This window comes from Ruegeria sp. A5, assembly GCF_056543005.1.
Window position 1 is genome coordinate 395,763 of record NZ_JBQGAV010000004.1, and the last position, 43,506, is coordinate 439,268.

The following is a 43,506-nucleotide window of genomic DNA, read 5'->3' on the forward strand; positions in this document are numbered from 1 at the left end:
CAGGTCTTCAAGCCCCGCGATAACGCTGCCTGTATCCAGCGCCTGAACTGCCGGGCGCAGGATCGCATTCAACGCATCCCTATTTTCAAGACGGGCCGGGTTGGTGGCAAATCGGGGATCGTCGGCTAGCTCTGGCTTTTCGATGAAGCCGCAAAATCTTTTGAACTGACTGTCATTTCCAACGGCCAGAATCACGTGCCCATCCGCCGTCTGATAGACCTCGTAAGGCACAATATTGGGATGCCCGTTGCCGCGCCGCTGAGGCACTTCGCCCGAGGTCAGATAATTCACGCCTTCATTGATCAGCCAAGCAATCTGTGCATCCACCAGCGCCAGATCGATCTGCTGACCCTCGCCAGTCATGTCGCGATGACGCAGCGCAGCCAGAATACCAACGCAGGCATACATACCACACATCACATCAGCAATTCCGACGCCTACTTTCATCGGCGCGCCGTCGGCGTCTCCGGTCAGAGACATGATCCCGCCATATCCTTGCGCCATAAGATCATATCCGGGCTTCGATGAGTTTGGGCCTGTCTGCCCGTAGCCTGAGATCGAACAGTAGACGAGGTCAGGAAACTCATTGGACAAGGTTGCGTAGTCGAGCCCGTATTTCGCCAGTCCACCGGGCTTGAAATTCTCGATCAGAATATCAGCGTGCGAGGCTAGGCGTCGGACTTCTGCCTGTCCTTCGGGTGTTGCGATATCCAAGGCGACCGATTTCTTGTTGCGGTTGGAGGACATGAAATATGCGCTCAGGTCTGAGCGGTTGCCATCCGCATCCTCGGCGTAAGGAGGGCCCCATTGCCGCGTATCATCACCACCGGTCGCCGGGTTTTCGACTTTGATGACGGTAGCGCCAAGGTCGCCCAACAACTGCGTACAAGTGGGTCCTGCCAGAATGCGAGACAGGTCCAGTACCTTGACGCCTTTCAGCGGTCCTTCAGATGCGGCCATCATATCCTCCACGGTCAATTTCCGCAGCAATGACAGTGAACTTGTCTGCTTTCAACGCCTGATCCAATGCAGCCCGCAAATCGTCGCGGCTACGAACTGTGTGACCATAACCGCCGAATGCGCGGCCTAAAGCCGCAAAGTCATGGCGGTCAAAGTCCACTCCGCGATTGCCCATCTGGCGCTGGCGTTGTTTCAGTTCGATAAGCGCAAGGCTGGCATCGACAAAGACCAGAAAGATTGGGTTGCCACGCAATTCGGCGGCAGTCGACAGCTCTCCAGCAACCATCAGAAAGCCGGCATCGCCAGAAAAGCTGATCACGGGGCGATCCGGTTCGGCCATTTTCAGACCGATCGCCATCGGAACGGCACACCCCATGGTGCAGAGCGCCGAGGACTGGATCAACCCTCGTGCCTCCGAACACTCCCACATCTGACTGAGCAGAATGCGATGCGCGCCGCTGTCGGCCGTGGCGAGGGTCTCGGGTGGCAGAACGGCACGAGTTTCTGCGATGATCGCCGCCGGTCCCCAGTCTTCATCTGTCGGAAAAGCATTCGCCAGCGCAGCCTTGACCTGTTCAGGCTCACCATTCGGCCAAGTCTTGCCGGCGGGGTTGCCCTTGGCGATGGCCTCAAGCGTTGCGCCGGTGTCGGCGACCAGATTTAGCCCAGCCTGATGCATGTAATGATCGTTCACCACGGCTGATATGTCGATCACGCGCTTGGTTTCTGGGTCCCATATCTCGCGCCAGCCGGGGCGCATCTCGATAGGGTCATATCCCAAACACAGTACCAGATCAGCCTGTTCCACCAGCGGGACTAGGTGCTTATCGGCCAGCGGAGACAAACCCGCCCCGCCCAGGCAGAGTGGATGATCCTCGGGCACCACCCCCTTGGCCTTGTAGGTGGTGAGAAAGGGAATGTTGAAATGCTCTAGAAATGCTCGCACCACACAGCGCGAGTCGTCGTAAAGAACATCAAGACCGATGATCGCCAAAGGTCGCTCAGCCTCGGCCACCCAGCGGCGGGCCTTTTCCAGACATTCCGCGCCAGGCGCGACAGGAGCAACTTTTGCCAGTCGACGACGTTTAATCCCTGATACGCGCGTATCGGCCACCGAGATAGGCACATCGATGTGTACCGGGCCGGGGCGCGCTTGGTTGGCAAGCGATACCGCCTTGTCGGCGATGATATCGGCCCCGTCGGCCGTCAGCATAAAGCTGCCTTTGGTGATCGAGCGATAGACTTGCGCGTGATCCATCACTTGATGGGTGTAGGTCAACGCCTCATCCGCGTCGACACATCCGGTCAGCACGATCATCGGCACCCGATCCTGCAGGGCGTTGGCGACCACATTGATCCCGTTCATCGCTCCGGGCCCGAGTGTGGCCACGAGGATTGCAGGTGCACCATCGCGATGGTGGACCGCTTCGGCCATGAAACCTGCAGAGTTTTCGTGTTTTGCAAGGTGGAAAGCAATGCCCGCGCTTTCCAGCGCATCCACCAATGTCAGAACCTCGCCGCCGGGCATTCCGAACGCATGGCGGCATCCGGCCTCGAAAAGGTGTTGTGCCAACAAATCCGCAGCGCGGGGAGACAAGTCCTGCATTAATCAAGCTCCGACAAAGTTATCTGCCAGCAGATTGCGGAGGACGCGTCCGGACGCAAGCAGGTTCACGTCAGTGTGACTATTTGACGGCGTTTTCCGCTACGGCCTGAAACTTTGCGTCCAATTCTGTGGCAATCTCGCGCAGAGCGTCTCCGCCCTCGTCTGCGTAAGGGGCAAAGACGAAGCTTGGTGTCTTGTAAGAAAGGGTTGCAGTGCCGTCCTCGTTCTCGGTCACGTAGAAACGGATGGGCGCTTCGATCATCGCGTTGGTCGAGGTTTCAAGAACCCGAACTGCGTAATCGTTGTTGAATGCGCCAATCACCCGGTTGCCCGGAATGGTGATACCGCGCGAGGCCGCCGCTTTGGTCGGCCCGGCCTGTGTCACAACGATCAGGCCGTTTTCCTTTACAGCGGCCTTTGTGTCATCCACGAGGGTCTCATAGCTTTTTCCGCTGGAGTAAACCGCCCATCCAGTAAGAGGTTCGATGCCGTCGGCCCAAGCAGGCATCGCCAGCAGGCAGATCGCAGCCCAAAGCGCCCTCATGTTCTTTCCCTTCCTGTTGACTGGGGAATTGATGACAGAAAAGCGCTGAAACGGGGCTCACAATCCTGTGCGCGCGTCAGGCCGCACGTTTCTTCAGCAGATAGATATCCATGATCCAGCCGTGATCAGAGCGGGCCTGCATGCGGGTATCCAGAATGTCTTGCGCCACATCCGCCAATGGGCCTTTGATCAGAATCTCTTCTTTCATGCCCACATATGCCCCCCACCAGATGTCATAATCGGTCATCTTCAGGCTCTGGAACGAGCATTCGCCATCCAGCATTACGGCCACTTTCGACGCCGTTTCAGGCCATCCATCATCGCGGATGCGACGGCCTGTGGTCACGACATAGGGCGCGCCCAGATCATTGATCGGGATCGCATGGGCTGCAGTCAACGCCTGCAACGCTGTGATTCCCGGCATAACCTGGACTTGTGGTTGCGGGTCCAGCCGCGCTGCAATTCTTAGCGAACTGTCATACAGCGACGGATCACCCCAGATCAGCAACGCCACCTTCTGCGCGTCCGGGTAGGCTGAAATCGCCTCGTGCCAGCGCAGGGCAATTGCGTCGTGCCATTCGTCGACGCCTCGGAGATAGCCGTCATCTGCCCGGCGTTTGGGAACGTCGAAATAGGCGATCCGTGCAGGTTTGTCGGTGACCTGCGTGATGATGTCTTCGCGCACACCGGCCAGATCAGCTTTGTTCTCTCCTTTTCGCGGGATCAGGATCAGGTCCGCTGATCTGATCGCCTTCGCCCCCTGAAAGGTCAGGTGGTCGGGATTACCCGTTCCGATTCCGATCAGGATCAGTTCAAACATCTTCGAACTCTGCCAGCGGGCCATACAGGATCAGGGCCGGGGCGGTTCCGACCTCGGATCGCAGCTTGTCGGACAGGTCTCCGATTGTGGAGCGCTCCAAGGATTGCTCGGGAGTTGAAACAGATTCGGCCATCAAAGCAGGCGTGTCCAACGGCAAGCCATGCGCGCTCAGGGCTTCGACCAGCAAGGGAAAAGTGCGCTTGCCCATAAATACGACCGTCGTCGCGCTAGCATCAGCCAGGGCGGGAAGGTTCAGATCGGTCGGCAATTTGCCACTTACGTCATGCCCGGTGACGAATTGAACACGACGTGCAGTCAGGCGTCGGGTCAGAGGAATACCAGCTGCAGCTGCCGCCGCGACGGCAGAGGGGATGCCGGGAATGATCTCGTACTTGATGCCGGCTGCCTGCAACGCGACCAGTTCTTCCTCCAGTCGACCGAACAATCCTCCATCACCGGATTTCAGGCGTACCACCTGCTGACCGGTCTGCGCATACTCCACCAACAATCGGCTGACGTGATCCTGCTTGGGCGAAGGGCGACCGGCACGTTTGCCAACACCAACCAGATCAGCATCGTCACGCGCATGGGTCAGGATCGGGCCGCTGCTGAGATCATCAAACAGCACTGCATCGGCTTTCTGCATCCGGTCTACGGCCTTGAGCGTTAGTAGCTCCGGATCACCCGGACCTGAGCCAATGAAAGAGACAAAACCGGTCATGCCGAGGCCTCTGCAATAAGATGGAAAAATGTGCCGGTGACATTGCCGCGTCGCGATCCTGTCTGAGGGCCTTCAGCTCCTTCCGCATCGAAGACCCGCGCGAGTGGAGCGTCGGGTTGTTCGATGATCGAGGAATAGTGGAACTCATGTCCGCGCAGGGCGGTACCCGCCGCAAAGCCGGGCATTGGAGCCAAGAGTTCAGCCTTACGATAGCCAAGGTTGAATTTGCGCTTTTGGTATGAGGTTTGCAGACCCAACAACCCTGCCATCTGATGTGGGGCGCCTTCCTTGTCGACCAATACTTCCCCCAATGCCATGTACCCCCCGCATTCACCATGCACGGGCCGCGTTTCCGCGTGTTTCCGTAGGCCGGTCAAGAAGATATCTGCCGCGGCTAATGTTCCCGCATGCAGCTCAGGATATCCCCCGGGTAACCAGACCAGATCGGCATCTGCAACTGGCGCTTCGTTTGCCAGTGGCGAAAAGGGCAGTATTTCTGCACCGGCGCTGCGCCACCCTTCCAGCAGATGCGGGTAAGTAAATGAAAACGCTGCATCACGGGCCAGTGCGATCCGCTGCGCCGGGGGTCGCGGCAACGCGGCTGACGATGGTCCAGCAGGGCCTGAGGAGGCCGCCCGTTTGATCGCATCCAGATCGACATGTTCACGCAGGAATGCGGCGTATCCGGCGATTGCCGTTTCCAGATCCGGATGCTCAACCGCCTGGATCAGACCTAGATGTCTTTCGGGCAGAGTCAGATCACCTCGGCGCGGAAGAACGCCCAGAACCGGCAATCCAGCCCGTTCCATGCCCAGCCGCGTCAGCCGCTCATGTCTTGGGCTGGCACAGCGGTTCAGGATCACCCCGGCAAAAGGTAGATCGGGGTTATACATCCGAAAGCCAAGCGCGGTCGCCGCCGCCGATTGCGCCTGTCCTCCGACATCCAGGACCAGAACGACCGGCCATCCCATGCGCAGCGCCGTTTCAGCGCTCGACCCATGCCCCAGCTCTCCGGGTTTGGCGACACCATCAAACAGACCCATCGAGCCCTCGGCCACTACAATATCCGCGCCCGTCGCCTGCTCAGAGATCGCGCTTAGCAGCGGCTCCCCCATCGCCCAGCTATCCAGATTGAACGAGGCACGGCCTGCCGCAGCCCGGTGAAAAGCCGGGTCGATGTAGTCCGGTCCGCTTTTGAACGGTTGTACGGTCAAGCCGTCCTCGGCCAGCGCCCGGAGCAATCCTAGCATGACTGTGGTCTTGCCTGTACCCGACGACGGAGCGGAAATCAGTATTCCCGGTGGGTTAGTCATCACCATGGCTCCAGCTCGACCACGGACTGTCGGCGCTTTGAGGGCGATAGCGGCGGTCATATGTCTTGGAATACAGACAGCTTTCGTCAAACCCTTCACCTGCAAGCGCCGGACCAACCATGATCAGTGCGGTGCGCGAGATGCTGTTGTCCAGCGCCTCCTTCAACGTGGCAAGCGTTGCGCGGATGATCTTCTCATCCGGCCAACTAGCGCGGTAGACCACGGCGACCGGGCAGTCTGCCCCATAGGCAGGTGTCAGGTCGGCGATGACGTTATCCAGATTTCCGATCGAAAGGTGGATAGCCAAAGTCGCACCTGTTTTAGCGAAGTTTTTCAGTGTCTCGCCTTCCGGCATCGAAGACGCACGCCCGGGCGTGCGGGTCAAGACCACTGATTGCGCCAGACCGGGCAGTGTCAGCTCGGTCCCGAGCGCTGCAGCCGCAGCCGCAAACGAGGGTACACCGGGCGTGACGCTGACCGGGACACCCATCTCTTTCAGGCGTCTGATTTGCTCACCCATCGCCGACCAGACCGAGAGGTCCCCGGAATGCAGCCGCGCCACGTCCTGTCCAGCTTTATGCGCTGCTTCGATTTCGGCCATGATCTGATCCAGATCCATGGGTGCGGTGTTTATGATCTTCGCGCCTTTGGGGCAGTGGCCCAGAATCTCCTCGGGTACCAATGAACCCGCATAGAGGCACACCGGGCAGGAGGCGATGATATCGCGCCCGCGCAGGGTCAGCAGGTCGGCGGCGCCCGGTCCGGCGCCGATGAAATGAACGGTCATGTCTGTCCTCCGATGGCGACGGCGCAGGTTGCAAGCCGGTCGTCCGAGATTTGTCTGGGTGAAATCAGCCGCGCGCCATGTCCGGCGGCAGCAAGAGCGGATGCTTCGGCCACGCTGCCGGTGCCATATGTGGCGCGACTGCGGGTTGAGCAAGTAAGTGTGCGTTGTTCGGCAAGATCATTTGCCGGAATGAAATGTATCGGCAGCTCAGTTGCTTCTGCAAGCGCGGCAAGTGCGGCGTGTCCGTCCTTGTCCGCAACGGTCGCAAGGGCATCGACAGTTTTTCCTGTCGAAGCAAGCTCGAAAGCGGCACGAAGACTGGCCAGCGTAGCAGAGGATGAGAAACCTAACCCCGCGACGATCATAACGTGAGGCTCCACTGCACCACTGGGTAGGCAGATTTCCAGCCTCGCCGTGGACCAAGCGCAGCTGCCTGCGCCAGTTCGATGCGCAGCAGGTCTCCGCCGAGCTTGACGTGCCATTCAGCTAGTAACGCTTCGCTTTCCAATGTCACCGCGTTGGCGATCAGCCGCGTGCCGGCCTGAAGATTAGCGTGTAGCCAGTTCAGCAGATCCGCACTCAGACCGCCACCGATGAACACCACATCGGGTCGGTCAAGATCAGCCAACGACTCTGGTGCAGAACCGTGCACAACGCACAACCGATCCTGCCCTAACGTATTGGCATTGCGGCGAATGCGTTCGGCCCGATCAGCACGCGGCTCGATAGTCGTTGCAGTTAGCGTCGGATCGCACATCAGCCATTCGATGCTGATCGAACCGGTGCCACCACCGATATCCCACAGATGCTCACCCCGCTGAGGAGCAAGCGCCGACAGGGTTAGCGCGCGAATGGGGCGCTTGGTTATCTGGCCGTCGGTTTCAAAGATGTCATCGGGCTTTCCCGAGGCTTTGGGGAAGGCACGCCCAGTACCCGCGACATCAAGACCGACACAAACCGGATGTTCGAAGGTTCCAAGCAACGCCTCGGTCAGCGACACGCTGCGCGCGCGTTCACGGGGGCCACCGAGCGCTTCCATGACGTGCAGAGTGCAATCGGCAAAATCGGTTTCGCCCAGATAGGTCGCAAGCTCGGCTACGGCTTTGCCGTCGCGCAGCAAGAGAATCGCGCGCAGGCCGGGTGCCAAGTGAGGGCGAAGGCGCGTCAGAGGCGCGGCATGTAGCCCGAAGGTCAACGTGTTTTCAAGCGGCCAACCAAGCCGCGCAGCAGCAAGCGAAAAGGTCGACTGGCCGGGTAGGGCAATCCATTCGTTCGTTCCGAAATTGCGCGCGATAACGGACCCGGCCCCGAACCAGAACGGATCACCCGAGGCCAGCACAACGGTCTGCCGACCGCGCAATCCGGTCAGAATTGGCAGGCCATCGGCAAATGGGACCGGCCATTCAATCCGTTCCGCCGCGCTGTCTGGGATCAACGACAGGTGGCGTGTCGGACCCATGACAATCTCAGCGCGGTCCAGCACTTGACGGCTTGCAGGGGACAGGCCATCCAGTCCATCTTCGCCCAAACCCAAAACAGTCAGCCACGGAGTTTCAGACATGCCCAACCTCCTGATTCTTGGTGGCACGACCGAGGCGAATGCTCTGGCAAAATCGGTTGCCGATCAAGGCATTCCCGCTACATATTCCTACGCTGGACGTGTCGATAACCCGCGCTCGCAACCCGTGCCGATGCGCGTGGGCGGGTTTGGTGGTGCAGCGGGACTGGCGCGGTACATTCACGAGCACGGCGTCAGCCATGTTGTCGATGCGACTCATCCCTTTGCGGCACAGATGAGCCGAAATGCGGTGGAAGCCTGTGCGGGGGGCGCAACGCCCTTGGCCGCATTGACGCGACCTGCTTGGGTCGCGCAAGACGGGGACAACTGGCAGCACGTACCGGATATTGAAGGTGCGGTTGAAGCTCTGGCCGGTCCAGCCCGCCGTGTCTTCCTGGCAGTTGGCCGGATGCATCTTCATGACTTCGCAGCCCAACCTCAGCATCACTATCTTTTGCGGCTTGTAGACGATCCGGACGCATTGCCGCTTCCGAAAAGCGATGTGATCGTTTCGCGGGGCCCGTTTTCTGTTGAAGAGGACCGGGCCTTGATGGAACGTCACCATACGCAATTGATTGTATCCAAGAATGCGGGTGGCACCGGCGCGCGGGCCAAACTCGATGCCGCCAGGGCGCTGGGCTTGCCGGTTCTGATGATAGACCGTCCGACCCTGCCGAAGCGGACCGAGTTGGCAAATGCCACGCAGGTCTTGGACTGGCTGGCGCATACTTAATCCTTGGCCAGCGTGAATCTCGGGGTGTAGACGATCGGGGCGCTGTTGCGCTCGACTATGCGGGTCAGGGACGAGCCGACGATGACGACGGTCTGCATGTCCGCCATATCTGCCGTGGCTTCTTCCAGAGTTGAAATCCGCAAAGCCTCATCCTCGCGGGATACAGCGCGTGCAAACAGGATCAGGCGTTCCGGCTCACATTCTTCCCGCAGGATTTCCAGCGTTTTTTCAAACCCTTCCGGTCGAGACTTCGAGCGAGGGTTATAGAACGCCATGGCGAAATCGCCCTGCGCGGCAAGTCGCAGGCGCTTTTCGATCAGTGGCCATGGCTTCAGGTTGTCGCTCAGGTTGATGGCGCAGAAATCATGCCCTAACGGTGCCCCGGCACGGGCCGAAGCCGCCAGCATCGCAGTGATCCCTGGCAACACTTCGATCTGTATGTCGCGCCAGTCATTCGGCCCGTTTTCAAGCGCTTCAAACACCGCTGCGGCCATCGCAAACACGCCGGGATCGCCAGATGAAACCACAACGACGCGTTTACCGTCGGCTGCCATTTGCAAAGCGTGCTGAGAGCGGTCGATCTCGACCCGGTTATCGCTGGCGTGCAGGGTCAACCCCTCACGCTCGGCCACCCGAGCAACATAAGGGATGTAGCCAACCACGTCTGTCGCTTCTGCAAGCGCGGCAGTGACTTCGGGAGTGACCAGTGCTTCGTTTCCAGGCCCAAGGCCAGCGATCTTGACCCAACCGCTCATGGTCGGCGTCCCTGTCCATGAACCAGAATGATTGAGAAATAGGGCGTGATCCCTTCGCAATTGTCAGACAGTTTGCAGACCCGTTGGTTCGGCATCTGAGCGTATTCGACGATCCACGCGCGATCATAAAGCCCGGCCTGTCTCAGCGCGCGCTTTACCTTGTCGAAGTTCCGCCCGATCTTCATGACAACCAGCGCGTCGGTCTGGGTCATGCGTTCAGTCAGCGTATCCTCGGGCAAGGTTCCAACAAGAACCGTGAGGACATCGTCGCCCCAAGTTATCGGGTCACCGGTCGCGGTCCAAGCGCCGGACATCCCGGTTATGGCAGGTACGACTTCGACTTCAGATATGTCTCGTAGTCGATTGTAAAGGTGCATAAATGATCCATAGAAGAACGGATCGCCTTCGCACAGGACCACTACATCCTCACCATTTTCGGTAAGCGACTTCAGATGTGCGGCACAGTCTTCGTAAAACACCGAAAGGAGTTCATTATACCTTGGATCCGTCACCGGGATTTCGGTGGTTACCGGGTACTCCATTGGAAACTCGATGGCATCGCCGGGGATCATTCCATTGACGATCTTGCGGGCCTGACCTGTGCGGCCAGGTTTGCGAAAAAACGCCACATGGCGGGCATTGCGCAGCAGGCGGTCCGCACGGACACTCATCAGGTCCGGATCGCCGGGGCCGAGGCCCACGCCGTATATTTTACCCCCGCTCATTCCGTGCGGCTCGCGATAGCATTGATGGCAGCAACTGTGATCGCACTGCCTCCCAAACGGCCTTTGACGATGCAGGAGGGTACGGGCTGCGCTTCCCACAAGGCATCCTTGGACTCGACCGCTCCGACGAAGCCCACCGGGCAGCCGATAATGGCAGCGGGGCGTGGGCAGTCGGGATCTTCCAACATGTTCAGCAGGTGGAAAAGCGCGGTAGGGGCGTTACCGATCGCGACCAGTGCTCCTTCCAGATGCGGACGCCACAGCTCTAGCGCGGCGGCAGAGCGCGTGTTGCTCATTTCGGCAGCCAGAGGGCGCACGCGCTCGTCATGCAGGGTGCAGATCACTTCGTTGTCAGCGGGCAGGCGAAAGCGGGTGACGCCTTCGCTGACCATGCGGGCATCACACAGGATCGGTGCGCCATTTTCCAGCGCGGAACGCGCCGCCGAGACAAAACCGTCCGAGAAATGGACGAACTCTTCCAGCCCGACCATCCCTGCGGCGTGGATCATCCGAACGGCGACCTGTTCTTCATCGGCATCGAACCGGGCCAGATCAGCCTCGGATCGGATGGTGGCAAAGCTCTGCTTGTAGATCGCCGCGCCGTCGGTTTCGTATTCATAGGGCATCAGGTGAAGTCCATGGTCATGAGTGTTTCTTCGGTCAGGCCGCGTTGGCAGGGCTCATCCCCCGCACGGCCTTGTTTGACAAGGTCAAATCGTCCGGAATTGCCAACCAAAGTGACATCGGCCGGACCCATTCGGGCGCATCCCTTGGCGCAGCCCGATACATGCAGGCTGCCTGCAACGCGCGCGGCCAGGGCGCGCGCCACACCGCGGGTTTCGACCTGCGCCTGCGGGCAGTATGGCGCGCCGGGGCAGGCGTCGGTTGTTCTCAGCGGGTCGGTGCCATCTGTGACAAAGTCAAGGGCGGGTATCGCCGCCCCGCCTTCCAACAGGAACAGCCGCCATGGTGTGACCCGCAGGGCAGTGGGGTTGCTGTTTTCAATCAGTGAATGGAGTTGCCGCGCCGGTAGTTGCCCAAAGGCAGCGCCATAGAGTGTCCCCTGCGCGCAGGCTCCCGGTTGAAGAGGCACACCAATGGGGCCGGGCGCGCTGCCTTGCCACTCGTTGGGCAAACCATATGTGGCAACGGTCCGCGCCATGCGGCGGGTCTCGGTTGTGTGGGTTTGCGCAAACCACTTCGCCAACGCGATCACTTGGTCGATGGCTTGAGCTTCCGACACCACTCGTCCGGTTTCGGCCCCGTCCGCGCGCAGGACCAGGCTGCCCGAACCGAGTTCAAGCCGGATATCCGCCGAGTCATCGGCCAATAAACGCTCGGAACCTGTGTCGATGGCAAAGCCGAACTTGGCAGGTAAATCCGGGAGCTCGGCCAGACGCTGGATCAATTCCTGTGTCAGCCGGGTGGTCAGATCACCGGCTTCATAGAGCGGTGAGACCAGAATGTTGCGGCGAATTTCGATTCCGGGCTCGGCGTCCAGCAGCTTCAGCAAGGAAAGCGCGGCCAACAAGGATTGATGGTCGGTTTCCTTTACTCCACGCAGCTGAAGGTTGGCGCGATTGGTAAGGTCGATCGTGCCATTGCCGAACCGTTCCGCCAATTCGCACAGCCCTATCGCCTGTTGGGCATCCAGGCGCGCCAGCCGAGGGCGCACACGCACGACCAGCCCATCACCGGACATCATCGGGCGATGGGCACCGGGGCACCAGCCCTGCACGATTGGCGCACTCATCCCAACCCCTCCAGGTCGGCGCGGATCGAGTTCCGGCGGGTATGCCATAGCCCTGCCTCCAGCAGTGCACGGAACCGATCCTGCATGGCCTGATGTGCTTGCGGGTTTGCCTGTTGCAGGAAGGCGTCGACCTCTTCATTGCCCAGCGTGGCGTCGTGGTACAGATCGAACAGATGCGGTGCGACTGTGCCGGACAGATGCGCGAAAGATGCCATATGATCCAGCGTCGCCGCGATTTCAGCGGCGCCCCGGAACCCGTGCCGCTGCATTCCGGCAATCCAGCCCGGGTTGGCGGCGCGGGCATAGACGACGCGGCTGATTTCCTCGGGCAGGGTGCGGGCGCGCGGGTTGTCCGGGTTGGTATTGTCCAGATGATAAAGCTGCGCAGTACCGCCGGTGATTTTCTTGGCGGCGGCAAATCCGGCCTCGTGCGTTGCATAATCATTGGCCAGCAGCAAGTCCGTCTCGGTCAGGTCCTGTAGGTGCACAAAGCTGTCGGCGTTGGCGACGCGTTGCGAGATACCGTCCTTATCCTGCGCGATGTGTTCACCTTCCAAAGCGAAGGAACTGGCGTCCAGCCAAGCCTCACCCGCCTGCACGCGTGCCTCATTCGTATAGGTTTCGGACAGATGAGTCATGTTCAGACCATAGCTGCCGGGGGCTGGCCCATAGACCCGCGCCGCAGGCTCCTGACCGGCGTAAGGATTCCAGTCGGGTGCTTCATCTCGTTTGGTCAATGCGCGGACAGCCTGACCGTACAGCGCGGAAAGCGTCGGGAACACGTCCCGGAAAAGACCTGAGACGCGCAATGTTACGTCCAGACGCGGGCGGCTGAGATCGGTGATCGGCAACACTTCGATGCCCGAGACCCGCTCAGACCCTTTATCCCAAACCGGCTTCACTCCCAGCAGGTGTAGCGCCATGGCGAATTCCTCGCCCGCTGTGCGCATAGTGGCCGAACCCCATAGATCGACGATCAAGCCCTTGGGGTAGTCGCCTTCTTCTTGCAGGTGCCGCCGAACTAGTTCCTCGGCGAGCTTGACGCCTTGTGTATAGGCCGCGCGCGTGGGAACCGAGCGTGGGTCGGTCGTATATAGATTCCGCCCGGTCGGCAAAACATCCGTACGCCCGCGATAGGGGGAACCGGACGGCCCGGCCTCGATCCGTTTGCCCGCTAAAGCGTCAATCAGGGCAGAGCGTTCAGCTTGGGCTGAGGGGGCAGCGTCGAAATTGCCCGTCTCATCGGGGACGCGCCCAAAGATATGCAGCCCATCACCGAACTGGCTTTCCTTGATGTCACAGACAAATCGGTCAATGCGCGTGATCGCCTCGGCGGTACAGGTGGCCTGATCGAGGCCAAGATCGCTTTCCAGCCCGATCGCCTGCGCCTCGTCCCGGATATCTTCCTGCAGGCGATCGCGGCGTTTGGGGTCTAGCCCGTCCGCGTTCGAGAACTCGTCCAACAGCGATTCCAGCCGCACCATGCGATCTGGTGTGCCGCTTTCCTTCATCGGGGGTGGGATATGGCCCAACGTGACCGCCCCGATCCGACGCTTGGCCTGCGCGGCCTCGCCGGGGTCGTTGACAATGAAGGGGTAGATCACCGGCAGATCGCCGATTAACGCCTCGGGCCAACATTCGTTGCACAAGGCGACTGATTTTCCCGGCAACCATTCCAGCGTGCCATGCGCGCCGATATGGATCAGCGCATCCGCGACCAATCCTTTGCGCAACCACAAGTAAAAGGCGACGTAGGCGTGGCGCGGTGTGCGCGACAGATCGTGATAGTCGTCATCGCGCAGTTCGGGTGTGCCGCGCTCGGGCTGCAGCGCGATCAGAGCCTTTCCGCGACGCAGCGCAGTGAAGTGGAACGCGCCGTTTGTGAAAGCAGGGTCGTCTTTGGGAGTGCCCCAAACCTTATTGAGATCGGCGCGGTGTGTTTCCGGCAGCGCCGCCAGCGCCGCCTGATAATCCTCTAGCGGCCATGAAATCCGGGCATCAAGAAGAGTTTCAGCAATTGGCTCGGCAGGCGCGGTGTCATACCCTTCGCCTTGCAGATCGAGCAACATTGCCTCAGCCGAGGCCAGCGCATCCAGACCCACTGCATGTGCCATCTGCCAGTCTTTGCCGGGATAGGTCGATAGAACCAGCGCCGGAACCTGCTCCGCTTTGGGTTTGTCGTGAAGGTTCAGCCAGCCGGAGATGCGGTTGATGATGGCTTCGATCCGTTCGGGTTCAGCCCGATGAGCGAAACGAGAATATTCGAGATGCGGGTCGCGTTTGCCCGGCTCTTTGAACGATACGATGCCCGCGTTGATCCGCCCGTCCACTTCCGGAAGGACCACATGCATGGCAAGATCGGCAGGCGAAAGGCCGCGTTCCGCTTCGGCCCACGCTTTGCGGCGTGAGGTGGCCAGCGCGACCTGAAAGACCGGCACCTCTGCCACATCGAGAGGTGAGGTGCCTGATGCGCCCTTGCCTGAGAATGAGGTGGCGTTGACGATCGCCGAAGGCTTCAGCGCCACAATAGTCTCGCGCAGCCAATCGGCGGCATTTGGTGCTTTGAGCGACGGGGCAAACAGGCCGACGGCCTCAAAACCTCGCGCGCGCAAGCTGCGGATCAGCGCTGCGATTGGGGCTGTGTCCGCCGAGGTCAGATAAGCACGATAGAAGGTTACGATGATACGTTTCGCATCACCGGGCAGAGCGTTTTCTGCAGGGATCACGCCGTGATCTGGGCACCAGGCACCGCATTCGGGGATGGTCTTGGCGCCCATGACCGGACCTGCATACAACCCCGCAGCCAGTGCCATCTGCGCCAGAGCGGCCTGCGCCGCGACCTCACCGCCGGTGTCGCACAGATGCGCCAGCCGCCGCAGGGTCGAGACAGGCAGGGTAGAGTAATCATCCAGCCGCGTATCCTCGCGACCGTCTGCGGGCAGTACGGCCAGTGCAATCCCTTTGGCCTGCGCCAGCGCCAGAACCTGCTGCAAGCCGTACGCCCAATAGGGCACTCCACCGATCAGACGGATCAGGATGCCCTTTGCGCCCTCCAGTGTCTGCTCGACATATGTGTCGACTGAGAGGGGATGCTTCAGCGCCGTCAGATTGGCCAGCCGCATCGTTGGCATGCGTCCTTCAGGCCCACCTCCACGATGCCATCCCGCCGCGAAAGCGCCAAGGTCACTGTCGGAAAAGGACAGCACCACCAGGTCCGCCGGGCTCTGACCCAGATCGGTCGGGGTCTCGGTTTCTTCGAGCCCATGGCTTTCGCGGAAGACGACGTGCATAAGTCTTACTCGGCAGCCTCGGTTACACCCACGAGGATATCGCGGATCTCGGCCTCTTTGATATCGTCATGCTCGGCAATGACCACAAGGCGCGAGCGACGGTCTTCGCCGGGCTCCCACAGGCGGTCATATTGGTGACGCACGCGCGCACCGACGGCCTGAACCAGTAGGCGCATGGGCTTGCCCTGAACGGCGGCATAGCCTTTGACGCGCAGGATATTCAACTCGTTGGCCAATCGTTCAATCTTGGCGACCAGATCAATCGGATCGGTTTGCTCGGGCAGTTCAACGATGATGCTTTCGAAATCGTCATGCTCGTGATCGTGATGGCCGTCGTGATGGCTGGGACGCGCGTCCATGTCATCCTCGGCCGCGGCTTCTAGACCCAGCACGACGCGGACGTCCACGGCACCCTCGGCCACTTCGACCACGGGCATGGGGCGGGGCGCTTCGGCGGCGATGATCTCTTTCGCTTTCGCAACGCCTTCCGGGCCAGCCAGATCGGGCTTGGTCAGCAGAATGATGTCGGCGCAGGAAATCTGATCCTCGAACACCTCGGACAAGGGCGTTTCATGATCAATCGAGTCATCTGCCATGCGTTGCGCATCCACCGCCTCGACATTCGGAGCGAACCGACCAGCGGCCACAGCCTCGGCATCGGCCAGAGCAATCACGCCATCGACGGTAATTTTCGAGCGGATATCGGGCCAGTCGAACGCCTTCAACAACGGTTTTGGCAGGGCAAGACCGGAGGTTTCGATCAGGATGTGATCGGGACGCGGCTCTAGTGCCATCAGGGCTTCAATGGTCGGGATGAAATCATCGGCCACGGTGCAGCAGATGCAACCATTGGCCAGTTCCATGATGTTTTCTGCGGGGCAATCAGGAATGGCGCAGGATTTCAGGATATCGCCATCGACGCCGACATCGCCGAATTCGTTGACGACCACCGCCAGCCGCTTGCCCTGCGGGTTCTGCATCAGATGGCGCACCAGTGTGGTTTTGCCCGAGCCCAAAAAGCCGGTGATCACAGTGACGGGGAGTTTCTCGAGATTGCTCATTTCAGGGCTCCAATCGGGGGAATGCGGGCCGCACAGTTTTTGCGGAAATGTTCAGGACGTTCACGCCATTTGACCAAACCGTCCTCGGTGGCGAGGTATTTGGCTGCGCCTTCGACGATGGTTTCGACATGGTCGATCTCGTTCAGATGCTCATACACGAAAGTCCAGCGATCCGGTCCTCCGCGTAGCACGATCGAGCAGCCTTCATCGCAATTCGACAGGCATTCCACAGCTTTCAAGGTAATGCCTTCGGGCAGGCCCGCCTGTTCAAGCGCCTTGTGCAGCAACGTGCCGGGGCGCTGGGCGTCATCCTCGACAGGCAGCCCGCGACGGCAGGTAGTGCAAACCAGCAGTTCGACCGGTGCGGTCTCGGTCATGTCTCTCATCCCCCCAAATCCTCTTCGTGGGGGACGGGGTTTCATGCGGGCCGATCACAGCCCCACACCGGAACACCCCGTCCGGTTTCATCTTCGGGCGTTGGCAGGTCTCCCGGCTTGCGGATTTCAGAGGAGGCCTCTGCCGGATGTCCCGCCTTCCCGGCCATACTGCCAGTGGCTTTGGGCACCCTCTCCGGTCACGGTCGCGGGGGCGGCTGCGTTTGACGGCAAAAACCGCTGACGCATTCCCTTTTCATCTGCTCTCGCAGACACCAACGAAAGGGACATGCGGCAGGGCAGGGTTGCTTGTCAAGCGAGTCGCGCCGATCCGTGAAAAAGCGGATAAAAAGCGACCTGTCGGGGTCGCTGGGCGGCATGATACTTCTGCTACGACGTGCTGGCATGGCAGCAAGATGCGAACAGGAGGATACCGCGCATGAAAGTAGGGTTTATCGGGCTGGGGAATGTAGGGGGCAAGCTATCTGGATCGCTGCTACGAAACGGTATCGATCTGACGGTTCATGACCTGAACCCGGATCTGGTGACCGAATTCGTCGCCAAGGGTGCCAAAGCCGCCAAAAGCCCGGCGCAACTGATGCGCGATTGCGATGCTGTTATAACCTGTTTGCCTTCTCCTGCGGCCTCGGATGCGGTGATGCAGGAAATGTTGCCAGGGGTCGGCCCTGGCAAAATCTGGATGGAAATGTCGACCACCGACGAAGCCGAAGTCAAACGCCTTGGCGCAATGGTCATCGAACGAGGCGGCGCAGCGGTGGATTGCCCGGTTTCGGGCGGATGTCACCGGGCAGCGACGGGTAATATCTCGATCTTCGCAGGCTGTGATCGTGAGACTTTTGAACGTATCCTGCCTTTCCTGACCACCATGGGGCGGCGCATTTTGCACACGGGCGATCTGGGCTCGGCCTCTATTCTGAAGGTGTTGACCAATTATCTGGCTACCGCCAACCTGATCACCTGCGCCGAGGCATTGGTGACAGCCAAGGCCGCCGGCATGGACCTTGGAACCACCTATGAGGCGATTAAGATATCGTCAGGCACATCCTTCGTGCACGAGACCGAAAGTCAGGTCATCCTGAACGGCTCGCGCGATATTTCCTTCACCATGGACCTGGTGAAAAAAGATATCGGTCTGTTTCAGGAGGTCGCCGACCGTGCCGGAGTTCCTCTTGAGATAAACCCATTGATGATCAAGATTTTCGAAGATGGCATCGCGCGATATGGTGAGCGTGAACTGTCCCCGAACATCATCAGGCGGCTAGAGGACGCGACCGGACTGGAGATCCAAGCGCCAGGGTTCCCAACCGAGATGCTGGACGACGAGCCAGAAGAACCGGGTTACGAGGTGATCCCGCAGAATCGGTAGATCAATTAATCGGCAAGCATTGCGGTTGTCTGGCGACCTGGTTGGACAAAATTATGGTGCTATTCTAAATAGGTCGACAGGAGTCCGACACCGGCACAGGCAAGAGAACAACTTATGACGAATGAGACCTTTCTCATCGTAACAACGATGAAGAACGAAGGGCCTTTCATGATCGATTGGGTGGCCTACAACCACGCAATCGGCTTTGATGACATTCTGATTTATACCAATGATTGCGCTGATGGTACCGATGCCATGGGCGAACGGTTGCAAGCGCTTGGCTGGGCTCACCACGAACGAAACAGACTGGGTCCGCGCGCCGCGCCGCAGGTTCGTGCATTTTCGCTTGCGCGGAATCACCCAAGCTATCTGTCATCGGATTGGATTCTCAGTTTGGATGTGGACGAGTATATCAATATCCGTTTGCCCAATAGTGATATAAGAAGCCTCGTTGAGGCCAGCGGCGTGGCGGACGCGATCTCGATCTGCTGGCGCATGTTCGGAAACGCAGGTCAGAACGATTTCGTTGATCGACCTGTACCTGAGACTTTCTTTCTGGCCGCCACGGAAGACGGCTATCCGCATCACCGGACCAAAGGGTTCAAAACGCTGTTCCGCAACAATGGGAAATTCAGCCGTTTTCGCGCCCATCGTCCCAGGATCAATCCAGAAGATGCACCGAACCCTGACGCGCCATACGAAGGGGTGTTGTGGCGGGATTCGGGCGGGAACCTCTACCCAGCAGACCAAGTGAAATGGAAAGCATGGCGTGGTTTCAGCCATGAATTCGCGCGCATTCATCATTATGCTGTGCGCAGCACTGATAGCTTTTTAGTCAAGCGCGACCGTGGGCGCACCAATCATGTGGGGCAGGATCAAGGGCTCAAGTACTGGCTCATGATGAACCACAATGATGTTGAGGATCGCTCAATTCTGGAACACATGCCGGCTATGCACGACATCAAATCTGAGATGATGGCAGATCCGCAATTGGCAGACCTCCATCACCAAGCATGTGAGTGGCACAGATCGAAAGCCGAAGAATTGAGAGCCAGACCGGACTGGGTTGATCTGGTTGAAGCGTTGCAAAATTCCTCTACCGGAGAAGACGTCTATGGGTGAAGCTGTATCTGCTGAGGATCGCCGCAAGAAGCAAGCTGAGCAGCGCGAGCGGAAGGATTCCCTGCGGCGCGAAATGCTCAAGACCATGCCGCATGGACGGCTGAGCGTTGAAATTGGCGTTTGGAAGGGCGAGTTTTCGCAGATTCTGCTGGAAGAGCTGCAGCCCTCGAAATTGTGCCTCATCGATCCCTGGCAAGTACAGCAAGACCCAGATGGCGGTGCTTCGCTTGCCGGAGCGCGCACGCAAAAGGATATGGATCGGATCTACGATGCAGTAACGGGTAAATACAGTACCGAGATCGCCAAGGGGCAAGTTTCGATCATTCGCGACTATTCGCAACCGGCGCTGCGTTTGTTTGAAGATCAAAGCATCGGGTTCGCCTATCTGGACGGCGACCATTCCTACGAGGGCGTAAAAACGGATCTGGATGCTTTGCTGCCCAAGATGATCGAAGGCGGCGTAATCATGCTTGACGATTATCACAGGCGCGGTTGGTGGAAAGATGACGTGATGCGTGCATTCCACGAATTCCTCGGGGCACATTCTGCGAGGCTGCGGCTCAAGGCCATCATGGGGGCGCAAGTGGCCGTCGAGAAACTTTGAGCCGAGATCATTTTTCTGATTATAGATTCGTGCGACGTAACCTGGGCTGGCTGATGTCTTCCAGCGTCAACAGAGTTAAGCAACAAGTTCAGCGATGACGGATAGGGTTGATGTCTAAGTCCGATCATCTTTGAATAGCGGCACTTTCCCAGGCAGAAAGGAACTTTCTGCGCTTCAGCGTATCGAGGAACGTCAACAGCGCAGGGTCCAGCGCTATCGCTGCGCTTTCGGTCGTGGAGTCCTGCGTGTCCAGAAGTGGCAGTGCTGCCATTGATTCCGGATTCAGCGTGGTCAAGTGCCGGACAAAGGTTTCCGCTTCCTCCGGCAAGCGGCTTTTGCCAGTTACCATGGCGGTTCGCATCATCGTCGTCTGAAAATCCGAAGGCAGAATGATCTGAAGGGCATCCTTTCCTTCTGTTCGTACCGCCGCATAACTGCCAAGCACGTTGTAGGCCACCGCGATCGTACCATCCGCCAGGTCGTTAATCATGTCGCCCGAACAACAATACAGCCGCACGTCCAGGCCGCCCAAAACCTCCATCAAGCGCCAATAGGTTTCCGAGGCGCGGGCGTCCTGCGTGGCGAACAAATAGCCCAATCCCGACTGGCGCACGTCATAAGTGCCGACTTTGCCCCGAAAATCATCCGGGCGGGCGCGCAGCGCTTCGATCAGTTCCTGCCGTGTTTGCGGTATTGGTTGTCCTTCGAACGCGGTGCGATTGACAACGATGGTTGCGGGTTCCGAAGTGAAGGCGAACAGACTTTGATGCCATTGCGCCCAAGGGGGGTGCGGAAGATCGTTAAGCGCCAGCGCATATCCGTCATTCGCGAGCTTCAGTTGCAGGTCCATCGCGCTGGAAACGACCACGTCGAACGCTTCTGGCGTGGCTCGGACGCGTCGATCGATATCTGCCGTGCCTGTCACCAGATATTCGACCGATATCGCTGGATTCTGGGCGACGAAATCCTCGATCAGCGGCGCAAACAGGGCGGTATCGGTGCTGGAAATGACCCGCAGTCGGGGGCCGTCGGCACTTTCGTTGAATATTTGTCGGTCTTCCCAATCCTGAGCCCCTGCGCCGCTGGCGAACAGGCACAGGATCAGAGTGACAAGATAACGCATGCGCCGCCCTCCGCTTTGTTTGACAGTACCAGCGTGCCGCCATGGGCGACCGCGACGTCCTGGGCAATGGTTAGCCCGAGGCCCGATCCGATGGTTCCTGCCGCGTTCTGACCACGTTCGAAACGTCTTGTGAGCGTTTCGATTTCATCGGGCGGAAAGCCTGGCCCCTGGTCACTGACCGTGATCCGGGCTGTGGGTGACCCTGCGACATCGATGACTACGGTACTGTCCGCTGGCGCATATTTAAGCGCATTGTCTACCATGTTCCGCACCGCATTTTGGATGAGGATGGGGTCGCCCGAATACATGACCTGCGGATCGCCGCTCAAAGCAAGCGAAAGGTCTTTCATTTCAGCGATGGGCGTCAAGCGCTGGACAAGCTCTCGGATCAGAGTCACCAGATCGATATCCTCGCGCTCCAGATGGTCGGCGCGGAATGTGATCATGGCGTGATCCAGTAGTTGCCCCGCAGCCCGAGAGCTTTCGTCGATGGCGCGCATCATTGATCGTAACGCCTCGCGGTTGTCTTCTCTCTCGACCCGTTGCAGCGTCGCCTCGGCATAAGACCTGACCGTTGCCAGCGGGGTGCGGACCCTATGGGCGGCCTCGGCGATAAAGTCCTCGGATTGGCTGAGTGACTGGTCCAGGCGTCCCATCAGCGAATTCAGCGATGACACCAAAGGCGCCATTTCACGCGGTACTGGTTTTTTGAATGGGCTGAGATCTTGCGGTCCCCGACGGGTGACGGATGTCGTTAATCTGTCGAGCTGGCCGATGGTGGCCGAACTCACCCAGAAGGACAATACAGCCGCAAGCACAAAGAACCCCAATCCCAAAAGGCCGGCATTGCGTGAGATTTGATCCAGCGTCTCCGACAGCGCATCTTGGGTCTGTCCCAAGGCCACTTCGATTTCTGTCTGATTTCCCAGCCCAACCAGTGTGCGGCTGGCACTGACCTGACGAACGTTTTCACCGCGCACCTCACCGAAGCGAAAGGTCCACTTTCCATCAGCGGGTCCTTGAGTCGGGGTCAGGTCTTCGTAGCCGGACAGGAACTCGCCATCCTGAAAGATCGCATAAAACACCCGGTCGTCCGACGGCGTGCTCAGCATTGAAAAGGCAGCATAGGGGATATCGACTTCAAGCTCGCCTCCGCGCAGCGCCGCGGCGTCGAGGATCGAGGTGACTGAGGCACCCAGAATGTTGTCCTGACCTTGCTGGGCAACCTGAACTGCATAGTCGCGGACAGCAAAGAACAGCACAAGGGCCAGAATCGCGGCACCGCCGATTAGCGTTAGCGCAAGACGGTTTCGCAGTGATCCGGAAACGTTTGGATTAGTTGCCATGATCCAGCCTGTAGCCCAAACCGCGCAACGTTGTGATCCTGAGCTCCGATTTTTCCAGATGCTTGCGCAGTCGGCCGACATAGACCTCGATGGCATTGTCCGAAACATTGTCGTCGTAGGAGAACAACCGGTCCGCCAGCTTCTGCTTAGAAAACACCTGACCGGGGGCGTTGATCAGCAGTTCCAACAAGCGCAGTTCGCGGTTGCGAAGCGAGACGATATCGTCGCCCACCGTCAAATGACCTGCAACCGGATCAAAGACGACGCCGCCAATTTCAATCGTCGTTTTGGTCTTGCCGGATTTGCGTCTCAGCACTGCGCGGCAGCGCGCCTCAAGTTCGGCATGGTCGAAGGGTTTGGTGACATAATCGTCCGCCCCAAGATCGAGTGAGCCGATTCGATCCGACACTTGACTGCGGGCGGTCAGAACGATGACAGGTGTGTCCAGATGGCTGGCGCGATGCCGTTTGAGGAAATCCCGCCCGTCCCCGTCGGGAAGCATGATGTCCAGCAGGATCAGGTCATACTCATCGATTTCAACAAAGGCCACAGCATCTTCTATTTTCTCTACGTGATCAACCACATGCCCGTCCAGTCGCATGCGCGAACTTATGGCATTGGCGAGGTCCAGATTGTCTTCGACCAAGAGGAATTTCATCGGGATCCAATAGTAATTTCACCCATGACAGGTTGATGTCAGGTTGATGTGTTTAGGTTTCGAATAATCTGAGCCGCACTGCGGCCGGTTGTCAAACGGGAGGAATTCATGACGACAATCAAACTGGGCCGTCGCGCCCTAATCGCGGCTGTGACCGCTATTGGTCTGGCTGGACCGACTTTCGCTGAAGAGGTCGTAGATAGCATCCACTTTCTGATCCCCGGTGGCGCAGGAGGCGGCTGGGACGGCACGGCCCGTGGCACCGGTGAGGCGCTGACGAATGCGGGTCTCGTGGGAACTGCATCCTACGAAAACATGTCGGGCGGCGGCGGTGGTAAAGCCATCGGATATCTGATCGAAAACGCCGACAGCAACCACGGCACGCTTATGGTCAACTCGACCCCGATCGTGATCCGCTCTCTGACCGGAGTGTTCCCGCACAATTTCCGCGACCTGACACTGGTCTCGGGCACGATTGGCGATTACGCCGCGATTGTTGTGGGCAAAGACAGCCCCATCAATTCAATGGCGGACCTGCTAGCCGCGTATGACGCCGATCCAAGTACAACGGCCATTGGCGGCGGTTCTGTACCGGGTGGGATGGACCATCTGGTCGCGGCCATGGTTATGGAAGCGGCAGGCAAGGACGCTTTGGGCGTGAAATACATCCCCTATGATGCAGGTGGCAAAGCGATGGCCGCGCTCCTGTCCGGTGAGATCGCCGCGCTATCGACCGGTTTCTCGGAGGCTGTCGATCTGGCGAATGCGGGTGAGGTGAAGATCATTGGCGTCACCGCAGAAGAGCGAGTGGATGCAGCCCCTGATGCGCAGACCATGAAAGAGCAGGGCATCGACACAACTTTCGTGAACTGGCGTGGGTTCTTTGCTGCTCCTGGTCTGCCCGACGACAAGCTGGTCGCTTATCAAGAAGCCATCGCCAAGATGTATGACACACCTGAATGGGAAGAGGTCCGCGCCCGTAACGGTTGGGTGAACATCCACAACTCGGGTGCTGATTTCCAATCGTTCCTGGAACAGCAGGAAAAGCAGATCGGCGATCTGATGAAAAAGTTGGGTTTCCTGTAAGGATACCTCGGGCAGAGCGGGCAACCGCTCTGCCTCAACCAACAATAAATCGAAGGAGGGGGAAACATGGCGCTGGATCGCTGGATCGCGCTCGTTTTGCTGGGCATATGCCTGACATATGGCTACACCGCCTGGTTCACGATGGATGGCAGTCTGCCCCCCTTCATGCAGCGCAACCCCATTTGGCCGAGCACCTTTCCCAAGGTGCTGTCGATTTTGGGGATAATTGCCACAACGATTATTCTGCTGGGCTTTGAAAAGGCTGAGCCCAAAGAGGCTGATATCGATTATCGGAGGCTGGGCGAATATCACCTAGGCCAGGCGCTGCTGTTGCTGGCTTTGATGGTTGCCTATGCGCTGTGCTTACGTCCGGTTGGATTTCTGATCTCGACATCCGGGTTCCTGATCCTCGGTTCTTTCATTCTGGGCGAACGCAAATGGCACGTCATGCTGCCGGTTGCCGTAATCGCTACAGGTTCAGTCTGGTACCTCGTGCAAGAGGTTCTTGGCATCTACATGCGACCCTTGCCGGGCGTTTTCGGAGGCTGACATGCTTGAAGGATTGTTGATCGGCCTACAAACGGCATTCTCCATCCAAAACTTGTTGATGGTCATAGCGGGCTGTCTGATCGGTACATTCATCGGCATGCTGCCCGGTCTTGGGCCGATGTCGATCATCGCCATTATGATTCCGGTCGCCATTTCGATGGGCGATCCGTCCGCCGCATTGATCCTGCTTGCCGGTGTCTATTACGGCGCGATCTTTGGTGGCTCGACATCTTCCATTCTTCTGAACGCGCCGGGGGTCGCGGGAACCGTGGCCTCAAGCTTCGACGGCTATCCGATGGCTCGTCAGGGCAAAGCCGGGAAGGCGCTCACAGTTGCCGCTATCGCCAGTTTCGCCGGGGGTACGATAGGCGCGCTGCTGCTGATGGTCTTTGCGCCTGCATTATCCTCGGTCGCACTGCTGTTCCACTCGGCTGAGTACTTTGCCTTGATGGTAGTGGGTCTGTCCGCCATCGCCGCTTTTGCGGGAACCGGGCAGGTGGCCAAGGCAATTGTCATGACCATTCTCGGGCTGATCATGGCCACCGTCGGCGAGGGCGCGCTGTTCAACTTGCCGCGTTTCACGATGGGGATCATGGATCTGCAGTCCGGCTTTGGTTTCATCACGCTTGCAATGGCGATGTTTGCCCTGCCCGAAGCGCTGTTTCTGGTTCTCAAACCCAAGGACCTGCAAGGCGACGAAGGCGAAATCAAGGACCTGCGCATCACAGGATCCGAGGCAAAGGCCATCGCTCCGGTGGTTGGTCGCCAATCTGTGCAGGGTTTCTTTATCGGTGTGCTTCCGGGGGCAGGGGCAACGATTGCCAGTTTCCTTGGCTATGCGGTTGAACGCAATATTGCCCCGAAAGAAGAGCAGGAGGAGTTCGGCAAAGGCTCGATCAAAGGTCTGGCAGCACCCGAGACAGCTAACAATGCTGCCTGTACCGGTTCCTTTGTTCCGTTGCTGACGCTCGGCATTCCAGGTTCCGGAACTACGGCCATTTTGTTGGGCGCCCTGATCGCGCTGAATGTGACACCGGGTCCGCGCCTGATGATCGACGAGCCACAGGTATTCTGGGCTGTCATCATGTCGATGTTCATTGGCAATCTGGTGCTGCTGATCCTGAACCTGCCGTTGATCCCCTATATCGCCAAGGTGCTTGCAGTACCGCGCAACTATCTGATCCCGTTCATTTTGTTCTTCACCCTCATGGGGGCCTATATCGGGCAGAACAATGCCACGGAACTGCTGATATTGGTCGGCTTCGGCGTCTGCGCCACAGCACTGAAATTTGCCGATTACCCTCTGGCACCGCTGCTGATCGGTTTCATCCTTGGCGGCATGATGGAGGATAACTTCGCCCGTTCCATGCAGCTGTATGACGGCATCGCCTTTATCTGGGAACGTCCGATGACGCTGGGCCTGTTGGTGATTGCCCTCCTTCTGGTGCTGTTGCCCAGTTACCGCGCACGTCGCGCCAAGGCGCGAGCGGCAGGCGTGGCCGATGGCGACTGAGCCACTTTCAGGCATCCGGGTTCTTGACCTGACTAATGTCCTGGCCGGGCCGTATTGTTGCTACCAACTGGCCCTGATGGGGGCCGAAGTGATCAAGGTCGAACGCCCCGGCAGCGGAGATCTGGCCCGTGTGCTGGGGGCGGATCCTGATCGGAACAAGGCCGGCATGGGCATCAGCTTTCTGGCGCAGAATGCAGACAAGAAATCCGTGACTTTGGATATGAAGGCTGATCGGGGAAAGGCTCTGCTCAAGCGGCTGGTCAAGACTGCCGATGTGCTGGTCGAGAACTTCCGGCCCGGCGTGATGGACCGGCTTGGGCTGGGGTATCAGGTTCTGCGCGCCGAGAACCCCAGACTGATTTATTGTGCCATCAGCGGGTTTGGTCAGGATGGACCACGCCGGGATGACCCGGCCTATGACCAGATCGTGCAGGGGATCAGCGGTGTCATGTCAATCACAGGTGCGTCGGATACCGCGCCTTACCGGGTCGGCTATCCTCTGGCAGATACCGTCGGCGGGATGACGGCGGCCTTTGCCATAAGCGCGGCCTTGAATGCCAACCCGCGCGGGGCATTCCTTGATGTCGCAATGAACGAGGCGGTGGTTTCGACCATGGGGTGGGTGGTGTCCAACTATCTGGTCGGTGGCGTGACTCCTGCGCCGCATGGGAACGAAAACACAACCTCGGCCCCGTCCGGAACTTTTGCCACATCCGACAACCCTATTAATATCGCCGCCAATCGCGACGAACAATGGCATGCGCTCGCCCAACATCTGGGCCGCGCCGACCTTTTGACGCATCCGGACTACCTAACCCGCGAGGATCGCAAGACCAACCGGCATGAATTGCGTCAAGAGCTGGAACGCACGCTTTCTACCCGTCCATCCAGTGATTGGGTCCAAGAGTTGAATGCGTTGGGTGTACCGGCCGGGCCGGTTATGACGGTGCCGCAGGCTTTGTCCGACGATCAACTCTCAGGTCGCGGGCTGATTGGAACTCTGTCGGCGCACGGAGAGAGGTTACGCCTTGCGGGCAGCCCAGTGGTCATTGATGGCGCACGCCGCATGCCACGATCCGCGCCACCGGATCTTGGGGCCGACAACCTCTCGATTTGGGCCGAGCTTGGACTGTCGGACGCAGAGATCGAAACGTTGCGACATGAGAGGGTGATATGAGCGATGTTGCCGATTGGTGGCGCACCGCCATCATCGATATGGAGCCCGGGCGCATTGAACTGCGTGGCCAGCCGATTCAAGACCTGATCGGCAATCTGGGTTTCGCTGAAATGATCTGGTTTATGGTGCGGGGTGACAGACCGACACCTGCGCAGGCTCGATTGTTCGAGGCCGCTTTGGTCGCCGCCGTGGATCACGGCCCGCAAGCCCCTTCGATCGCGGCTGCGCGAATGGCGGTGACCTGCGGGCTGTCTCTTAACAACGCGATGGCGAGTGCTGTTAATATGCTGGGTGACATCCATGGTGGTGCCGGCGAGCAGGCGATGGAGCTTTATCACTTTGTAGACGCCCATGCCGAAGGCCCAGAACAGGCATTGGACGACTGGATCGCCGAGCGCGGGAAGATACTGCCGGGTTTCGGGCATCGGTTCCATACACCGACGGACCCGCGCGCACCCCGGCTGATGGCCCTGGTTGCTGATGCAGTCGAACAGGACGCCTGCGAGGGTCGGTTCATGAAAGTCGGGCAAGCCGTGGAAACCGACCTGATGCGCCGGAAAGGCAAGCCGGTGCCGATGAATATCGATGGTGTCACGGCAGTGATCTATGCAGAGCTAGGCTTTGCCCCTCCATTGGCACGGGGTTTGTTTTGCCTTTCGCGGTCGGTCGGTATTCTGGCCCATGCCTGGGAGCAGACCCAGCAAGGCGGACGTAACAAAGGTCCTACGCCGCCCCACTATCGCTGGACATATCTACGCAATGGAAGTTGAGTTATGCCGCCTGTCGTTCCTCATGGCTTCGGATGCCTTTTATCCAGATTCTGAAACACAGCGACATAGTTTGTCGCCAGCGCCTTCGCTTTTCTGCCAACACCGTCTAGAACTGCGTAGTACAGGAGCTGGATAATTTGGGAGAAGTGACGTCGCAGCTGACACAGGTAGGACTGGCGTAGCGTGTTGTCGTTTTCCAGGAAAATGCGCACAAGGCGGACAACGTAATCGCCCTAAGTCAATGATCTAGAGTGAATTGGAGGCGAGTACCGGAATCGAACCGGTGTACACGGATTTGCAATCCGCTGCGTCACCACTCCGCCAACTCGCCTTTTTAAGCAATATCAATAACTTGCCGTGGTGTGAGGGGCGTTCTATCAGCTTTCAGGATGAACGTCCATAGCCTTGAGGGCGATTATTTCTGTCTTGTTTGGAAATTTGACAATACCCCAATGGTACGTTTTTGCCGCGCCCGGAAATGCAATCTGGCCCGTTGCTGCAGGCAGGCGGATGTGGCAAAAGCCAGATAACAGTCTGATAAGGAATGAGCGATCACATGACAGATTTCGCAGCCCGGCGCCTTACGATGGTTGATACTCAGGTCAGGCCCTCGGATGTGACCAAGTTCCCTATCATTGATGCGATGCTGAGCGTTGCGCGCGAAAATTTCGTGCCGGATGCGCAACGTGAGGCAGCCTATGTTGGTGATCTGGTCGATTTGGGTGATGGACGTTGTCTGCTTGAGCCCAGGACGCTGGCTAAGATGTTGGACGCAGTCAACATTTCCAATGATGAAGTGGTGCTGGATATCGCGCCGGGGCTGGGTTACTCAACCGCAATTGCCGCGCGAATGGCAGAGTTGGTTGTGGCCGTGGAATCCGACCCGGCATTGGCGGCTGAAGCTCAGACGCTTCTGATGGAAGCTGACGTAGACAACGCTATTGTTCATGAAGGACCGCTTGAACAAGGCGCGGTTGAGCATGGACCCTACGATGTGATCATGATTCAGGGTGGGGTCGAGCAGCTTTCAGACACTTTGCTGGATCAACTCAAGGATGGGGGCCGGATCATTTGCCTGTTCATGGAGGGTGATCTTGGCACGGTTCGTATGGGTCTTAAGTCCTCAGGCCGTGTCTCGTGGCGATTTGCGTTCAATGCTAGCGCACCGATTTTGCCCGCATTTTGCGCTGAGTGTGCATTTTCGCTATAGTTGGCAATAGAAGTATTTTGATGCCTTGATTACTTGAAAACACCGGCGCAAACTGCGCTGGTGGTTGCGTAATTTCGATTTGAGAGGACTTAGTTATGCGCGGGACGACGACAGGAAAGCTGGTCAAAGGCCTGACTTTGGCTGCTGGTGTTGCATTAAGTGTGATGCCCGGAAGGTCGGTTTGGGCAGATAATCTCACCGATGCATTCATCGGCGCGTATAACACCAGCGGCCTGCTTGAGCAGAACCGTGCCTTGTTACGCGCAGCGGATGAAGATGTCGCCATTGCGCTCTCAGCGCTGCGTCCGATCATCAACTGGACCGTGCGGGTGAGCCGGGATTACACGCGCACCAATACGAGCAGCTTGATCACGACGCGCGAACCCTCGAGCTTTTTTTCCGGTCTCACGCTGAGCCAGTTGATCTATGACGGTGGCGCTTCCATCCTTGGCAAGCAATCGGCGCAGGAAACTGTGCTATCCACCCGTCAGTCTCTTATTGATATTGAACAACAAATCCTGATCAGAGCCGCGAACGCCTATCTGGGTGTTCTGCTGCAGGAAGAGACGGTTGCGATCCGCCAGAACAACGTGGAAGTGTCGGCGGAAGAACTGCGCGCATCGCAGGATCGCTTTGAAGTAGGTGAGGTTACACGTACAGACGTTGCCCTGTCCGAGGCACAATTGGCCAGCTCTCAGGCTGATTTGGCGGTCGCACGTGGTAACCTGAGCATTGCTCAGGCTGAATACGTAAACGCCGTTGGCAAGACACCTGGGCGTACGGCTGGCCAGCCAAGGCTGCCCAACCTGCCGCGTTCAGAGGCGGATGCGGTGAATTTGGCTCAGCGTAACCACCCTGCGATTCTTTCCGCACAGCATCAGGTGCGTGCGCTGGACCTGATCGTGCAGCAGCAGCGTGCAAATCTGGGTCCGAATGTCAGCCTGAATGCGGATGCGGGCATTACCGAGAGCTACGACAATGACGATTACATCAACGATGCGACGATCTCACTGAACTTCAATCAGCCGATCTATTCCGGTGGCGGTCTGGCGGCAGCGGTGCGTCGTGCGATGGCAACTCGTGATGCGTCGCGTGCCAACCTTCTGAACGTTCAGAAAGACATCACACAAGGTGTTGCCGATCGCTATGCTGCGTTTCAGGCGGCAACTGCAAGCCTGCGGGCGTCAACGGAACGGGTTCGTGCTTCGCAGGTGGCGTTTGACGGTATTCGTGAAGAAGCAACGTTGGGTGCACGGACGACCTTGGACGTCCTGAATGCCCAGCAGGATTTGCTGGACGCGCAATTGGCCGAGGTAGCATCCCGGACCGAGCGGTCTCGGGCGGCATATGAACTGCTGCAGGCCCAGGGGCTGTTGACGGCAGAGCGTTTGGGTCTTGCAGTGCAGATCTATGATCCGACCCTGTATTACAACCTCGTGAAAAAGGCGCCGTCGCAGGTCAGTAAGCAAAGCCGCGATCTGGATCGAGTGCTCAAGGCATTGCGCCGCGACTAAAGGGCATCGCTACCTGTTGTGGCGCTGGCTCAGATTGGCTACAATCGGGCCTAGGTTAGAGCGGTAGAAAATAATGTCAGATCGTGTTGTAAGCGCCAATATTCAGGACGTTCTTTCGTCGGTTAAGCGAATGGTCGACGAGGACGCGCATGACGAATCAGAATTCATCTTTGTTCCGACGGCCCCGGCTGCCAAGCCGGGCCGATTGGTTTTAACGGATGCGCTGCGCGTCAGCAATGAACCGCTGATCGCCAAGAAGGCCGGGCCCTTGAAACTGATGCCCCAGCACAGCGCGGGTGACAGTACCCCAAAGCAGGCCGCAAATGCGCCAAGCAACCCTGTCGAACCGATGCGGCTGCAACCCAGCGATATCGTGCGCGCTGGTGATGTCGACGCCAAGGCAGACGCACCAAAGCGCGACCTAGCGGGAAGCCTCAGCGCCAAGATTGAAGCTTTGGAAGCTGCTATCGCGCGCACCGAGGATCAGTGGGAGCCCGATGGCGAGAGCGATGACGACTACTCTGGCACCAAGACGCAGGCTGTTGAATGGCCGGCAGACAGAGCTTTTGCGCAGTCTCAGGCGGCTGAACCAAAATCCGAAGCCACATTTATTCGCGACCCGGAGGTGGTGGAAGATATGGCACAGAAGCCGACCGATGTGACAATCGGAGAAGAGGAATTGCGCGAACTCGTCGCCCAGATCGTCCGGGAAGAGCTGCAGGGCGCGCTGGGCGAACGGATCACGAAAAACCTGCGCAAGATGGTTCGGCGTGAGATCACGCGGGCGATCGCCTCAGCGGATACTGACTGAGGCTTAACTGGTGCGTGGCGTCTGCGCCATCGCGAGAAGCAGATCCAGATCCATATGCTGTTCCAGATGGTCGGCAAGGTCATCCAGCACTTGTTCGACGCCGTCTTCGTAAGCTGTTTCCGATTTCACGCCAAGTTCTGCCAGATAGCTGGCGCGAAACGCGTCCGAACTGAAAATCCCATGCAGATAGCTGCCGCGTATGCGCCCATTGGCGCTGGCGGCACCTTCCGGGCGACCTTCGATCTGCAGCCAGGCCCGAGCGCAATCCGGGCCATCAGTACGGCCCATGTGGATCTCATATCCGCTGACGGGTTCATGACCTGGCAGGGCGGTTGCTGAGCGCAGGATAACCTGCTTTTCTCTGGCCATTGTGGTGCTGACATCCAGCAATCCCAACCCTTCGACCTGACCGGGGTGTCCATCGACGCCATCGGGGTCCGAGATGGTTTTGCCCAGCATCTGATAACCCCCGCACAGGCCCAGAACATGACCCCCGCGGCGGACATGGGCATAAAGGTCGATATCCCAACCCTGCGCCCGGAAACAGGCCAGATCGCCGATTGTAGACTTACTGCCCGGCAACAGCACCAGATCGGCATCTCCGGGCAGGGGACGGCCTGCTGGAATGATTTCGACTGTAACGCCCGGTTCGGCGGAAAGCGGGTCGAGATCATCGAAATTGGCCATCCGCTCAAGCTGAGGCACAGCGATCTTACATGCCCCTCCGGTATGAGAGCGGATGTCCATCATATCTTCTGCCGGCAGCTTCCATGCATCATGGAACCAGGGCACCACGCCCATACAGTGCCAGCCGGTCCGGGATGCGATATCGTCGCGCCCTTCATCGAACAGGGAGACATCGCCCTTGAAGCGGTTAATCGCAAAGCCCCGGATCGTCGCAAGGTCCCCGGCCTCCAAGACGGCTTGCGTCCCCACGATCTGAGCGATCACGCCACCCCGATGAATGTCGCCCACCAGAACCACCGGAACCTGTGCGGCACAGGCAAATCCCATATTGGCGATGTCACCCTTGCGCAGATTAGTTTCTGCCGGACTACCCGCGCCTTCGATCAACACCAGATCAGCGTCGCTGCAAAGCCTTTCAAAGCTTTCCAGAGCTGCCCCCAGCAGCTTGGACTTGTCCTTGCGATAATCGCCCGCTTTCATCGTGCCTGCGCGCTGGCCCTGAAGAATGATCTGCGCGCCGGTATCGGTTTCGGGTTTGAGCAGGATTGGGTTCATATCCGTATGCGTCGGTCGTTTGGCCGCCCGCGCCTGCAGGGCTTGAGCGCGCCCGATTTCGCCGCCGTTTTCCGTAACAGCGGCATTGTTCGACATGTTCTGCGGCTTGAACGGAGCCACGCGCAACCCGCGTCGCGTATAGGCACGGGCCAACCCGGCCACCAAAACCGATTTGCCGACATTGCTGCCGGTGCCTTGAATCATGATGGACCGCGCCATGGCCTGTCTCCTATGCTCGGGCGCAGATGACCTGATTTAAGGCCAAAGGAAAAGCCCCATATGAATACGCCTGCGCATCTTTTGATCGGTGCTGCTGTTTTTGCCCGCCCGGCCCGGGGCGCGACGCTATGGGCAGCTCTGTTTGGTTCCTTGTTGCCGGATTTGTCGCTATACTTGATGGCCGGCGTTTCGCTGCACATCCTGAACATCCCGGCACAGGTGGTGTTTGATCAGCTTTACTTTTCACCCGCGTGGCAAACCGTATTCGCCATCGATAACTCGTTCATTTTGTGGGGAGTGGCACTTGCACTCGGGCTGTGGCGCGGCTGGCACCTGCTGACCATTGGCGCATCCGCAGGGATACTTCATTTGGTGATGGATTTCCTATTGCACGCAGGCGATGGCCGACCGCAGTTCTGGCCGATCAGTTCATGGGTCTTTCACAGTCCGATCAGCTATTGGGACAGCACACATCATGCAGCTTGGATCGCGCCGATCTCAGTGACGATTTGCATTGCCGCCTATGTGGTGCTTTGGCAGCGCGGCCTGTCGGTTTCGGCAAAACTGTTCTTTGCGCTGTTACTGACGGCCGAGCTTTGGGTGGCGTGGCAATGGATCATGTATTTTTGATCTGACCAATCAGCCCAAAGAAAAACGCGCCCCGATGTCAGGGCGCGTTTTTTCAATCGGATGCGGGGAACAATCAGGCAGCTTCGGCCTGCTGAGCCGCATTCCGGCGTTCGCTTTCTTCGCGGGACAGGGCGACGGACGTCCGTACGCCGCGACCAACAAATTCCATCAGCCCGCCTACAACCCGCTCATTGGGGTCGATGCCGGCGCACGATAGTACTTCGCGCCCATCGCGCGAACGTGCCCAACGGGCAATTTGTTCCGGTCCGTTGCCATACTTCTTGTCGTCGGCGATGGCATCATCCAGAGCAGCCAGTACAACGGCTGCGAAAAGTTTGCGTGCACGATTGCCTTGTTCGTTGTTAAAGGCAGTGCCGTCAACGAAATCTCTCATCTCGTCTTTCCTGTTTTTCTTGCTCTTGCAATTTTCGGCGTGACGGTCCTTATGACCTATTACATGCGATTCGGATACACCTAAAATGCATAGTTGCGTTGCGTCATTTGCATGGCTCGCTGCAGGTGCAGCACTAGGTTTCGTTGTCTTGTCAGGTGTGGTCACGCCAGATATAGGGACGAGAACTGACGCATCAACCGTTTGTGAAGGATTTAAGTCATGCCCAAGATAAATGGGAACGAAATTCGCCCCGGCAATGTGCTTGAGCATAATGACGGACTGTGGGCGGCGGTCAAAGTGGATCACGTAAAGCCCGGCAAAGGCGGCGCTTTTGCCCAGGTCGAGCTGCGCAACCTGCGCAATGGCTCAAAGCTGAACGAACGCTTCCGTTCGGCCGACAAGGTCGAACGCGTGCGCCTTGAGCAGAAGGATCAGCAGTTCCTGTACGAATCCGATGGCATGCTGGTGTTCATGGATTCCGAGACCTACGAGCAGATCGAACTGCCTTCGGAACTGCTGGGTGAGCGCCGCCCGTTTCTGCAGGACGGCATGACCATCGTAGTGGAGTTTTATGAAAGCGAGGCGCTGAACGCCACGCTGCCCCAAAAAGTGACCTGCAAGATCGTCGAGACTGAGCCGGTTGTGAAGGGTCAGACTGCGGCGAACTCGTTTAAGCCAGCGGTTCTGGACAATGGCGTCAAGGTCATGGTGCCACCTTTTATCGGGCAGGATGAGATGATCGTAGTGAATACCGAGACCATGGAATATTCCGAACGCGCGTAAGCGGACGATGGTTCGGTGCAAAAGGGTCGCTCTGCGGCCTTTTTTTTTAGGTCCGAATGCGATAGCGCTCGGGATGATCGCCAAACAGCTCCAGCATCAGTTCGTACTTGATGCGATTGGCGCTGACCTGTCGGTAGAATGCGATCAAGAAAGCGGTCGGGCCTTGAATGCGTCCGAGACCGCTTATCGCGGCCACGACGGTGCCGACATCGGTTTTACCCTGCAACACCAGCCAGCCGCCCAGCATCAGAATCCCAACAGTCCCTGCGCCATTGATGACACTCAGCAGGAACTTGGCCGAGAGTTTCCAGATGAACATCTTGCGGCGGGTCTCGAATATCTCGTCGAACTGTTTCTCAATCGCTCGCGATGCCGCCTCGATATCCTCGTGCGTCAAGCGGTCGGTCGCGCTGCGCAGGATTCGAACACGCTCGGCCACGAAGATGTTCACTTTTCGCTGAGAGGCCAGAACGATAATGATCTGCGGAACGATCATGGAAAGTGCGATCAAGCCCAGCCCCGGTTGGGTGGAAGATATGTAGCCGATTACGCTGATCAATGTGCCGATTTGCACCACGGGGTCGGAAAATGCACCGCCTGCGAACTTACCCAGCTCTTCCGCCTCAGCGGATACGGCCGTTGTCATCGTGCCCGAACGAAGGTCTTGCCCCTCTTCGCTGAGATCGATTGATCGGGCAAGCAACCGTCCCCGGATCAGTCGGATGATGTCCTCGCCCAGCGTTCCAGAGCGATACCCGAGCACCCATTTCAACGTGAGGCTCAACAGGATGACGCCCATCATCCCGGTGCCCAGCAACAGCAGGCGATCCACTTCGATGCTATCAGATGTCAGGTGATTGACGATGTCGCGCTGGAACTCAAGCGGAGCAGCCGCCAGCGCAGCCACCGCCAATGACAGCAGAATAAGGATGATTTGCCGTCCGGCGCTGACACGCCATATCGCGGTATAGAGGCGAAACATGCACGTATCCCGTTAGGCCAATTGCAGTCAGTGATACCGCGCGGCCCGGCCGCGTCAAATACGCAAACAGTTTCAAAAGAATGGGCGTGCCGGTTCAGCAACAAAATCAACCTGGCAGTTTTAGCGTCGCGTCACCTGCCTGCATCTCGTCCCCCGCGCGATCCAGCCGAAGGTATGCGATCGCCTTTCCGCCAGACTGTGTAAACAACACCCCGGCGGGTTTACCACTGGAGTGAATCTCGGTCCCGACCGGAGCGGTGCCCGCGATCTCGACAACGCGCAGACCTTTGCGCAACTCAGTCTTGTGCTTCATGCGCGCGGTGACCTCTTGTCCGACATAGCAGCCCTTCTTGAAGTCCAAACCATTCAGCGCCTCGAACCCGGACTCAAGAATATAGCTGTCTGGCGTCAGTTCGATGCTGGTTTCGGGGATACAGTGACGGACGCGGATCGCATCCCAGTCCGTACCGTCATCACCTTCCGGAGCGGTAGAATAAGCGCGCCATCCTAGATCAGGATGCCGCGGGTCGGGTAGGGCGCCCTCGGGCGCGGGGCCGGTGCCGCGTTGTACGTTCAGGTCGGTCTGGTCGATGGTCACATCTGCACGCAGCTTGTACATCGTCAGTCGTTTGGCAAGCCCGTCGGCCAGCACTTCGGCCACATCCAGCAGCACCGACTCACCGTCTCGTTTGAGAAAGAAGTCAGCCAGGTACTTGCCCTGCGGGGTCAGAAGAGCGGCGTAGACCAGCCCGTCGTCCAGCCGCTGCACGTCATTTGTGATCAGCCCCTGCAGAAAGCTATCAGTATCCTTGCCGGTCAGGCGCAGAATGCGGCGATTGGACATGGGTTGATCCTCGTCAATTCGTCTGGCTTCGTGATATAGGAAATCGCGCCGCCATGACCAGAGGGTTTCAGACGTGTCCGCCCCGATCAGCATCGTGATTCCGACCCTGAATTCGGGGCATTCCCTGCCGGGAACGCTGCAGGCTTTGATGGAAGGGCTTCATTCAGGCCTGATCCGAGAGTTAATCGTGACCGATGGCGGCTCAGATGACCCAACACTTGAGATGGCGGATGAAGCCGGAGCCATGATCGTAACAGGTCCGGCGTCAAGGGGAGGGCAGTTGCAAAGGGGGTGTGCCAAAGCATCTGGCGACTGGCTGCTGATCCTGCATGCCGACACCGAGTTGCAGTCAGGCTGGAGCGCCATCGTGGCAGAGCATCTGCGTTCGCACAGACCAGCAGCCTTCCGATTGCGGTTTCGCGTCAGTGGGATTGGTGCCCGCTGGGTTGCTGGTTGGGCCAACCTGCGTAGCAGAGTGTTTGGTTTGCCCTACGGCGATCAGGGGCTGTTGGTACGCCGCAGGGATTATGACTCTGTCGGAGGATTCCCAGATCAGCCACTGATGGAAGATGTCGCCTTGATCCGCGTGTTGCCGCGCCCGGTGCTGTTGAAAGCGGACGCGGTTACGAGTGCGGAACGCTATATCCGTCAGGGTTGGTTTCGGCGGGGCGCGCGGAATCTTTGGACTCTGGCGCGGTACGTTCTGGGGGCTGATCCGCATCTGCTGGCGCAGTCGTATCGGCGTTGAAGGCTGTGCGTAGCTCAACGATGGATTTGCCCAGACGGAACGGTGCAGCAAAACTTACCAGACTTAGGGCAATGATCTGTAGTACCAAAATATGCGCATTCGCCTGCAGATATTCCCATTCATCCTTGAGCTTGCCGACCTGTTCGATCAGATCGTCATAGCTTTGGGCCAGGATCAGATAATCACCGGCAATCGCAGGCACCTTGCGCCGCATGTTGTCAATTGCGGTTTGTGTATCATCGTCCAGAGATGTGAAGACGAGAAATTGATCGATGCTGAAGGCATCCGCTTTCGCGGCCATCTCGCGGGCCTCATCCATGTCATCACTCGACGTGCGGCCGAATAGAAAATGCAGGCCTTGAAGCGGGGCTACTTCGTTCGTGACCGCGATGAACAACGGTAAATCGGCATTGCTTGCGGTTGAGGCGGACAGAAACTCTACCTTTTCGCACAAAACAGCTGTATCCGGGTCGTAAGCGGGGTCACAGAACCTCAGCCGAAACCGCGCGGCATCACGGTCGAATGCAAGCGTGGCGGCATAAGCAACGTCGATCTGCCGGTCCAGCCGCGAACTGTCCGAGGTGTAAAGCCCGGCCAACACGGCGACCAGCGCACCGATCCCACCCAATACGACCCAGACCAGATCCGCCAGTTTCCACGCCCGATGCCCTGCAGGTTTGCGGAACAGAAATCCTGTGCCAAACAGGCCGATCATAAAGGCCAGTATCAGCAGAGGTAATTGGTTTTCAGCGATGAATGTCATACGCCGGAGTGTACGGTCTGCGCAGCGTCTGACAACAGGGCTCACGCGCAGTTGTACCTTATGAAACGTCGCTACCTGACGTCAGGACCCCGAGCTTTGGCCGAACTTGCGAAACAGCTTCGTCCGGTCAAAGGCCTGCTCTAACTCGTCCGTGCGCTGCTTGACACTGTCCCAGAGACGTTCCTGCATTTCGGCAATGGCGCATTCCAATAGCACCATTAGCGAAGTCATGGAATCCCAGGCCGAAGGCACTGCGATCCTTACCGCAAAGGTGTGTTTCGCCAGCCGGTGGATGGGGGATCGCCATTGATCCGTCAGCAGGACAACCTCGGCCCCGCGTTCATGGCAAAGCTGCCCGATCAACAAAGTAGTGTTCTCATAACGCCGCACATCCAAGGCCACCAGCACGTCGCCTTCGCGCACTTCGAGCAGATCGTGAGTCCACGACGCTGCGTCTGACAGCAGCTTCACATCAGGACGGATCATCTGCAGGTGGAGGTAGAGATATTGCGCCAGGGTCCCGGTTATGCGTCCGCCGGTGATGAAAACACGCCGTTTGGGATCGCAAAGCATACGGCAGAAACTGTCAAACTCATCCGGGTCGACCTCATCAATCGAACGCCGCTGGTTCTCAAGCGCTTGGCGGGAGTAGCGGTTGAGAATGTGTTCTTCAGGCAAGTCATTCTGCCAGACATCCCGTTTGGCGACGGGCCCCGAGATCATCTCTTTCACTTCGCTGCGTATCGCGGACTGAAACTGCGGATAGCCATCAAAGCCGGTTTTCTGAAGCATCCGCGCAACCGTGGCGGTGGAAACCGAAGCGATACTGGCCAGCTCGGTAATGCTGCCAAGCCCTGCCATGGGGTAATCATCCAGCAGCACGTTGACCAACTGCCGCTCGGTCGGTGTCATCATTTCGCGATGCGCAAGGAGCCTTTCTGTCACTCGCACGGAATACTCCTTTCCCTTTCTACCCATGTTTATGTGGAAAATTTGACAATGCAATCTGACTTGGAGAATTTTATACAGGAAATTTATTGACAGGTTAAGAACCTCTGTGGAATTTTTTCCAAATGGAATCACGTAGCGCCACTCTCACCTCTGCTCAGCCTGATTTCGGTCCCGTCGTTCACATCGACGACGCGCCGGAAGAGCCTTCGGTTGTGGTGGTGTGCGAACACGCCTCGCATCGTATCCCGGACGGACTGGGGGACATGGGGCTAAGTGCCGAGGCACTGCGCAGCCATATCGCGTGGGACCCGGGCGCGCTGCCGGTTGCACAGGCACTGGCCCAGCAGTTGAACGGCGTGCTGGTGCATGGCGGGGTGTCGAGGCTGGTTTATGACTGCAACCGCCCTCCCGAAGCCCCCGATGCTATGCCGGAATGCAGTGAAGACACACCGATCCCGGCGAACCTTGAACTGAGCGCCAATGCGCGTCAGCAGCGGATCGAAGGCGTATATGTACCGTTTTGCCAAGGGCTAGAGGATGTTCTGTTCCGTCATCACCGCACGCTAAAACTCATGGTGACGGTTCATAGTTTCACGCCGATATACCGCGGAACACCGCGCGATGTTGAGCTTGGTTTGCTGCATGGCCAGGACGCCCGCTTTGCCAAGGCGATGTTGGCCAGCGCCGCGCACGAGCTGCCCCTGGTTACTCGATTGAACGAACCCTATTCGGCGGCAGACGGGGTGGCGCACACTTTGGATCTTCACGCAGCGCCCAACGGATTGTTGAACGTCATGATCGAGATCCGGAATGATCTGATTCAGACAGCCGAGCAGCAGCGGGTCATGGCCGATTGTCTGGCCCCGTGGATCAATCGTACCATTGCTCCGTTCTGTAGCGGGGTGGGCGAATGATCAAGGCAATGTCAGCATATGTGCGTGTAGTCGATGCGGTGAACTACCGGATCGGGCGGGTCATGATGTGGGGCCTGTTCGTGATGATGGGCATCCTGCTGTGGTCCTCGATCTCGAAGACCTTCTTTCTGCCTTCGCTCTGGACGCTAGAAATGGCGCAGTTTGCGATGGTGACTTATTACATCATGGGGGGGCCATATTCGATCCAACTGGGTTCGAACGTGCGAATGGATCTGTTTTATCATAATTGGAGCCATCGCCGGAAAGCCTGGTTCGATGCCTTCACGGTACTGCTGCTGATCCTTTATCTGGGTGTACTGTTCTACGGTGGGCTTGGATCCACGGCGTACAGCCTGGGCTATTGGGGTGATGAGCCTGTCGCCTATTTCACAGGCCTTCTGACCGGCAGCGAAGAAGTCGGACGGCTAGAACGATCCTCCACTGCGTGGCGGCCATACATCTGGCCGGTCAAGGCGATCATGGTCTTCGGCTTCTTCCTGATGCTGCTGCAGGCGATATCAGAATTTTTCAAAGACATTGCGCGGATCAACGGGCAAGAGATCGGGGCAGCGCGGGCATGAGCCAGGAATTTATCGCAATCTTCATGTTCGCTTCGATGATGCTGATGCTGTTCACCGGGCAGCGCGTCTTTGGTGCAATTGGTGCCGTCGCAGCCATTGCGGCACTGGCGCTCTGGGGGACAGGCGGGCAGGATATTCCGTTTTCGGCGGCGATGAAGCTGATGAAATGGTACCCGCTGCTGACCCTGCCGATGTTCATCTTCATGGGCTATGTCCTGAGCGAAAGTCGTCTGGCCGATGACCTCTATCGCATGTTCCACGTCTGGATGGGGCCGGTGAACGGTGGGCTTGCCATCGGCACCATCGGTCTGATGGTGCTGGTCTCGGCGATGAACGGGCTTAGCGTGGCCGGTATGGCCATCGGGGCGACGATTGCGCTGCCTGAACTGCTGCGGCGCGGATACGACAAGACCATGGTGACGGGGGTCATTCAGGCCGGGTCGAGCTTGGGAATTCTTGTGCCGCCCTCGGTAGTTCTGGTGCTTTATGCCATGATCGCGCGGCAACCCGTCGGTCAACTTTGGCTGGCAGGCATTGTGCCGGGGCTGCTGATGGCGTCTTTGTTCATCCTCTACATCTGGATTCGTTGCCGGCTTCAACCGCATCTGGGACCAGCGATGGAAGACGCGCACGAGGTCCCGAGGTCCGAGAAATTCCGTCTGCTCTGGGCCGGGGCACTGCCATTGATGATTTTCGCTGCGATGATGCTGCCGTTCGTGAACGGTTGGACCTCATTGGTAGAAAGTTCGGCCATCGGAGCGTTGGCGGCGCTTGTGGCGTCAGTCCTCAAACGTCGGATGACGTGGAAGATTTTCGAGGACTGTACCAAGCAAACCTTGGCCATCTCGTGCATGTTCATGTGGATCATCCTTGCGGCGCTGGGCTTCGGCGCGGTGTTTGACGGGCTGGGCGCGGTCAAGGCCATCGAGAACCTGTTCACCGAGCAGTTGGGGCTGTCACCGTGGCTGATCCTGATCCTGATGCAGCTCAGCTTTATCATCATGGGCACGTTCCTGGACGATACCGCAATGCTCGTCATCGTGGCGCCACTCTATGTGCCGCTCGTGGGGGCGCTTGGCTTCGATCTGATCTGGTACGGTGTACTTTACACCATCACCACCCAGATCGCGTATATGACGCCGCCTTTCGGCTACAACCTGTTCCTGATGCGCGCAATGGCTCCGCCAGAAATCAGCCTGCGCGACATCTACCGCTCAATCGTGCCCTTTGTCGGGGTGATGATCCTGGCGCTCGCAATAATCATGATATTCCCCGAGATCGCCTTGTGGCTGCCCGGGTATGTTTACGGAAATTAACCAGAAGGCCCGACACACGGGCACCCAAACTTAAACGGAGAGGAAATTGACATGACGACAAGACGTAAGTTTCTGAAAACTGCGGGGGTAGGGGTTGCGGCGGCACCTTTGGCAACGCCTGCACTGGCGCAAAGCACGATCACATGGCGGATGCAGACATATGCCGGTCCTGCACTGGCCGAGCATGTGATCGACCCGGCTATTAAGATGTTCAACCAGATCGCCGGTGACCGTATGCAGATCGAGCTATTCTACGCCGATCAACTGGTCCCGACCGGAGAGCTGTTCCGCGCTATGCAGAAGGGAACCATCGACGCGGTTCAATCGGATGATGACTCGATGGCCTCGCCCACCGAAGTCACTGTTTTCGGCGGCTACTTCCCGTTCGCTTCGCGCTATTCGCTGGACGTGCCGGTGCTGTTCAACCAGTGGGGCCTGAACGAGATCTGGGATGAGGAATATTCCAAGGTCGGCGTCAAACACATCAGCGCCGGCGCATGGGATCCGTGCCATTTTGCCACCAAGGACCCGATCAACTCACTGGAGGACATGAAGGGCAAGCGCATCTTTACCTTCCCGACAGCGGGCCGGTTCCTGTCGCAGTTCGGCGTGGTTCCTGTGACCCTGCCTTGGGAGGATATCGAGGTCGCCGTCCAAACCGGCGAGTTGGACGGTATTGCCTGGTCGGGCATCACCGAAGACTACACCGTGGGTTGGGCGGATGTGACTAACTACTTCCTAACCAACAATATTTCGGGGGCCTGGGCCGGTCACTTCTTTGCCAATATGGATCGCTGGAACGAGCTGCCGGAAGATCTGCAGACGCTGTTCAAAGTATGCTGCGATCAGTCGCATTATTATCGCCAATGGTGGTATTGGGGCGGCGAGGCCAACCTGCGGGTTAACGGCACCAAGATGCAATTGACGACGATCCCGGACGAAGAATGGGCGACGGTGGAAGAGGCTGCGGTGAAATTCTGGGATGAAATTGCTGCGGAATCCGAGACCAAGGCAAAGGTCGTGGATATCTTCAAGCGCTACAACGCTGAAATGCTCAAGGCCGGGCGGCCCTATCGTTACGGATAAAACACTGGACCGGCCCGTTCTTTCGCGGGCCGGTCGTTACAGGGACAAAGAATTTTCGTCGAAAATTCTCGCATATCACAGAGGTATTGCATGCTGACATTTGAGCATTTGAAGGCTGAGGTTTCGTCTGGCGAGATTGATACGGTATTGGTTTGTCTGGTTGACATGCAGGGCCGTTTGTTG

At 58.3% G+C, this 43,506-nt stretch carries 43 protein-coding genes, 1 tRNA gene and 1 riboswitch (1 of these 45 cut by a window edge); of the genes, 19 read left to right on the forward strand and 25 right to left on the reverse strand.

Annotation, left to right across the window (positions count from 1 at the left end):
* The 9 genes from ACR0AY_RS12190 to cbiE form a co-directional block, all read right to left on the reverse strand.
* Window positions 1–960, reverse strand: partial view of a CoA transferase gene (locus ACR0AY_RS12190; protein WP_170512180.1) — the 5' portion only. Its footprint begins 225 nt before the window's first position; 960 of the gene's 1,185 nt are visible here — the first part of the coding sequence; the start codon lies at window positions 958–960; its stop codon lies beyond the left edge, outside the window.
* Window positions 947–2,566 carry a thiamine pyrophosphate-binding protein gene (locus tag ACR0AY_RS12195; protein ID WP_170512178.1) on the reverse strand — a complete coding sequence of 540 codons (1,620 nt, stop codon included), beginning with the start codon at window positions 2,564–2,566 and terminating at the stop codon, window positions 947–949. Before ACR0AY_RS12195 ends, ACR0AY_RS12190 begins: the two co-directional genes overlap by 14 nt.
* 79 nt (window positions 2,567–2,645) lie before the next feature.
* Entirely contained in the window at window positions 2,646–3,110 is a 465-nt protein-coding gene (locus ACR0AY_RS12200; RefSeq protein WP_170512176.1) for a DUF302 domain-containing protein, read from the reverse strand.
* Between the two features lie 76 nt (window positions 3,111–3,186).
* On the reverse strand, window positions 3,187–3,930 hold the full coding sequence (cobF, locus tag ACR0AY_RS12205) for a precorrin-6A synthase (deacetylating) (RefSeq protein ID WP_170512174.1): 744 nt from the start codon (window positions 3,928–3,930) through the stop codon (window positions 3,187–3,189).
* On the reverse strand, window positions 3,923–4,651 hold the full coding sequence (cobA, locus tag ACR0AY_RS12210) for a uroporphyrinogen-III C-methyltransferase (protein WP_170512172.1): 729 nt from the start codon (window positions 4,649–4,651) through the stop codon (window positions 3,923–3,925). Before cobA ends, cobF begins: the two co-directional genes overlap by 8 nt.
* A complete protein-coding gene (locus ACR0AY_RS12215) occupies window positions 4,648–5,970 on the reverse strand; it encodes a cobyrinic acid a,c-diamide synthase CobB (protein ID WP_170512170.1) in 1,323 nt (440 codons plus the stop codon). The genes cobA and ACR0AY_RS12215 overlap by 4 nt, the downstream gene beginning before the upstream one ends.
* Window positions 5,957–6,751 (reverse strand): precorrin-4 C(11)-methyltransferase, encoded by a 795-nt coding sequence (gene cobM / locus ACR0AY_RS12220; protein WP_170512168.1) that lies wholly within the window; start codon window positions 6,749–6,751, stop codon window positions 5,957–5,959. The genes ACR0AY_RS12215 and cobM overlap by 14 nt, the downstream gene beginning before the upstream one ends.
* Window positions 6,748–7,116, reverse strand: coding sequence for a cobalamin biosynthesis protein (locus tag ACR0AY_RS12225; RefSeq protein ID WP_170401248.1), 369 nt, complete (start codon window positions 7,114–7,116; stop codon window positions 6,748–6,750). The genes cobM and ACR0AY_RS12225 overlap by 4 nt, the downstream gene beginning before the upstream one ends.
* Window positions 7,113–8,312 (reverse strand): precorrin-6y C5,15-methyltransferase (decarboxylating) subunit CbiE, encoded by a 1,200-nt coding sequence (gene cbiE, locus ACR0AY_RS12230; RefSeq protein ID WP_170512166.1) that lies wholly within the window; start codon window positions 8,310–8,312, stop codon window positions 7,113–7,115. Before cbiE ends, ACR0AY_RS12225 begins: the two co-directional genes overlap by 4 nt.
* Between cbiE and ACR0AY_RS12235 the strand changes: the two genes are divergently transcribed.
* On the forward strand, window positions 8,311–9,042 hold the full coding sequence (locus tag ACR0AY_RS12235) for a cobalt-precorrin-6A reductase (RefSeq protein ID WP_170512165.1): 732 nt from the start codon (window positions 8,311–8,313) through the stop codon (window positions 9,040–9,042). The two genes, cbiE and ACR0AY_RS12235, sit on opposite strands and share 2 nt — an antisense overlap.
* Here ACR0AY_RS12235 and cobJ read toward each other — a convergent pair.
* From cobJ to ACR0AY_RS12270, 7 genes are read right to left on the reverse strand one after another with little or no spacing between them, the layout of a single operon-like run.
* Complete coding sequence (gene cobJ, locus ACR0AY_RS12240) at window positions 9,039–9,797, reverse strand: precorrin-3B C(17)-methyltransferase (protein ID WP_170512163.1); 759 nt, start codon at window positions 9,795–9,797, stop codon at window positions 9,039–9,041. The two genes, ACR0AY_RS12235 and cobJ, sit on opposite strands and share 4 nt — an antisense overlap.
* Entirely contained in the window at window positions 9,794–10,522 is a 729-nt protein-coding gene (locus tag ACR0AY_RS12245) for a precorrin-2 C(20)-methyltransferase (RefSeq protein WP_170420941.1), read from the reverse strand. The genes cobJ and ACR0AY_RS12245 overlap by 4 nt, the downstream gene beginning before the upstream one ends.
* The gene (locus ACR0AY_RS12250; RefSeq protein ID WP_170391845.1) at window positions 10,519–11,148 is read right to left on the reverse strand and encodes a precorrin-8X methylmutase; all 630 of its coding nucleotides are present in this window, start codon (window positions 11,146–11,148) and stop codon (window positions 10,519–10,521) included. Before ACR0AY_RS12250 ends, ACR0AY_RS12245 begins: the two co-directional genes overlap by 4 nt.
* The gene (gene cobG, locus ACR0AY_RS12255; protein ID WP_170512161.1) at window positions 11,148–12,275 is read right to left on the reverse strand and encodes a precorrin-3B synthase; all 1,128 of its coding nucleotides are present in this window, start codon (window positions 12,273–12,275) and stop codon (window positions 11,148–11,150) included. Before cobG ends, ACR0AY_RS12250 begins: the two co-directional genes overlap by 1 nt.
* Window positions 12,272–15,565 carry a cobaltochelatase subunit CobN gene (gene cobN, locus ACR0AY_RS12260; protein ID WP_170512159.1) on the reverse strand — a complete coding sequence of 1,098 codons (3,294 nt, stop codon included), beginning with the start codon at window positions 15,563–15,565 and terminating at the stop codon, window positions 12,272–12,274. The genes cobG and cobN overlap by 4 nt, the downstream gene beginning before the upstream one ends.
* A 5-nt stretch (window positions 15,566–15,570) precedes the next feature.
* Window positions 15,571–16,626 carry a cobalamin biosynthesis protein CobW gene (gene cobW / locus ACR0AY_RS12265; RefSeq protein ID WP_170391839.1) on the reverse strand — a complete coding sequence of 352 codons (1,056 nt, stop codon included), beginning with the start codon at window positions 16,624–16,626 and terminating at the stop codon, window positions 15,571–15,573.
* On the reverse strand, window positions 16,623–17,003 hold the full coding sequence (locus ACR0AY_RS12270) for a DUF1636 family protein (protein WP_170391837.1): 381 nt from the start codon (window positions 17,001–17,003) through the stop codon (window positions 16,623–16,625). Before ACR0AY_RS12270 ends, cobW begins: the two co-directional genes overlap by 4 nt.
* An 85-nt stretch (window positions 17,004–17,088) precedes the next feature.
* Window positions 17,089–17,295, reverse strand: a riboswitch (cobalamin riboswitch).
* 105 nt (window positions 17,296–17,400) lie between these two features.
* Here ACR0AY_RS12270 and ACR0AY_RS12275 point away from each other — a divergent pair.
* The 3 genes from ACR0AY_RS12275 to ACR0AY_RS12285 all read left to right on the forward strand — a co-directional run bounded on the left by ACR0AY_RS12275 (window position 17,401) and on the right by ACR0AY_RS12285 (window position 20,113).
* Window positions 17,401–18,387: an NAD(P)-dependent oxidoreductase gene (locus tag ACR0AY_RS12275; RefSeq protein WP_480454208.1), complete on the forward strand. Its 987-nt coding sequence runs from the start codon at window positions 17,401–17,403 to the stop codon at window positions 18,385–18,387.
* A 114-nt stretch (window positions 18,388–18,501) separates the two neighbouring features.
* Window positions 18,502–19,509 carry a glycosyltransferase family 2 protein gene (locus tag ACR0AY_RS12280; RefSeq protein ID WP_480454195.1) on the forward strand — a complete coding sequence of 336 codons (1,008 nt, stop codon included), beginning with the start codon at window positions 18,502–18,504 and terminating at the stop codon, window positions 19,507–19,509.
* Window positions 19,502–20,113 (forward strand): class I SAM-dependent methyltransferase, encoded by a 612-nt coding sequence (locus tag ACR0AY_RS12285; protein WP_170512156.1) that lies wholly within the window; start codon window positions 19,502–19,504, stop codon window positions 20,111–20,113. Before ACR0AY_RS12280 ends, ACR0AY_RS12285 begins: the two co-directional genes overlap by 8 nt.
* Before the next feature lie 124 nt (window positions 20,114–20,237).
* Here ACR0AY_RS12285 and ACR0AY_RS12290 read toward each other — a convergent pair whose 3' ends face one another.
* Genes ACR0AY_RS12290 through ACR0AY_RS12300 form a run of 3 tightly spaced genes read right to left on the reverse strand, consistent with a single transcriptional unit; the run spans window position 20,238 to window position 23,240 of the window.
* Entirely contained in the window at window positions 20,238–21,236 is a 999-nt protein-coding gene (locus tag ACR0AY_RS12290) for an ABC transporter substrate-binding protein (protein WP_170464927.1), read from the reverse strand.
* Window positions 21,215–22,582 (reverse strand): sensor histidine kinase, encoded by a 1,368-nt coding sequence (locus ACR0AY_RS12295; RefSeq protein WP_170420953.1) that lies wholly within the window; start codon window positions 22,580–22,582, stop codon window positions 21,215–21,217. The genes ACR0AY_RS12290 and ACR0AY_RS12295 overlap by 22 nt, the downstream gene beginning before the upstream one ends.
* Window positions 22,572–23,240, reverse strand: a complete 669-nt coding sequence (locus ACR0AY_RS12300) for a response regulator transcription factor (protein ID WP_170401221.1) — start codon at window positions 23,238–23,240, stop codon at window positions 22,572–22,574. The genes ACR0AY_RS12295 and ACR0AY_RS12300 overlap by 11 nt, the downstream gene beginning before the upstream one ends.
* Window positions 23,241–23,348: 108 nt before the next feature.
* On the opposite strand from ACR0AY_RS12300, the gene ACR0AY_RS12305 reads away from it, so the two are divergent.
* The 5 genes from ACR0AY_RS12305 (at window position 23,349) to ACR0AY_RS12325 (ending at window position 28,335) form a co-directional block, all read left to right on the forward strand.
* Window positions 23,349–24,326, forward strand: a complete 978-nt coding sequence (locus tag ACR0AY_RS12305) for a tripartite tricarboxylate transporter substrate-binding protein (protein ID WP_170401219.1) — start codon at window positions 23,349–23,351, stop codon at window positions 24,324–24,326.
* Between the two features lie 66 nt (window positions 24,327–24,392).
* Window positions 24,393–24,875 (forward strand): tripartite tricarboxylate transporter TctB family protein, encoded by a 483-nt coding sequence (locus tag ACR0AY_RS12310; RefSeq protein WP_170401217.1) that lies wholly within the window; start codon window positions 24,393–24,395, stop codon window positions 24,873–24,875.
* A 1-nt stretch (window position 24,876) separates the two neighbouring features.
* Window positions 24,877–26,388, forward strand: a complete 1,512-nt coding sequence (locus ACR0AY_RS12315) for a tripartite tricarboxylate transporter permease (protein ID WP_170391820.1) — start codon at window positions 24,877–24,879, stop codon at window positions 26,386–26,388.
* Entirely contained in the window at window positions 26,378–27,565 is a 1,188-nt protein-coding gene (locus tag ACR0AY_RS12320; RefSeq protein WP_170401215.1) for a CoA transferase, read from the forward strand. The genes ACR0AY_RS12315 and ACR0AY_RS12320 overlap by 11 nt, the downstream gene beginning before the upstream one ends.
* Window positions 27,562–28,335 (forward strand): citryl-CoA lyase, encoded by a 774-nt coding sequence (locus tag ACR0AY_RS12325; RefSeq protein ID WP_170401213.1) that lies wholly within the window; start codon window positions 27,562–27,564, stop codon window positions 28,333–28,335. Before ACR0AY_RS12320 ends, ACR0AY_RS12325 begins: the two co-directional genes overlap by 4 nt.
* 257 nt (window positions 28,336–28,592) lie before the next feature.
* On the opposite strand, the gene ACR0AY_RS12330 is transcribed toward ACR0AY_RS12325, so the two are convergent.
* A tRNA-Cys gene (locus ACR0AY_RS12330) sits at window positions 28,593–28,666 on the reverse strand.
* A gap of 225 nt (window positions 28,667–28,891) precedes the next feature.
* On the opposite strand from ACR0AY_RS12330, the gene ACR0AY_RS12335 reads away from it, so the two are divergent.
* From ACR0AY_RS12335 to ACR0AY_RS12345, 3 genes are all read left to right on the forward strand, one after another.
* A complete protein-coding gene (locus ACR0AY_RS12335) occupies window positions 28,892–29,545 on the forward strand; it encodes a protein-L-isoaspartate O-methyltransferase family protein (RefSeq protein WP_170512154.1) in 654 nt (217 codons plus the stop codon).
* A 95-nt stretch (window positions 29,546–29,640) separates the two neighbouring features.
* Window positions 29,641–31,059, forward strand: coding sequence for a TolC family outer membrane protein (locus ACR0AY_RS12340; RefSeq protein ID WP_170391809.1), 1,419 nt, complete (start codon window positions 29,641–29,643; stop codon window positions 31,057–31,059).
* 73 nt (window positions 31,060–31,132) lie between these two features.
* Window positions 31,133–31,870 (forward strand): hypothetical protein, encoded by a 738-nt coding sequence (locus tag ACR0AY_RS12345; RefSeq protein ID WP_170512153.1) that lies wholly within the window; start codon window positions 31,133–31,135, stop codon window positions 31,868–31,870.
* Between the two features lie 3 nt (window positions 31,871–31,873).
* Here the strand turns inward: ACR0AY_RS12345 and ACR0AY_RS12350 are convergent, their stop codons facing one another.
* Entirely contained in the window at window positions 31,874–33,331 is a 1,458-nt protein-coding gene (locus ACR0AY_RS12350) for a cobyric acid synthase (protein ID WP_170512152.1), read from the reverse strand.
* 60 nt (window positions 33,332–33,391) lie between these two features.
* Between ACR0AY_RS12350 and ACR0AY_RS12355 the strand changes: the two genes are divergently transcribed.
* Complete coding sequence (locus ACR0AY_RS12355) at window positions 33,392–33,961, forward strand: cobalamin biosynthesis protein CobQ (protein WP_170512151.1); 570 nt, start codon at window positions 33,392–33,394, stop codon at window positions 33,959–33,961.
* 73 nt (window positions 33,962–34,034) lie between these two features.
* On the opposite strand, the gene ACR0AY_RS12360 is transcribed toward ACR0AY_RS12355, so the two are convergent.
* The gene (locus ACR0AY_RS12360) at window positions 34,035–34,355 is read right to left on the reverse strand and encodes a DUF6280 family protein (protein ID WP_008757056.1); all 321 of its coding nucleotides are present in this window, start codon (window positions 34,353–34,355) and stop codon (window positions 34,035–34,037) included.
* Window positions 34,356–34,574: 219 nt separating this feature from the next.
* Here ACR0AY_RS12360 and efp point away from each other — a divergent pair, with 219 nt between their 5' ends.
* A complete protein-coding gene (gene efp, locus ACR0AY_RS12365; protein ID WP_170391801.1) occupies window positions 34,575–35,138 on the forward strand; it encodes an elongation factor P in 564 nt (187 codons plus the stop codon).
* 46 nt (window positions 35,139–35,184) lie between these two features.
* Here efp and ACR0AY_RS12370 read toward each other — a convergent pair whose 3' ends face one another.
* The gene (locus ACR0AY_RS12370) at window positions 35,185–36,120 is read right to left on the reverse strand and encodes an ABC transporter transmembrane domain-containing protein (RefSeq protein WP_170420966.1); all 936 of its coding nucleotides are present in this window, start codon (window positions 36,118–36,120) and stop codon (window positions 35,185–35,187) included.
* Window positions 36,121–36,226: 106 nt separating this feature from the next.
* On the reverse strand, window positions 36,227–36,964 hold the full coding sequence (gene ygfZ, locus ACR0AY_RS12375; protein WP_170512150.1) for a CAF17-like 4Fe-4S cluster assembly/insertion protein YgfZ: 738 nt from the start codon (window positions 36,962–36,964) through the stop codon (window positions 36,227–36,229).
* Window positions 36,965–37,037: 73 nt separating this feature from the next.
* On the opposite strand from ygfZ, the gene ACR0AY_RS12380 reads away from it, so the two are divergent.
* Complete coding sequence (locus ACR0AY_RS12380; RefSeq protein WP_170512148.1) at window positions 37,038–37,712, forward strand: TIGR04283 family arsenosugar biosynthesis glycosyltransferase; 675 nt, start codon at window positions 37,038–37,040, stop codon at window positions 37,710–37,712.
* An 844-nt stretch (window positions 37,713–38,556) separates the two neighbouring features.
* Here ACR0AY_RS12380 and ACR0AY_RS12385 read toward each other — a convergent pair.
* On the reverse strand, window positions 38,557–39,420 hold the full coding sequence (locus ACR0AY_RS12385) for a MurR/RpiR family transcriptional regulator (RefSeq protein ID WP_255611699.1): 864 nt from the start codon (window positions 39,418–39,420) through the stop codon (window positions 38,557–38,559).
* Between the two features lie 128 nt (window positions 39,421–39,548).
* On the opposite strand from ACR0AY_RS12385, the gene ACR0AY_RS12390 reads away from it, so the two are divergent.
* The 4 genes from ACR0AY_RS12390 to ACR0AY_RS12405 are packed head-to-tail and all read left to right on the forward strand — an operon-like array spanning window position 39,549 to window position 43,323.
* On the forward strand, window positions 39,549–40,340 hold the full coding sequence (locus ACR0AY_RS12390) for an N-formylglutamate amidohydrolase (RefSeq protein WP_480454198.1): 792 nt from the start codon (window positions 39,549–39,551) through the stop codon (window positions 40,338–40,340).
* Window positions 40,337–40,921 (forward strand): TRAP transporter small permease subunit, encoded by a 585-nt coding sequence (locus ACR0AY_RS12395; RefSeq protein ID WP_170420973.1) that lies wholly within the window; start codon window positions 40,337–40,339, stop codon window positions 40,919–40,921. The genes ACR0AY_RS12390 and ACR0AY_RS12395 overlap by 4 nt, the downstream gene beginning before the upstream one ends.
* Entirely contained in the window at window positions 40,918–42,237 is a 1,320-nt protein-coding gene (locus ACR0AY_RS12400) for a TRAP transporter large permease subunit (protein WP_170512146.1), read from the forward strand. Before ACR0AY_RS12395 ends, ACR0AY_RS12400 begins: the two co-directional genes overlap by 4 nt.
* A gap of 51 nt (window positions 42,238–42,288) precedes the next feature.
* A complete protein-coding gene (locus ACR0AY_RS12405) occupies window positions 42,289–43,323 on the forward strand; it encodes a TRAP transporter substrate-binding protein (RefSeq protein WP_170391784.1) in 1,035 nt (344 codons plus the stop codon).
* Window positions 43,324–43,506: the final 183 nt, after the last annotated feature.

What these genes read in the sequence shown, in the direction of transcription:
- ACR0AY_RS12195 (WP_170512178.1), bottom strand. Translation starts at nt 2,566, where the DNA reads ATGCAGGACTTGTCTCCCCGCGCTGCGGATTTGTTGGCACAACACCTT.
- ACR0AY_RS12200 (WP_170512176.1), bottom strand. Translation starts at nt 3,110, where the DNA reads ATGAGGGCGCTTTGGGCTGCGATCTGCCTGCTGGCGATGCCTGCTTGG.
- cobF (WP_170512174.1), bottom strand. Translation starts at nt 3,930, where the DNA reads ATGTTTGAACTGATCCTGATCGGAATCGGAACGGGTAATCCCGACCAC.
- cobA (WP_170512172.1), bottom strand. Translation starts at nt 4,651, where the DNA reads ATGACCGGTTTTGTCTCTTTCATTGGCTCAGGTCCGGGTGATCCGGAG.
- ACR0AY_RS12215 (WP_170512170.1), bottom strand. Translation starts at nt 5,970, where the DNA reads ATGGTGATGACTAACCCACCGGGAATACTGATTTCCGCTCCGTCGTCG.
- cobM (WP_170512168.1), bottom strand. Translation starts at nt 6,751, where the DNA reads ATGACCGTTCATTTCATCGGCGCCGGACCGGGCGCCGCCGACCTGCTG.
- ACR0AY_RS12225 (WP_170401248.1), bottom strand. Translation starts at nt 7,116, where the DNA reads ATGATCGTCGCGGGGTTAGGTTTCTCATCCTCTGCTACGCTGGCCAGT.
- ACR0AY_RS12235 (WP_170512165.1), top strand. Translation starts at nt 8,311, where the DNA reads ATGCCCAACCTCCTGATTCTTGGTGGCACGACCGAGGCGAATGCTCTG.
- cbiE (WP_170512166.1), bottom strand. Translation starts at nt 8,312, where the DNA reads ATGTCTGAAACTCCGTGGCTGACTGTTTTGGGTTTGGGCGAAGATGGA.
- cobJ (WP_170512163.1), bottom strand. Translation starts at nt 9,797, where the DNA reads ATGAGCGGTTGGGTCAAGATCGCTGGCCTTGGGCCTGGAAACGAAGCA.
- ACR0AY_RS12245 (WP_170420941.1), bottom strand. Translation starts at nt 10,522, where the DNA reads ATGAGCGGGGGTAAAATATACGGCGTGGGCCTCGGCCCCGGCGATCCG.
- ACR0AY_RS12250 (WP_170391845.1), bottom strand. Translation starts at nt 11,148, where the DNA reads ATGCCCTATGAATACGAAACCGACGGCGCGGCGATCTACAAGCAGAGC.
- cobG (WP_170512161.1), bottom strand. Translation starts at nt 12,275, where the DNA reads ATGAGTGCGCCAATCGTGCAGGGCTGGTGCCCCGGTGCCCATCGCCCG.
- cobN (WP_170512159.1), bottom strand. Translation starts at nt 15,565, where the DNA reads ATGCACGTCGTCTTCCGCGAAAGCCATGGGCTCGAAGAAACCGAGACC.
- cobW (WP_170391839.1), bottom strand. Translation starts at nt 16,626, where the DNA reads ATGAGCAATCTCGAGAAACTCCCCGTCACTGTGATCACCGGCTTTTTG.
- ACR0AY_RS12270 (WP_170391837.1), bottom strand. Translation starts at nt 17,003, where the DNA reads ATGACCGAGACCGCACCGGTCGAACTGCTGGTTTGCACTACCTGCCGT.
- ACR0AY_RS12280 (WP_480454195.1), top strand. Translation starts at nt 18,502, where the DNA reads ATGACGAATGAGACCTTTCTCATCGTAACAACGATGAAGAACGAAGGG.
- ACR0AY_RS12285 (WP_170512156.1), top strand. Translation starts at nt 19,502, where the DNA reads ATGGGTGAAGCTGTATCTGCTGAGGATCGCCGCAAGAAGCAAGCTGAG.
- ACR0AY_RS12290 (WP_170464927.1), bottom strand. Translation starts at nt 21,236, where the DNA reads ATGCGTTATCTTGTCACTCTGATCCTGTGCCTGTTCGCCAGCGGCGCA.
- ACR0AY_RS12295 (WP_170420953.1), bottom strand. Translation starts at nt 22,582, where the DNA reads ATGGCAACTAATCCAAACGTTTCCGGATCACTGCGAAACCGTCTTGCG.
- ACR0AY_RS12300 (WP_170401221.1), bottom strand. Translation starts at nt 23,240, where the DNA reads ATGAAATTCCTCTTGGTCGAAGACAATCTGGACCTCGCCAATGCCATA.
- ACR0AY_RS12305 (WP_170401219.1), top strand. Translation starts at nt 23,349, where the DNA reads ATGACGACAATCAAACTGGGCCGTCGCGCCCTAATCGCGGCTGTGACC.
- ACR0AY_RS12310 (WP_170401217.1), top strand. Translation starts at nt 24,393, where the DNA reads ATGGCGCTGGATCGCTGGATCGCGCTCGTTTTGCTGGGCATATGCCTG.
- ACR0AY_RS12315 (WP_170391820.1), top strand. Translation starts at nt 24,877, where the DNA reads ATGCTTGAAGGATTGTTGATCGGCCTACAAACGGCATTCTCCATCCAA.
- ACR0AY_RS12320 (WP_170401215.1), top strand. Translation starts at nt 26,378, where the DNA reads ATGGCGACTGAGCCACTTTCAGGCATCCGGGTTCTTGACCTGACTAAT.
- ACR0AY_RS12325 (WP_170401213.1), top strand. Translation starts at nt 27,562, where the DNA reads ATGAGCGATGTTGCCGATTGGTGGCGCACCGCCATCATCGATATGGAG.
- ACR0AY_RS12335 (WP_170512154.1), top strand. Translation starts at nt 28,892, where the DNA reads ATGACAGATTTCGCAGCCCGGCGCCTTACGATGGTTGATACTCAGGTC.
- ACR0AY_RS12340 (WP_170391809.1), top strand. Translation starts at nt 29,641, where the DNA reads ATGCGCGGGACGACGACAGGAAAGCTGGTCAAAGGCCTGACTTTGGCT.
- ACR0AY_RS12345 (WP_170512153.1), top strand. Translation starts at nt 31,133, where the DNA reads ATGTCAGATCGTGTTGTAAGCGCCAATATTCAGGACGTTCTTTCGTCG.
- ACR0AY_RS12350 (WP_170512152.1), bottom strand. Translation starts at nt 33,331, where the DNA reads ATGGCGCGGTCCATCATGATTCAAGGCACCGGCAGCAATGTCGGCAAA.
- ACR0AY_RS12355 (WP_170512151.1), top strand. Translation starts at nt 33,392, where the DNA reads ATGAATACGCCTGCGCATCTTTTGATCGGTGCTGCTGTTTTTGCCCGC.
- ACR0AY_RS12360 (WP_008757056.1), bottom strand. Translation starts at nt 34,355, where the DNA reads ATGAGAGATTTCGTTGACGGCACTGCCTTTAACAACGAACAAGGCAAT.
- efp (WP_170391801.1), top strand. Translation starts at nt 34,575, where the DNA reads ATGCCCAAGATAAATGGGAACGAAATTCGCCCCGGCAATGTGCTTGAG.
- ACR0AY_RS12370 (WP_170420966.1), bottom strand. Translation starts at nt 36,120, where the DNA reads ATGTTTCGCCTCTATACCGCGATATGGCGTGTCAGCGCCGGACGGCAA.
- ygfZ (WP_170512150.1), bottom strand. Translation starts at nt 36,964, where the DNA reads ATGTCCAATCGCCGCATTCTGCGCCTGACCGGCAAGGATACTGATAGC.
- ACR0AY_RS12390 (WP_480454198.1), top strand. Translation starts at nt 39,549, where the DNA reads ATGGAATCACGTAGCGCCACTCTCACCTCTGCTCAGCCTGATTTCGGT.
- ACR0AY_RS12395 (WP_170420973.1), top strand. Translation starts at nt 40,337, where the DNA reads ATGATCAAGGCAATGTCAGCATATGTGCGTGTAGTCGATGCGGTGAAC.
- ACR0AY_RS12400 (WP_170512146.1), top strand. Translation starts at nt 40,918, where the DNA reads ATGAGCCAGGAATTTATCGCAATCTTCATGTTCGCTTCGATGATGCTG.
- ACR0AY_RS12405 (WP_170391784.1), top strand. Translation starts at nt 42,289, where the DNA reads ATGACGACAAGACGTAAGTTTCTGAAAACTGCGGGGGTAGGGGTTGCG.